Origin of the sequence: uncultured Negativibacillus sp., from assembly GCF_944388365.1 — a bacterium.
Lineage (GTDB): Bacteria > Bacillota > Clostridia > Oscillospirales > Ruminococcaceae > Negativibacillus.
Genome location: NZ_CALXIN010000009.1, coordinates 1 through 48,838, shown reverse-complemented (window position 1 = coordinate 48,838; position 48,838 = coordinate 1). Strand labels below are relative to the sequence as shown.

Annotated in this window: 54 protein-coding genes, 1 pseudogene, 1 riboswitch and 1 other annotated feature; of the genes and pseudogenes, 31 read left to right on the top strand and 24 right to left on the bottom strand. The window is 50.7% G+C overall.

What is annotated here, in order from left to right:
- Positions 1-86: 86 nt before the first annotated feature.
- The 14 genes from citG to Q0L39_RS02770 all read right to left on the bottom strand — a co-directional run bounded on the left by citG (position 87) and on the right by Q0L39_RS02770 (position 13,825).
- Positions 87-1,463 carry a triphosphoribosyl-dephospho-CoA synthase CitG gene (gene citG, locus Q0L39_RS02835; protein ID WP_296626818.1) on the bottom strand — a complete coding sequence of 459 codons (1,377 nt, stop codon included), beginning with the start codon at positions 1,461-1,463 and terminating at the stop codon, positions 87-89.
- Positions 1,460-2,506, bottom strand: a complete 1,047-nt coding sequence (gene citC, locus Q0L39_RS02830) for a [citrate (pro-3S)-lyase] ligase (RefSeq protein ID WP_296626817.1) — start codon at positions 2,504-2,506, stop codon at positions 1,460-1,462. The genes citG and citC overlap by 4 nt, the downstream gene beginning before the upstream one ends.
- Before the next feature lie 32 nt (positions 2,507-2,538).
- The gene (locus tag Q0L39_RS02825) at positions 2,539-3,129 is read right to left on the bottom strand and encodes an MBL fold metallo-hydrolase (RefSeq protein ID WP_296626816.1); all 591 of its coding nucleotides are present in this window, start codon (positions 3,127-3,129) and stop codon (positions 2,539-2,541) included.
- A gap of 257 nt (positions 3,130-3,386) precedes the next feature.
- Positions 3,387-4,799: a citrate lyase subunit alpha gene (gene citF, locus Q0L39_RS02820; protein ID WP_296626815.1), complete on the bottom strand. Its 1,413-nt coding sequence runs from the start codon at positions 4,797-4,799 to the stop codon at positions 3,387-3,389.
- Positions 4,792-5,673, bottom strand: a complete 882-nt coding sequence (locus Q0L39_RS02815; protein WP_296626814.1) for a CoA ester lyase — start codon at positions 5,671-5,673, stop codon at positions 4,792-4,794. The genes citF and Q0L39_RS02815 overlap by 8 nt, the downstream gene beginning before the upstream one ends.
- Positions 5,673-5,939, bottom strand: coding sequence for a citrate lyase acyl carrier protein (gene citD / locus Q0L39_RS02810; RefSeq protein WP_296626813.1), 267 nt, complete (start codon positions 5,937-5,939; stop codon positions 5,673-5,675). Before citD ends, Q0L39_RS02815 begins: the two co-directional genes overlap by 1 nt.
- Positions 5,940-5,996: 57 nt before the next feature.
- Positions 5,997-6,533, bottom strand: coding sequence for a cob(I)yrinic acid a,c-diamide adenosyltransferase (locus Q0L39_RS02805; RefSeq protein ID WP_296626812.1), 537 nt, complete (start codon positions 6,531-6,533; stop codon positions 5,997-5,999).
- Positions 6,534-6,608: 75 nt separating this feature from the next.
- Positions 6,609-7,586, bottom strand: coding sequence for an alanine-tRNA synthetase second additional domain-containing protein (locus tag Q0L39_RS02800; protein ID WP_296626811.1), 978 nt, complete (start codon positions 7,584-7,586; stop codon positions 6,609-6,611).
- 100 nt (positions 7,587-7,686) lie between these two features.
- Positions 7,687-8,934: a methylaspartate ammonia-lyase gene (locus Q0L39_RS02795; protein ID WP_296626810.1), complete on the bottom strand. Its 1,248-nt coding sequence runs from the start codon at positions 8,932-8,934 to the stop codon at positions 7,687-7,689.
- A 128-nt stretch (positions 8,935-9,062) separates the two neighbouring features.
- Complete coding sequence (locus tag Q0L39_RS02790; RefSeq protein WP_296626821.1) at positions 9,063-10,529, bottom strand: methylaspartate mutase subunit E; 1,467 nt, start codon at positions 10,527-10,529, stop codon at positions 9,063-9,065.
- Positions 10,525-11,916 carry a methylaspartate mutase accessory protein GlmL gene (gene glmL, locus Q0L39_RS02785; RefSeq protein WP_296626809.1) on the bottom strand — a complete coding sequence of 464 codons (1,392 nt, stop codon included), beginning with the start codon at positions 11,914-11,916 and terminating at the stop codon, positions 10,525-10,527. Before glmL ends, Q0L39_RS02790 begins: the two co-directional genes overlap by 5 nt.
- 42 nt (positions 11,917-11,958) lie before the next feature.
- On the bottom strand, positions 11,959-12,372 hold the full coding sequence (gene glmS / locus Q0L39_RS02780; protein ID WP_296626808.1) for a methylaspartate mutase subunit S: 414 nt from the start codon (positions 12,370-12,372) through the stop codon (positions 11,959-11,961).
- Between the two features lie 43 nt (positions 12,373-12,415).
- The gene (locus Q0L39_RS02775; protein WP_296626807.1) at positions 12,416-12,973 is read right to left on the bottom strand and encodes a Fe-S-containing hydro-lyase; all 558 of its coding nucleotides are present in this window, start codon (positions 12,971-12,973) and stop codon (positions 12,416-12,418) included.
- Between the two features lie 12 nt (positions 12,974-12,985).
- Positions 12,986-13,825, bottom strand: coding sequence for a fumarate hydratase (locus Q0L39_RS02770; protein ID WP_296626806.1), 840 nt, complete (start codon positions 13,823-13,825; stop codon positions 12,986-12,988).
- 745 nt (positions 13,826-14,570) lie between these two features.
- Between Q0L39_RS02770 and Q0L39_RS02765 the strand changes: the two genes are divergently transcribed.
- Positions 14,571-15,917 (top strand): MATE family efflux transporter, encoded by a 1,347-nt coding sequence (locus Q0L39_RS02765; protein WP_296626805.1) that lies wholly within the window; start codon positions 14,571-14,573, stop codon positions 15,915-15,917.
- On the opposite strand, the gene Q0L39_RS02760 is transcribed toward Q0L39_RS02765, so the two are convergent.
- Positions 15,914-16,792: a YitT family protein gene (locus Q0L39_RS02760; protein WP_296626804.1), complete on the bottom strand. Its 879-nt coding sequence runs from the start codon at positions 16,790-16,792 to the stop codon at positions 15,914-15,916. The genes Q0L39_RS02765 and Q0L39_RS02760 overlap by 4 nt on opposite strands.
- Positions 16,793-17,046: 254 nt before the next feature.
- Here Q0L39_RS02760 and Q0L39_RS02755 point away from each other — a divergent pair, with 254 nt between their 5' ends.
- Genes Q0L39_RS02755 through Q0L39_RS02745 form a run of 3 tightly spaced genes read left to right on the top strand, consistent with a single transcriptional unit; the run spans position 17,047 to position 18,839 of the window.
- Positions 17,047-17,655: a hypothetical protein gene (locus Q0L39_RS02755; protein WP_296626803.1), complete on the top strand. Its 609-nt coding sequence runs from the start codon at positions 17,047-17,049 to the stop codon at positions 17,653-17,655.
- A 17-nt stretch (positions 17,656-17,672) separates the two neighbouring features.
- Positions 17,673-18,284, top strand: coding sequence for a hypothetical protein (locus tag Q0L39_RS02750; RefSeq protein WP_296626802.1), 612 nt, complete (start codon positions 17,673-17,675; stop codon positions 18,282-18,284).
- 15 nt (positions 18,285-18,299) lie between these two features.
- Complete coding sequence (locus Q0L39_RS02745; RefSeq protein WP_296626801.1) at positions 18,300-18,839, top strand: hypothetical protein; 540 nt, start codon at positions 18,300-18,302, stop codon at positions 18,837-18,839.
- 73 nt (positions 18,840-18,912) lie between these two features.
- Here the strand turns inward: Q0L39_RS02745 and Q0L39_RS02740 are convergent, their stop codons facing one another.
- The 3 genes from Q0L39_RS02740 to Q0L39_RS02730 are packed head-to-tail and all read right to left on the bottom strand — an operon-like array spanning position 18,913 to position 21,927.
- Positions 18,913-20,061, bottom strand: coding sequence for an ABC transporter substrate-binding protein (locus Q0L39_RS02740; RefSeq protein WP_296626800.1), 1,149 nt, complete (start codon positions 20,059-20,061; stop codon positions 18,913-18,915).
- Positions 20,062-20,104: 43 nt separating this feature from the next.
- Positions 20,105-20,893, bottom strand: coding sequence for an ABC transporter ATP-binding protein (locus Q0L39_RS02735; RefSeq protein WP_296626799.1), 789 nt, complete (start codon positions 20,891-20,893; stop codon positions 20,105-20,107).
- Positions 20,890-21,927, bottom strand: coding sequence for an iron ABC transporter permease (locus Q0L39_RS02730; protein ID WP_296626798.1), 1,038 nt, complete (start codon positions 21,925-21,927; stop codon positions 20,890-20,892). The genes Q0L39_RS02735 and Q0L39_RS02730 overlap by 4 nt, the downstream gene beginning before the upstream one ends.
- 226 nt (positions 21,928-22,153) lie before the next feature.
- On the opposite strand from Q0L39_RS02730, the gene Q0L39_RS02725 reads away from it, so the two are divergent.
- The 9 genes from Q0L39_RS02725 to Q0L39_RS02685 all read left to right on the top strand — a co-directional run bounded on the left by Q0L39_RS02725 (position 22,154) and on the right by Q0L39_RS02685 (position 28,877).
- A complete protein-coding gene (locus Q0L39_RS02725) occupies positions 22,154-22,585 on the top strand; it encodes a MarR family transcriptional regulator (protein ID WP_296626797.1) in 432 nt (143 codons plus the stop codon).
- Complete coding sequence (locus tag Q0L39_RS02720; protein ID WP_296626796.1) at positions 22,578-23,906, top strand: MATE family efflux transporter; 1,329 nt, start codon at positions 22,578-22,580, stop codon at positions 23,904-23,906. Before Q0L39_RS02725 ends, Q0L39_RS02720 begins: the two co-directional genes overlap by 8 nt.
- Positions 23,907-24,058: 152 nt before the next feature.
- Entirely contained in the window at positions 24,059-24,793 is a 735-nt protein-coding gene (locus tag Q0L39_RS02715) for a class I SAM-dependent methyltransferase (RefSeq protein WP_296626795.1), read from the top strand.
- A gap of 27 nt (positions 24,794-24,820) precedes the next feature.
- Positions 24,821-25,435, top strand: coding sequence for a sugar O-acetyltransferase (locus tag Q0L39_RS02710; protein WP_296626794.1), 615 nt, complete (start codon positions 24,821-24,823; stop codon positions 25,433-25,435).
- Positions 25,436-25,440: 5 nt separating this feature from the next.
- A complete protein-coding gene (locus tag Q0L39_RS02705) occupies positions 25,441-25,977 on the top strand; it encodes an ECF transporter S component (protein ID WP_296626793.1) in 537 nt (178 codons plus the stop codon).
- 261 nt (positions 25,978-26,238) lie between these two features.
- Entirely contained in the window at positions 26,239-26,685 is a 447-nt protein-coding gene (locus tag Q0L39_RS02700) for an Hsp20/alpha crystallin family protein (RefSeq protein WP_296626792.1), read from the top strand.
- A 216-nt stretch (positions 26,686-26,901) separates the two neighbouring features.
- Entirely contained in the window at positions 26,902-27,474 is a 573-nt protein-coding gene (locus tag Q0L39_RS02695; RefSeq protein WP_296626791.1) for a DUF3796 domain-containing protein, read from the top strand.
- 3 nt (positions 27,475-27,477) lie between these two features.
- Positions 27,478-27,684, top strand: a complete 207-nt coding sequence (locus Q0L39_RS02690) for a helix-turn-helix transcriptional regulator (protein WP_296626790.1) — start codon at positions 27,478-27,480, stop codon at positions 27,682-27,684.
- A gap of 58 nt (positions 27,685-27,742) precedes the next feature.
- Positions 27,743-27,822, top strand: a riboswitch (NiCo riboswitch).
- Positions 27,823-27,944: 122 nt separating this feature from the next.
- Positions 27,945-28,877 carry a cation diffusion facilitator family transporter gene (locus tag Q0L39_RS02685; protein WP_296626789.1) on the top strand — a complete coding sequence of 311 codons (933 nt, stop codon included), beginning with the start codon at positions 27,945-27,947 and terminating at the stop codon, positions 28,875-28,877.
- Between the two features lie 66 nt (positions 28,878-28,943).
- On the opposite strand, the gene Q0L39_RS02680 is transcribed toward Q0L39_RS02685, so the two are convergent.
- The gene (locus tag Q0L39_RS02680) at positions 28,944-30,110 is read right to left on the bottom strand and encodes an aldo/keto reductase (RefSeq protein ID WP_296626788.1); all 1,167 of its coding nucleotides are present in this window, start codon (positions 30,108-30,110) and stop codon (positions 28,944-28,946) included.
- A 294-nt stretch (positions 30,111-30,404) separates the two neighbouring features.
- Between Q0L39_RS02680 and rpe the strand changes: the two genes are divergently transcribed.
- A complete protein-coding gene (gene rpe, locus Q0L39_RS02675) occupies positions 30,405-31,055 on the top strand; it encodes a ribulose-phosphate 3-epimerase (protein WP_296626787.1) in 651 nt (216 codons plus the stop codon).
- On the opposite strand, the gene Q0L39_RS02670 is transcribed toward rpe, so the two are convergent.
- On the bottom strand, positions 31,052-31,609 hold the full coding sequence (locus Q0L39_RS02670; protein WP_296626786.1) for an adaptor protein MecA: 558 nt from the start codon (positions 31,607-31,609) through the stop codon (positions 31,052-31,054). The two genes, rpe and Q0L39_RS02670, sit on opposite strands and share 4 nt — an antisense overlap.
- Positions 31,610-31,670: 61 nt before the next feature.
- On the opposite strand from Q0L39_RS02670, the gene Q0L39_RS02665 reads away from it, so the two are divergent.
- From Q0L39_RS02665 to Q0L39_RS02645, 5 genes are read left to right on the top strand one after another with little or no spacing between them, the layout of a single operon-like run.
- Entirely contained in the window at positions 31,671-32,729 is a 1,059-nt protein-coding gene (locus Q0L39_RS02665) for a 4Fe-4S binding protein (protein ID WP_296626785.1), read from the top strand.
- A gap of 28 nt (positions 32,730-32,757) precedes the next feature.
- Entirely contained in the window at positions 32,758-33,759 is a 1,002-nt protein-coding gene (locus Q0L39_RS02660; RefSeq protein WP_296626784.1) for an RnfABCDGE type electron transport complex subunit D, read from the top strand.
- The gene (locus Q0L39_RS02655; RefSeq protein WP_296626783.1) at positions 33,756-34,442 is read left to right on the top strand and encodes an Rnf-Nqr domain containing protein; all 687 of its coding nucleotides are present in this window, start codon (positions 33,756-33,758) and stop codon (positions 34,440-34,442) included. The genes Q0L39_RS02660 and Q0L39_RS02655 overlap by 4 nt, the downstream gene beginning before the upstream one ends.
- Entirely contained in the window at positions 34,439-35,035 is a 597-nt protein-coding gene (locus Q0L39_RS02650) for an Rnf-Nqr domain containing protein (RefSeq protein ID WP_296626782.1), read from the top strand. The genes Q0L39_RS02655 and Q0L39_RS02650 overlap by 4 nt, the downstream gene beginning before the upstream one ends.
- A gap of 28 nt (positions 35,036-35,063) precedes the next feature.
- Positions 35,064-36,284 (top strand): putative glycoside hydrolase, encoded by a 1,221-nt coding sequence (locus Q0L39_RS02645; protein ID WP_296626781.1) that lies wholly within the window; start codon positions 35,064-35,066, stop codon positions 36,282-36,284.
- 311 nt (positions 36,285-36,595) lie between these two features.
- Here Q0L39_RS02645 and rbr read toward each other — a convergent pair whose 3' ends face one another.
- Complete coding sequence (gene rbr, locus Q0L39_RS02640; RefSeq protein ID WP_296626780.1) at positions 36,596-37,132, bottom strand: rubrerythrin; 537 nt, start codon at positions 37,130-37,132, stop codon at positions 36,596-36,598.
- Positions 37,133-37,178: 46 nt separating this feature from the next.
- Positions 37,179-37,574, bottom strand: a complete 396-nt coding sequence (locus tag Q0L39_RS02635; protein ID WP_296626779.1) for a transcriptional repressor — start codon at positions 37,572-37,574, stop codon at positions 37,179-37,181.
- Positions 37,575-37,825: 251 nt separating this feature from the next.
- Here Q0L39_RS02635 and Q0L39_RS02630 point away from each other — a divergent pair, with 251 nt between their 5' ends.
- From Q0L39_RS02630 to Q0L39_RS02585, 10 genes and pseudogenes are all read left to right on the top strand, one after another.
- A complete protein-coding gene (locus Q0L39_RS02630; RefSeq protein WP_296626778.1) occupies positions 37,826-39,163 on the top strand; it encodes an MATE family efflux transporter in 1,338 nt (445 codons plus the stop codon).
- Positions 39,164-39,295: 132 nt separating this feature from the next.
- Positions 39,296-39,460 (top strand) — a sequence feature (ribosomal protein L10 leader region).
- 93 nt (positions 39,461-39,553) lie between these two features.
- Entirely contained in the window at positions 39,554-40,102 is a 549-nt protein-coding gene (gene rplJ, locus Q0L39_RS02625; protein WP_296626777.1) for a 50S ribosomal protein L10, read from the top strand.
- A gap of 99 nt (positions 40,103-40,201) precedes the next feature.
- Entirely contained in the window at positions 40,202-40,573 is a 372-nt protein-coding gene (gene rplL, locus Q0L39_RS02620; RefSeq protein WP_296626776.1) for a 50S ribosomal protein L7/L12, read from the top strand.
- 148 nt (positions 40,574-40,721) lie between these two features.
- Positions 40,722-42,686: a YgiQ family radical SAM protein gene (locus Q0L39_RS02615; protein WP_296626775.1), complete on the top strand. Its 1,965-nt coding sequence runs from the start codon at positions 40,722-40,724 to the stop codon at positions 42,684-42,686.
- A gap of 24 nt (positions 42,687-42,710) precedes the next feature.
- Complete coding sequence (locus Q0L39_RS02610) at positions 42,711-43,688, top strand: ComEC/Rec2 family competence protein (protein ID WP_296626774.1); 978 nt, start codon at positions 42,711-42,713, stop codon at positions 43,686-43,688.
- 21 nt (positions 43,689-43,709) lie between these two features.
- A complete protein-coding gene (locus tag Q0L39_RS02605) occupies positions 43,710-43,937 on the top strand; it encodes a DUF3006 domain-containing protein (RefSeq protein ID WP_296626773.1) in 228 nt (75 codons plus the stop codon).
- 118 nt (positions 43,938-44,055) lie between these two features.
- Positions 44,056-44,313: pseudogene (locus Q0L39_RS02600) on the top strand (metalloregulator ArsR/SmtB family transcription factor); the annotation flags it as partial.
- A 75-nt stretch (positions 44,314-44,388) separates the two neighbouring features.
- On the top strand, positions 44,389-45,327 hold the full coding sequence (locus Q0L39_RS02595) for a CobW family GTP-binding protein (protein WP_296626820.1): 939 nt from the start codon (positions 44,389-44,391) through the stop codon (positions 45,325-45,327).
- 16 nt (positions 45,328-45,343) lie between these two features.
- On the top strand, positions 45,344-45,577 hold the full coding sequence (locus tag Q0L39_RS02590) for a thioredoxin family protein (protein WP_296626819.1): 234 nt from the start codon (positions 45,344-45,346) through the stop codon (positions 45,575-45,577).
- Between the two features lie 84 nt (positions 45,578-45,661).
- Positions 45,662-46,672 (top strand): permease, encoded by a 1,011-nt coding sequence (locus Q0L39_RS02585; RefSeq protein ID WP_296626772.1) that lies wholly within the window; start codon positions 45,662-45,664, stop codon positions 46,670-46,672.
- A gap of 70 nt (positions 46,673-46,742) precedes the next feature.
- Here the strand turns inward: Q0L39_RS02585 and Q0L39_RS02580 are convergent, their stop codons facing one another.
- A complete protein-coding gene (locus Q0L39_RS02580; RefSeq protein ID WP_296626771.1) occupies positions 46,743-46,967 on the bottom strand; it encodes a DUF378 domain-containing protein in 225 nt (74 codons plus the stop codon).
- A 101-nt stretch (positions 46,968-47,068) separates the two neighbouring features.
- Positions 47,069-47,311, bottom strand: coding sequence for an AbrB/MazE/SpoVT family DNA-binding domain-containing protein (locus Q0L39_RS02575; RefSeq protein ID WP_296626770.1), 243 nt, complete (start codon positions 47,309-47,311; stop codon positions 47,069-47,071).
- A gap of 177 nt (positions 47,312-47,488) precedes the next feature.
- On the opposite strand from Q0L39_RS02575, the gene Q0L39_RS02570 reads away from it, so the two are divergent.
- The gene (locus tag Q0L39_RS02570; RefSeq protein ID WP_296626769.1) at positions 47,489-48,115 is read left to right on the top strand and encodes a nucleoside recognition domain-containing protein; all 627 of its coding nucleotides are present in this window, start codon (positions 47,489-47,491) and stop codon (positions 48,113-48,115) included.
- On the top strand, positions 48,112-48,633 hold the full coding sequence (locus Q0L39_RS02565) for a nucleoside recognition domain-containing protein (RefSeq protein ID WP_296626768.1): 522 nt from the start codon (positions 48,112-48,114) through the stop codon (positions 48,631-48,633). The genes Q0L39_RS02570 and Q0L39_RS02565 overlap by 4 nt, the downstream gene beginning before the upstream one ends.
- Positions 48,634-48,838 lie beyond the last annotated feature (205 nt).

The window sequence follows — 48,838 nt, the reverse complement described above, 5'->3', positions numbered from 1 at the left end:
ATCCTCTCTTTACTGCGTTATAAAAACAAGGAGGGCATCCCGTTAGATGGGATGCCCTCCTTGTTTTTATAAACGTCGTTAGCTTTTTATTCGTTATGTAGCTGCAAAAAATGGAGAAAAAAGCACAGTGCCAGCAGATCAGCACAGCCGCCCGGGCTGATTCTGCGCTGGATAAACGCCTGATCCAAGGCCCGCACCTGTTCAAGGTCCACGCCTTCTTCCAGCACCTTTCGCACCGATTGCTGTGCCCAGCGCAGTGTATCGGGATCGGAGCGCGCCAGAATATTGGTGTCCTGCACCCGAACAATCAGCGCCAACAGCACCTGTACGCCGGCATCGTTGAGGCTCTTTCCCGCCTGCAATGCATTCAGCAGCATCGGATACCCGCAGCTCAGCACCGATGGAAAGCCCTGTGCAGCCTCTCCGCGGATGCCGGTCACTCCGTATCGAAGGTAGAGCTTCTCTCCGTAGGAAAGCTCCTGTTTTCCGGCAATCCCTGCAAAGTCTTCGAGCAGATGCGCACACATCTGCTTGCAAAGCTCTCCCATCTTCTCCACCGAAAACGGCTGTTCGGACAGTCTGCCCGCGGCTGCACAGAAGATTCCCATTGAAAAGATGGCGCCCTTGTGGGTGTTGACTCCGCCGGTCATCCGGTACATTCGTTCCTCTGCGTCCTTTCCCAATGGACGCAGCGCTTCAAACAGCTGCTGTGGAGAAAGCTCCTCCTTCATTCCCATTTTGGCGCAGGCCCGAAAATAGGGATAAAGCACACAGGCACTGTCCACAAAACAGAACAAATCCATGTCCCGATGGGAACCATTGTTCTGGCGGTCGACCAGCCCTGGCTTGGGAGTGACACTCACCTCATACAGCAGCGCACGGCAGGCAGCCTGTGCGATCTCCTCGGCGTCGCTCTCCTCAAAGTAGTCGCAGATCAGCTCCACCGTCTTTTCGAGCAGCTGCCGGATGCTGTGCTGCTGGCTTCTCGCACAGGCAGCCGCCATCTGGTCGCAGATCAGACATTTTCTCGGCGACACATGCAAGTCGCTCCTGGAGACCTTTGGCACGCCGCGCGCCATCACATCAATGTCAAACAGCCGTCCCATGGGAAAGCTGTCCTCAATCTGACACATCAGGCGCTTAATTTGCATTGGCTGGCCGTTGGTCAACAGATAGAGTTCCTCGCCTGTTTCTCCGCTCGATTCCTCCTGCAGGAGGACCGAGATTCCGCTATACTGCAGCTGGGACAAAATTCTGCGCTTGCCCTCGGCAAAGGCGCGGGAAAAAAGCGGCGCAGCCTTGACTGCGCCGGCAATATTCAGCGTAAAGCTGACAAGCGTTCCCTCCTGCAATTTCATCATGCGGTTCTGGCGCTGCACCCGCTGTTCCCGCGCGTCCAGAATCTGCTGCATCGAAAGAGGAGGACGCTGCAAAATTTCTTCCAGATAACGCTGCTTTCTCATGCCTTGTGGTTCTCCTCCCGCATCCGTGCAGCCAGCTTTTGTCCATCGTCGCTGAGCAGATAGCGCAGCGTACTCTCCGGTACGATGCGTCGGATGGTGTCATAGTCGCCTTCGATCATGCACGCTCTGACCTTGGAGGCGCTGATCTCCACCTCGTCCTGTTTTTTGCGGGGAATCTCCACTACCTCGATGTGATACTCGGAAAGAATCCTCTTCATCTCCCGATTGTAGGCGCTGGTCACCGGACAAAACGGCTCGGTTCCCACAAAGCGACGGGTGATGTTCAGCTCTTTGGCAAAATATTCGCAGAAGATACGCAGGTCTAATTCACAGTTGATCTGTTCAGCGCGGCCCTGTTCCTTGATAAAATAGGTCGGGAACACCGCCGAGGAAATCAGATAATCGGAGGTCTGGTGCAGAATTACGTTGTCGATGCCCTGGATTCCTTCCTTAACCAGTTGGTAGCGTACCGCCGCCGGAAAGGTACTGCGGTCCTCGGACAGCACGAACAGATGCAGTGCGTCGCACTGGGCAGCGGCAGTTTCAATCAGATAGCGGTGGCCGTTGGTGAACGGATTGCAGTTTGCAACGATTGCGCCCACCGTTTTCACCGGCATCTGCGGGCGGTCCAGCTGTGCGACATACTGGCGGATACCATCGCGCACGTTTTCCATCAGTAGGACATCCTTGGTCTGAATGATTGGATAGAAGCCCAAATCGGAAAACATCGCGATATTTTTGGGCTTGGTAAACACAAAGAGGTGATGCTCTCCCTGTTCATTGGCGTGGTTTAACAGCAGAGTGACCACGCGGGAGGACAGACCCATCCCCTGATAACGGTCATCCACTGCCACACACTTGAGCACATTGTGTTCAAGCGAACCGGTCGCAGCGATTTCTCCCTCCTGGGTGACCAGATTGACGGTATATTCCACGCCGGTATCATATTGCAGTTCCATCCGATGCAAAAATTCTTCCAGACGTTTTTTCTTTCTGCCGGTAAACGGCGCGCCGAACTCCTCATAAAACTGGCTGTATTCCATTGACCTTCCTCACTTTATCCGTTGTTGGTTTATTACCAGCAGATTGTCTGTCCTGGCTTTACAATCAGGCGGTTGTCTGCATCAAAGCTCTCCGCCATCTGCTGCGAGAACAGTTCTCCTGGCTTCATATGTACCGGCACATTCTGTTTTGCGCCGATGATCTTGGCGCAGTGTGCTGCTTCCTTCGCATCCATGTTATAGATGCCGTCGATCGGCAAAAAGGCATAGTCCAGATGCTCGTCCGCCAGCGTCTTCATCTCCTCGGTCTCGGAGGTGTCACAGGCAAGATACAGCTTTTTGCCTCCTGCGCTGAGGACAAAGCCTACACAGGAAGATTTGGGATGATTCTTGTTGTAGGCAGCACAGCTTTGCACCAGCACATCATTTTGCTGCACGCTGCCGTAGCTTCCACCGCGCAGAAAGTCCGCTGCACGAAGCACACGTCCGTCCGGCTTCAGCTGCACCAGTCCCACCTGATTGTGGTCGCCGTGCTCATGGGAAACCAGCACCAGATCGGCAGGCAGGTCGTAGCCTTCCCCTGCAAATGGGTCGATGTAAACGACCGTTCCCTGGTCGGTAACCAGTCGAAAGCTGCCATGTCCCTGATACAAAAACGTTGTCATAAAACACCATCCTTTACCTATTATTTTGCTCTTTATTGTTCTATTATACCCTTTTCCCGTCTTGTTTTAAAGAGAAAAATCTGCCCTCCCGCCCTCTTTCTTTCCACGAACTTTTCTCATAACGTGGAAAAACCTCCGTTTCATCGCTGAAACGGAGGTTTTTGATCGTCCTGTACGGACAGATGTGTTTTATCTATTTTTCTGCCCTGATGTTTTCCCCTGTCTTTCCAGAGCTCTTCACAGAGCAGACCATCCTTTTATTTTACCGAGTGGATTTCATCCAGCAGGGTTCCGTCGCGGTAAATAACCTTCGCTACGACTTTGTCGCCCATCTTGATTGGCTTCGGTACGCCAGCCAGCTCCTCGCCCATCCGTTTGAGGTCAGCAATCTCAACAACCGGCAGTTTGGCGTCGATCAGTTTCTGTTTGAGTTCCTGATTCTTGCCGCCTGCAGTGTTGACTGCGATACCTCTCTGGGTAACAACAACATCGACGGTCTTGCCCGGGGTGGAGATGCACAGACATCTGTCTACAACCAGCGGCAGTCTAGCACGGGTCAGCGGAGCGATGATGATCGCCAGTTTTGCACCTGCTGCGGTGTCGCAGTGGCCTCCGGAACCGCCCATGATGTAGCCGTTGGAGTCGGTATGTACGTTGACGTTAAAGTCAAGGTCAACCTGGGTTGCACCCAGCAGTACAACGTCCAGATTGTCAACGCCGGCGCTCTTGCCGCTGACACCTGCATACTGGGTTGCAGAAACTTCCATGTGCTTTGGATTGGTGCGGATCGACTCAACTGCTTTCAGGTCGAAGCACTGAACGTCCAGCAGCGCTTTGAAGCAGCCTTCCTGGAGCATGTCAACCATGTATCCGGTGATACCGCCCATGCCGTAGCTGCCCTGAATGCCTTTTTCCAGCATCATCTCTTTGACATATTTTGCGGTAGCCAGCGTTGCGCCGCCTGCACCGGTCTGGAAGGAGAAGCCGTCTTTGAGCAGACCGGATGCTTCGATAACCTTTGCCGCATAGCTTGCCATCTTCAGACCAACTGGGTCACGGGTGATCTTGGTGGTACCGGAAACGATACCTGCAGGATCGCCGATCTGGTCAACAGCGACAACGCAGTCGACGTAAACTTCTGGAATCGAGAAGTCAACCAGCGGATACTCTACCAGGTTATCGGTGATAACAACAACCTTCTTTGCGTTCATGGCATCAGCAAAAGCATAGCCGATGGAACCGCAGGCAGATTTGCCGACTTTACCGGTGCAGTTGCCCATGTCATCGGAGGTAGGAGCTGCGATGAAGGCAATGTCGATCACCGAGGTGCCTTTTTCCATATCGGAAGCACGGCCGCCGTGGCTGCGGAAAACAACCGGTTTGTCCATGATACCCTCAGAGATTGCCTTGCCGACCTTTGCGCCCATGTAGTTGCACTCGATGCCGGTGACAACGCCGTTTTTGATGTGTTCGATAATTGGCTCATGAACATCAAAAATAGAGCTTGCATTGACAGTCAGGTTTTTGAAGCCCATCTTTGCGATCTGATCCAGCACCATGTTCAGCACATAGTCGCCGTTTCTCATGTGATGGTGGAACGAGATGGTCATGCCATCCTTCAATCCACACTGTTCGATTGCTTCTTTGATAGATGCTACTAACTTACTCATCGTCTTCTGTGCCTCCAAACATCGCTTTTTCCATCTCGATGACCTGTCTTGCACGCTCTACGATTGGAGCGTCGATCATCTTGCCTCTGAGCGATACAACGCCCTTGCCCTGTTCCTTGGCGATGCGGATGGTCTCCATGACTTCATGCGCATAGTCGATTTCGGCCTGTGTTGGGCTGAACACCTCATTGATGCCCTCAACGTGTCTTGGAGAGATCGAAGCCTTGCCGGAGAAGCCCAGGGATTTTGCAAACTGTGCATCGGTGTACAGACCATCAATATCGTCGACATCAGTGAATGGTGTGTCGTAGACATCGACGCCGCAGGCACGAGCTGCACAAACCAGTCTGGTGCGGGCATAGAAGATTTCGTTGCCCTCTTTGGTTCTCTTGCAGCGCAGGTCAGCGGTGAGGTCCTCGCCGCCCAGGAACAGCGCTGCAACTCTCTCGTCGGCAGAAGCGATCTGGAAAGCATTTTCAACGCCCATTGCTGTTTCAATCAGAGGAATCAGCTTGACGGTGTTCTTTTCAAATCCGCATTTTTCCTCCAGCTTTGCGATGTATTCGGAAACGGTCTTTACATCCTGTGCGCAGCTTACCTTTGGAGGCATAATCATATTTGGTTTGAGCGGAATGATCTCATCCAGGTCATGGGTCCAGTAGTCGGTTTCAACCGGATTGATACGGATGATGATTTCGCAGCCTTTGTAGTGCAGCGATTTGAGCGCGTTACGAACCAGAATACGGGCAGAATCCTTTTCTGCCGGAGAAACAGCGTCCTCCAGGTCGAGGATAATGCTGTCGGCGCCCAGAACGTCACCGTTCATCAGCAGGTTTGGAGTGTTGCCAGGGATAAATAACATGGATCTTCTCATTAGTTTTCCCCTCCTGCTCTCTTGATGGCGGTTTCTACACGCGCTTTAATGACACAGTCGATGGCTCCTTTGTCGTTGATGGAGATTTTGCCGCTGTCAACACCCAGCTCCTCAACAACTTCCATGATGCTCTTTTTGATTTCCTCTGCAAACTGGTTATAAACCACCGATTCAATCTCGATCTCCAGTTTGTCACAAGGTTCTACCTTGACATACACGTCGCTGGACTCCAGAGTGCCTGCGACCGCGCTTGTTGTGATTTTCATGTTCATGCTACATCCTTTCCGAGAAATTTGGAAATCTGGACGATGTCCAAAGGGACTTTATTCTTCAATGCCTTTTCTGCATGGCATACCAAGGTCAAAGGGATGTTTTTCCTTGACAAACTTGGTGACATAATCTGCACGATTGGTCAGCTCGCTGATGTCCATTCCATACTGGTGACCGGTGATGACCAGCTCGGTGCCTTCCGGTCGCTTGTCCATCATCTCGTGCAGCTGCTCCTTTGGAATGGTGCCGAGGTTGTAAGCGTCGATCACCTCATCCAGCACAACCAGATCATACTCGCCCGAGAAATATTTTTCTCTGACCTCATCAAATTTTTTCTGGAATTTTTCCTTGTAAAATTCCTGCTGTTCCGGTGTCAGGTTAAACATAAACGGGATTGGACCTTCGTTTTCGATGTACTCCACCCCTGGCAGCGATTTGATGACACTGACCTCGCCGCTGTTTGGCTCTTTGAGGAACTGATAGACCAGCACCTTAAAACCGTGACCTACACAGCGAACAATCTGACCGATGGCTGCGGTCGTTTTGCCCTTGCCATCTCCGTAATAAAGCTGGATACAACCTTTCTGCATAACAAACATTCCCTTCTGAAATCCAGACAAGAAAGGCCGCACCTGAAATTGTGTGCAGCCTTTGTCCCGTTTCTGTTAATAGATTCGTTCGATCTTGTCGATATCCGCGCCAATCTTCGGTGCTTCCTTCTGACCAACCAGTCCAACGATCAGATAACATTTTCTTACCGGATCGTATGGAATATCCTTAATCAGGGTAAAGCCTTCGATTTCACCGGTGCTGCGAACATGATTGCGCGGGGCTGTACATGCATAGACAATGTCACCAATGTTGATGTGTTCATCATCGTGGAAGGAAATCGGAATATCCTGTTCGATGACCGCATTGACCTTATCTTCAATCGCACTGAGCGAAACGATCGGTTTTTCCTTGAAACACAGTACAAAGCCATGTTTTACATCCGCGTGCTCATAGGTTTCCGGCCGTCCATGCGAGAGGAAGTAACCGGTGATATCCTCCGCAGAATGGACCATCTTGCGGTAACGGATCGACTTGAAAACGATGTTGGCAATGTCCTGTGGAATCGGGCCAAACAGGTCCGGTCTTGTGACGATGACTTCTTCACCGACGCCAACCATCAGATCGGCGTTGACCGGCAGTTCGCTCTCCTCCCTTTTCAGGAAAGGATACACCAGATCGAAATGTTCCACTACGACACGCTTTCCTTTTTTGATCGCCGCCATGATCGCTCTGGCCAGTTCCGGACACTGGGTAAAGCCCTGTTCAAAACGGATATCAAGGTGATAGGTGTGCGGTGTTGCAAACAGGGAAAATCCTTTCTTGCTGATGCTTCCCATTCCCAGCGGGTCATCCAGCATCTCCAGCAGCGGCAGAGGGCGAACATTGACTCCTTCGTCGTCATTTGTCAGCTCCAAGCCCGGGAACATTCCCTTTACCAGCATGCTCTTTCCCGAACCTGCATCTCCAATGACACCGATCAGTTTGTCGCTCGGTCTCAAATACTGCTGGGCAATCTGCATTCCCAGCTCGGCCATACGTCCATTTCCTCTAGGTGCAAAATAGATACTGTACAAATGGCTGATGTACGACATGATATGCCCCCCTGTCCTGTATCGTTTAATACGCGGATAGGGATTCTGTGCCAGAATCCCTATCCCATCTCAGATTATCAAGCTATCTGCGTGATGCAGCTTAGCATTTTTTTGCTTTTCTCAGAGCGAGAACACGGTTCATCTCGTTGTAAACGATCATGTAACCTTCGTCAACACCCATACCTGGTTTTGCAAGGATCTGGTCTGGTTTTGTAGCCATAGCGCAGTCTACGCAAACCTGGCAGGAACGGTCTGTCTCGTTGCAGGTACCGCCCTGGTATGCGCCGAAGCCATGATCTTTACAGTACAGAACTGCTTCGATGGTATTGTTGATACCGCCGAGGTCTGGGGTCTTGATCTGAGCCATGTGGCCTGCTTTGTTGTCGCAGAAGTAGATAACATCTTCCAGAGTGTTGCACCATTCGTCAGCAACCAGCTCAACATTGATGCCACGTCTGTCAACTTCTTCTCTCAGACCTTTCAGGCAGAGCATCTGTTTTTCTCTTTCGCCTGCATCCATTGGGCCTTCGATTCTCAGGTGGAATGGTTTAGCAGCTTCTTCGAGCTCTGCCAGGTAATCTGCCATTGCTTTGTAGTTCTCGTCGCCGAATGCCTGACCAATGGTTCCATATACGTCGATGTGGAAGATTGGGCAGTAGGACTCATCGGTGCGCAGTTTGAGGATACGGTCACGCAGCCAGCAAACGTACTCTTTGAGCTTGGAACCGTCGCGGCCCAGTTTGGTCTCTACGTTGTTGATCAGTGCGTGTGGCAGGATTGCAGCGCCTTTGAGGATCATCTTGTCAGCGTTTTCATATCTGTTGTCACCGGACTGGGTGAAGATCGGAATTGGAGTCTCGGAAACGGTTGTGCCGTATTCGTCAGCAACAACTTCGCTCATCAGACGTTTGCTGGATTTTGCAACAGCATCCAGAATTGCCTGGGAAACGCCGTAACGGATTGCGGTATGCAGTCTCTTGCCGTCAACTTCGATTGCTTCCATCATCTTGGTCAGCTCTCTGAAGTTGTCTGCTTCTTTACCTACCAGAGCAGGTTTGATGTATTTGTCGATAACCGGAATGAAATCTTCTGCCAGGAACAGAGGGTCACGGCCGCCTGCACCGGAGTACTGAACTGCTGCACAGTCGCCCCATGCAACCTGACCATCTTCCAGAACCAGCATAACCGAGATGGATTCGCCAGCCTGACGGATGGATTTGAAGCCTGGAGTCATTGTGTCGCCAAAGTAAGCAGCGCCATCAGAAACTGCTCCGGCTTTGATTGCTTTCTGGTCGTCAAAGAAGAAACCTGTACGGCCTGGTGCGCATACTACGTCTACGATTTTCATTTTAAAAATCTCCCTTCTTATTTAACCCAAAGGGGCAAAAGCGTGCCCCCTTTGGGTATTTCATTCTCAATCACCGTATGGCAATCTATGTTCAGAAAACGGCTTTTGCCGTCTGCTGACGGTATGGATTAATATTTTGGTCTGCCAACCAGACGACCTTTGCTGATTGCATAAACGTCGTCGATAACCATCTGGAAGGATACCTGACGGTTTTCAGCTTTTGCACGTTCTTCCAGTTTTTCTCTGTGGAACTTCTTCAGATCGTCGGTGAATGGCAGGTTGCCGGTTTCCAGAATGCGAACAGCGCCGCCGTTGTCACGAGCTGGCAGCATGATGCCTGCGTTGCATTTTGCAGGACCGAATGGGATATCGATAACGCCTGCATTGATTGCAGCGATTGCACCCAAGATGATGTCGCCATGTCCCAGAGCGATAACTTTGTCCATGATGCATCTGGTTTCTGCCTTGATAACTTCTTTTTCATGCTCCATACGGCTTCCAACGGTAACCTGGTCAACCAGCATGTTGGTCAGCTGTTTGGTGCAGCGCAGACCCTGTGCATTTGCTTCCTTGGTTGGAACGCCGGCAGCCTCGTGAGGAGTCTTAACGATAACCTTGGTTGCTTTTGCCAGAGCAGCACAAGCAGCACCCCAGGAGATAACGCCGAATGCTTTTGCTTCGTCTGCTGGGAAGCCGCCCATCCACTGATGGAATACGGTGGTGATGTTGACATCGTAGTAACCGAATTTGTGCATGTACTCATCGGTCAGTTCCTGCAGGGTTCTGATTGCAGCAACGTCCTGGATCTGGTTACCCAGCTGGCCGTAACCAACGGTGATGTTCTTAACACCCTGCTCAGCAGCAGCCAGAGCCTCGATAATTGCAACCGAGTGAGAGATACATGGTGGAACCAGAGTGCCGGTCAGAGGGCCGTATGGCTCACGGTTGATGGCTACGCCAGCTTCCTCATAGATACCGGTCAGACGGTCAACGTACTGCCAGTCATACATGGTCTGCTCAATCGGAATATTTTTAGCGTATGGAATGTTGTAGGAGATACCGCCGCCTTCGTAGGAGGTAAAGCCGCCTGCGTAAGCGATTTCGGTCAGCAGTCTTGCATCAGGTGTACCATGTCTTACCTGCAGTGGGGTGTCCAAAGCATCAACAACCTGACGGCAGCCTTTGACACCATGGTTTACTGCTGGGAAGCCGTTGAGGAATGGATGGAAATTGCCGTTTGCCATACCTTCTTTTTCACGACGGATACCTTCAGCACAGTTTTCATACTGGTTCTGACGGGTATAGGAGTCGATGGTGGTTGGCAGCAGGTCAGCCTCGCCGGCATCCTGCAGATGTTTGAGCAGTTCGATATGGTTTTCGATCAGACCAACACCAGCTCTTGGCTGAACCAGGGTCTTGCCCTCTTTCTTTGCTTTGTTGAGCTTGTTGGAGAAGATCTTGTGCTCTGGCAGGGATTTGTGGTAAGCGATTGCTTCGTCCAGGTCTACCTCTTTACCGGTTTCCCATGTTGCCAGAACTTCTTTACGGATTTTATAAAATTCGTCGTCTCTCAGCTTTTTATTTTTGATATCAATCATTTCCATCTTTTACCAGCTCCTTTTTCATGATTCTCAATGCCACATCAGGATATTCGGTGCTCAGAAGTCCCATCGCTGCAAGGATGTACTTTCTGTCCACCAGAACTTCTGCGTCCTTCGGTTTGAGGGAGAATGCGTCGATTGGGCTGAACAGCGCATGAGATGCAATCTCGGCTGTTCTCTTGGTATGAATCAATGCGCCTCCGGTAACGACAACCGTCTTGACGGCGGTCAGGTCCTTGCCGGTCTGCATATAGCTGATTCCCATTGGGGAATAGTACTGTTCCAGGCGTCCTGCATGACGGGTGACCGCTACCTCGATGGCGAGCGAAGCAAGTGCATAGTCAATCGCTTCCAGCTCAGCGTCATCGTCGGATGGAACCACATCGGTGTGGGTTCCCAGATAGTCGATCAGCTCTTTGCAGCGCTCCTCATCCAGTCCCGACAGCTCGGATACTCTCGAAATATCGGTGGCATCCACAATGCCGTGGATGCTGTAACGCATGCCGATGTCGCCTTCAACGGTACGTTTTGCGTATTCCTCACGCAGACCTTTTAATGCGGTCATGCCTGTGGTCGGCAGACCAAAGGACATCGAATAGATGTCGGTGGTTGCGCCGCCCAGGTCCACGCCGACCAGGTCGCCGATGCCGCTTTCGGTTTTGGTGCCCTTTGCCAGCAGCTTCATGGCGGTCAGCATCGCCGAAGGAGTCGGCATCAGGATGCCCTGAATCAACTGCTCTGCGTTGCTTAAGCCCTTTGCCTTGACAATCTGCTCCAAAAACAGGCTGCGGATCTTTTTCTGTACCGGTTCTACGTTTGGAATATCCAGTCTTGGCATTACGTTTTCACAGACATAGGTCTGCTTGTCCTTGAGGATCTCCTCACACTGATCGGAACAGTTGCGGTTACCCGCAATGATGATCGGGAAGTTGTTCTTGGCTTTTGCCAGCATGTGCGCATTGTAAACGATATTTTCCTTGTTGCCGCCGTCGGTACCGCCGGTCAGCAGACAAATATCAGGGTTGATCTGGTCGATCTCCTGCAGATCCTTTTCGGTCAGCTCGTAGGAGTAGGTTTTCAGCACCTTGGCGCCGGCACCCAGCGATGCCTGTCTTGCTGCCTTTGCAGTCAGCTCCGGCACCAGTCCGATGGCAACCATCCGCAGTCCGCCGGCTGCACTCGAGCAGGCATACTGTTCCTGAAACTCAATGTTGCCGATCTTTTCCCGCAGAATCGCCAAAGCGTTGTTCAAACCGTTGATGATGTCCGTCTCGATGGTGGTATAGCTCTGTGCTGTTCCCAGAATCTGTTCGGCGTCTACATCAACTGCAGTGATCTTTGTATATGTACTTCCAAAATCTATCAGTAAAACCGGCTTCATTGCCTTCACCTTCTTTAAAATAACTGTTCAGACAAGAAAGCCTTATTCAATACCGAAGTCTTTTTTCAGGCAGTCGATGGTAACCTGTGGATCGGTGCCAGGACCAAATGCACGGTCAAAGCCCATTGCTTTGTAACGTCTTTCGATTTCTTCAACCGGTACTTTACCAACAACCAGGTTGCCGCCTGCATACAGCAGGATACCTTTCAGGCCAGCCTCATCGCATTTTTCTCTCATGCCGGTGCAGTCGATTTCGCCCTGACCGTAGAGGGAAGAAACGATGATTGCGTCTGCGCCAACCTCGACAGCTGCTTTGATAAATTCTTCCTGTGGAACCAGTACGCCCAGGTTGGTAACATCAAAGCCAGCATCCAGAAATGCACGGTTGAGAATGGCGTTTCCTACTGCATGAACGTCTGCACCGATAACGCCCAGGACCAGTTTTTTCTTTTCCATGTTATTTGCACCTCTTCATCAAATGTTTCGTGAATAATATCGGTTACCGGATGGATTCAAGATATTCCTTCGGTCCGGTCTCGTACAGGTTGTTGCCTTCGCAGTCGATGATAACAAATGCCGGCAGGTCTTCTACTTCCAGACGTCTGAGCGCCTCTGCACCCAGATCCTCATAAGCGATGATCTCTGCTTTTTTGATGCAGCGGGACAGCAGAGCTCCAGCGCCGCCGATGGCACCAAAGTAAACTGCGCCATGTTCTTTCATTGCTGCAATAACCTCAGGGCTGCGTTTGCCCTTGCCGATCATGCCTCTCTGACCCAGTTTGATCATCGTTGGAGAGTAAGCATCCATACGATAGCTGGTGGTAGGTCCTGCCGAACCGATGACCTGATTGCCCTTTGCAGGTGCAGGGCCAACATAATAAATGACCGAGTCTGTCGGGTCAAACGGCAGTTCCTTGCCCTGTGCAACCAGCTCACACAGACGTTTGTGTGCTGCGTCTCTGGCTGTGTAAATAACTCCCGAAATCAATACGCTGTCTCCACATTTTAAGTCCTTTACCTGCTCTAAGGTAAGTGGAGTTGTTATTCTTTTTTCCATAACCTTCTCCTCTTATAACTCTACAGATTTATGACGTGTTACATGGCAGTTGATGTTGACTGCGATTGGCAAGCCGGCAATGTGGGTCGGCATCTTTTCGATGTTGACTGCCAGTGCGGTTGTCTTGCCGCCGACACCCTGCGGACCAATGCCCAGCGCGTTGATCTTTTCAAGCATCTCTTCTTCCAGGTTTGCATAGAACGGGTCTGCGTTGCGGACATTTGTGTTTCTCATCAGCGCCTTCTTTGCAAGCAGTGCTGCTTTGTCGAAGGTACCGCCGATGCCAACACCGACAACGATTGGCGGACATGGGTTCGGACCTGCATCCTGTACTGCTTTGAGGATGAATGCCTTGACACCTTCCAGACCATCGGACGGTTTGAGCATCTTGATCTGGCTCATATTCTCGCTGCCAAATCCCTTTGGAGCTACGGTCAGTTTGAAACCATCCCCTGGGACGATATCATAATAGATCATAGCTGGTGTGTTATCGGTTGTGTTGACACGATCCAATGGATCTCTTACCACCGATTTGCGCAGGCATCCTTCGGTGTAACCCTCTCTGACACCCTCATTGATTGCCTCTTCCAGATTTCCAACGATGTGGACGTCCTGTCCAATCTCCAGAAAGACGCAGGCAACGCCGGTATCCTGGCAGACTGGAACATAGTTTTCCTCGGCGATCATGTAGTTTTCACGGATGATGCCCAGAATGTTCTTTGCCAGTGCCCAGGGTTCGGACGCTTCGCTTGCGCAAATCTTCTCCTTGATGTCCTCAGGAAGATAGGAGTTTGCTTCCATGCAAAGACGTTTTACCTGTGCGGTAATGTCCTTGGCATTAATCTCTCTCATCGTGTTTCCCTCCCGGTTGTTTCTATATGCTTTTATGAAATTACTGTGGAAAGAAAGCAGTTTGTCTGTTCGACACTGCAATCAGTTTTTATCTGTACTTTTCTTTCCGTTTTGATAAACACAGGGTCAGATCCCCCATGTATATACCCCTTTAAAAATCCGAACAAAAGCATTATGTGTTTTAATGTAGCACCAAAAGTTGTCCTTTGCAAGTTTTGATGAAAAAGAATTTTTCATCCATTCTTATACAGAAACAATAAAAAGATTAAACTTTCCTAATCAGTTCCTCCAAACTCGTTTGGAAACTTTTTTTCATCCCTTTGATTTTTGTGCATTTTCTCCACCAAAATCAAAATTTTTTTGTGCCCTGACACCCTGCTTTTGTGTTTTTTATCAAGTACAATATACCACAAATCCGCAATTTTTAAAACACTTTTTCCCAATGAATTTTTGCCGATTTGTTCTTGAAAAATCCGACAAAACAGCCACTGCTGCTCTTATTTGGATTACAAGCTGTTTTCCTTATTTTTATAGCATTTTTCTTTTTTTCATCACAATGATTTTCTTTTGCCGCCGGTTGTCTGTTTGAAGTTCTTTGCTTTCATCCCTGCAAAATTTCCCTGAAATCTCATCGGATGGGCAGAAACATTTTTCGATTTTGCCAATAGCCCCTGCAAAAAGGCCTGTGCTATAATGTGTCCAGTTATATCTTGATCTCCATTCTTGTGGAAAAGAGGAAGCTTTTATGAAAAACCGAACCGTTGATCTAACCCGTGGCAGCATCCTTCGTGCGATGCTGGTCTTTGCCATTCCGCTGTTTATCTCCAACCTTTTTCAGCAGCTGTACAATACCGCCGACACCATGATTGTCGGCAACGTTCTGGGCGACCAGTCGCTGGCTGCTATCGGTTCCACCTCCGCTGTCTTTGAGCTGATTATCGGCTTTGCCAATGGCGTCGGCAGTGGATTTGGCATCGTCGCCGCCTGCTTTTGGGGCAGCGGCGACCGTCAAAAGCTCAAACGCACCGTGGCTGCTTCGCTGCTGCTCAGCCTTGGACTGAGCGCCATTCTGATGCTGCTCTCCTCCCTTGCGCTCCGACCGCTGCTGGTGCTTTTGAAAACGCCGGCGGAAATTCTGGACGAAGCCTATGGTTATATCAGCATTATCTGTATGGCAGTCGCCATTACCATGCTGTACAATCTCGGAGCAGCACTGCTGCGCGCCATCGGCGACAGTGTAACTCCGCTGGTCATCCTGCTGATCGCCTCGGTGCTGAATATCGCGCTGGACTTTCTCTTTATGACCCGCTTTTCCATGGGCATCGCCGGTGCTGCCGTCGCTACCGTCATCGCACAGGGAGTCTGCTGCATCTTCTGCCTGATCTTTATTCTGCGCAAAGTTCCTGCGCTGGTTCCCTCCGGAAAGGACTTCGTGTTTGAACCAAGCCTCTATCAGGAGCTGCTGGGACAGGGCTTTTCGATGGGCTTTATGCTGTCCATCGTGTCGATGGGAACGGTCGTTTTGCAGGGCGCCATCAATGTGCTGGGCACCTCGGTCATCGCCGCGCATACCACTGCCCGCAAGCTGTTCAATCTGCTGAGTATGCCCACCTCGACCATCTCAGCCGCCGTCGCCACCTTCACCTCCCAGAACAAGGGTGCCAATCAATATCGCCGCATCCGCCAGGGAATGTTCCAAGCCAACCTGATCACCATCGCCTATTCATTGGCGGTCACCGTGCTGATTGTCTTTGCCGCACCGGCGTTGGTCGGATTGATGAGCGGCTCCTCCGATCAGTTCCTGCTGGACACCGGCTCGCTGTATCTGTATATCAATGTTCCCTTCTTTATTCCGCTTGGCATCCTGCTGAACCTCCGCAGCGGATTACAGGGCATGGGACGCAAAATCGTCCCGCTGTTTTCCAGCATCATCGAGCTGCTCGGCAAGCTGCTGTTTGCTCTGCTGCTCATCCCGATGGTCGGCTATCTGGGCGTCTGCTTCTGCGAGCCGTTTGTATGGAGCTGCATGGCGCTCCAGCTTTGGTTTGCCTTCTACCGCACCGACGAGATTATTGCAGCAAAATGGGCTTAGTCACCCATCTGGAGATATTTAAATCCTTCGCCATGGACCTCGTTGGATTCCAGCACCACCATAAAGGAGGCTGGATCTGCCGCTTTGACCGCCTGCTGCACCTGATACATCTGCTTGTCGCTGCAGGCACACATCACCACCTGCTTGTCCTCTCCTTTGTAGCCGCCGAAGGCGGTCAGACGGGTGGAACCGCGGTGACAGGTGTCCTCGATGGTCTGGGAGATGCGCTCTCCGTGCTCGGTGACAATCAGCGTCAGCTTGCCGGCATTGGCGCCGTACATCACCTTGTCGATCACCACCGAAAAGATGAAGTTGATGATCAGGCCGTAGATAATGCCGTCTGCATCTCCAAAGAGAATGCCGCCGGTCATGACAATGACAAAGTCGGTCAGAAAGATGATTTTTCCCAGCGACAAATGCGGGCGCAGCACCTTCAAAGACATCACCACAAAGTCCGCACCGCCGGTCGATGAGTTTTGCAGATAGATCAGTCCATATCCAACTCCCATAATGACGCCGGTGCACAGCGCTGCCAGCAGGCGATCGCCTTGATACGCCGGCAGCAGAGGTCCTACATAGTCGATAAAAAAGGAAGAAATGACCATACAACGGATGGAGCGCAGGAAAAAGTGTCTGCCCAACAGCCGGTAGCACAAAAATGCCAGCGGCACATTCAAGAGCAGAATGGTGACACCGATCGGCATTCCCAGCAGACGGTTAAAGATCATGGCAATGCCGGAAAAACCGGTCAGCGGAAACTCTCCGTTGACCGCAAAGCTGTCGATGGATACCGCTACCAGAAATCCGCCCAGTGTTTCAATCAAAAACGGAATGACCTGCTTGTAGATACGCTCGCTCCATGGGTTGTTTGACATGCGTTGTTCCTCCTCTGTATCTTTTGTATCTTTGTTTGCAACGAAAAAAGAGCATTTGCAGATCGTCGATATGATCCGCAAATGCTCTTTTCTGTATTTTACTATATCACACAATTTTCCCCTTGTCAATCCGAGTATTTTTATTCATTTTATCTATAAATATTCTTTTTCTTCTTTTACAAACCTCCTTGTTTTCCCAGATATTCCATGATATGATAAAGGCAGATCCTACTTTGGAAATGAGGTGCTGATGAATGAAACGAATCTCCGGTATTTTTCTTTCCCTTGTCCTTTTGCTCAGTCTGCTGTGCGGCTGCCAGATGCAGACCGGCAGCTATCTCCAGCCGGTCAAGCTGACCGAATCGGAGCGCGATCTGCTGCAGCTTACCCACCAGACGCTGCCGCTCGTCATGGACTACCATGTGGAGGGCGCAAAATTCATGTCGATCGACCGTATGACCTTACAAGACGGCCAGTGGGTCAGCGAGGAAACACAGATTTTTTCTTTGACCAATGAGGATGCCTCTCAGCCGATGCAAGGCCGCATGGCGCTTAATTACAGCACCGCCTCCGACAACTTTGGTTTAACCTCGGTCGCAGCACAGCTGGGCGACGGCACCTGTCTGCGCAGTGCGGAATTCTCCAACTCCTCCACCTATGAGCTGCGCAGTGCAGCCGCCAACCAGAACGAATCCACCGTCACCCTCAATCAGCCGGTTTACCTGCTGATTTTCTGTGCAGACAAACCTGGAAATATCAGCAACGGAGCGGTAGCGACCGACCCGCTTGCTCACCCTGAAGCCTTTACCAGCGACGATGTACAGATGATTACCGTCACCTTTTCGGACAAAGAACCCGCTTAAAACAATAGGAGGTTTTGATGAAACAACTCGTTCTTTTGCTGACAAGCCTTTTTGTGCTGACTGCTGTTCTTTGTGGCTGCACCCAGCAGCAGGAGAAAAATCAGAGCTATGTTTCTGCTGCGGAACTTTCGCAGGAGGAAACAGATATATTAAAACTCGTGGGAGCACAGGAGCCAATCCTGTTTGACTTCACCACCTTCCTTGGCAAATCCTTTTCGATTCAGACGATGGAGCTTGAGAACGGAAGCTGGAGTGAGCCCAGGACATATTCTTCCAGCCTTGACGAGGACACCTTCCCGTTTCACGGCCGCATTGCAATCAAGCAGGACGAAGAAACCGGTGCGATCCTCTCCCTCGCGGTGCAGGGACCGCACGGCTTCACCCATTCCTCTCCAACACCCGATGAAAACGCTCCCACCTATTCCTCCCACTCCACTGCTCTGCTGAGCAGCCGCGTCGAGATCGAACCTGAAAAGCCGATTGCCCTGCAGGTGTACTACGGCTATGCGAATGGGCAGGCCTCCCACACCTCTTACATACCGGACTATGCGCTGGAGCATCCGGAAGAAATTGACAGCGATTATGCGCAGATTGTCGTCATCACCTTTTCGGAGACGCCTCTTTCCTAAAGGAGGGATTCATTGATGAATCAACTGCTTTGCTACCTTGAAAAACATGGAATCCTTCTCTGCAACCAAAATCCTCTGCTGCCCTCTCTGGAAGACATTGGATGCAGCTGGAGTGACGTTGTCGAGCTGATCGACAACCATCAGCTGTTTTACTGCAAGGTCTTTCAAAAGCGCACCACCTATCTGTCCGCCGAAGCCTACTACCTTCTCAAGCAGGTGCGCACCTCCAAGCCGCTGCCTCCGGAAGCCGAACAGATCTACTCCCTGCTGCTGGATAAACCGCCGGTGGATACCACCTTTCTCAAAGAGGTTTCTCATCCGTCCTCTAAAAGCTACCGACAGGGATTTGATTTTTTGCTGCAAAATCTTTCTGTCACAGCGCTTGCAAACGGAAAGAGCCTTGCTCCCAACTGGTCCACCTTCCTCTATGGAACCGCCGACGCATGGGAGCAAACCTCTCCCAACTTCTTTTGCTGCGACCATGCCCGTGACCGGCTGTGGGAAATTTTCTCCAGCACGATGCCGGAAAAGTTGTTTCGCTCACTGATCCGATAGCAAGGCCCCCTTTTTCATACGAGTATAAAAAAATGCGATGTCTGGTTTTGACACCAGACATCGCATTTTTTTATCACTGTCCCAGCAGCTCCTGTGCTTCCTGATCGCTCAGCTCATAGCGGTAGAACAGCTGATAAAAATCCTGTACCTCTTTGACCATATCATAGTCATAAACCTCTGGATAGAGGAGATTCCCCAGCCACTTGATACCGATGATACGGTTAGCTGCCGGCGGCTGATCCAAAAAGCTGTACGGCTCGGTCGGAATCTTGTAAACCTGACCGTTCTGTACCGCTGTCAGCTCCTTCCACAGCGCGTCGGTCGGTGCTGCATCCACCATCGACTGGGTGTCCAGCAGTACAACATCCGGCTGCCAGTTGAGCAGCTGTTCAAAGCTGATCTCGGTAAAACCGCTGCCGGCATTTTCCATCTCTGCACAGTTGACTGCACCTACCAGGTCGATGACCTCGGTGTGAAACGATCCCTGTGCACAGGTGGTCAATCCATCCTCATACAGACCATAGTAGACACTTTTGCGCTCCTCCTCAGGGATGGATGCTGCATTTTCCTGCGCTTCGCTGACTGCCTGATCGCAGTAGTCTGCAATTTTGTTTGCCTGCTCCTGACAATCGAGCAGCTCTCCCAAGGTGCGGAAGGCATCGCCGGTGCTGACAAGGCTTGCTTCGATGAAAACGACCGGAATTCCAATCTGTTCCTGCAGCTGATCCAGCTCCTGTGCCATATCGTCCTTGACTTCGCCGATGTCGATGACAATCTGTGGGTCGGCCGCGAGCAGCGCTTCTCTGTTCAGATTGGCTTTGCTGCCGTAGAAGGCGCCGAATACCGGCAGGTCAGCAATCTCGCCATAATATTTTGCCGCGGTCTCTCCCAGGTCACTGCCCAGACCGACCATCTTTTCCGGTGCCATCGAGAACAGACACTGCTGTGCCAGATTGCCCGACGGTGCTACCCGTGTCAGCTCTCCTTCCAGTGTCACTGTTCTTCCCAGCGAGTCGGTAAAGGTCCACTCGCCTTCATGGGCGGACACCTGCTCGGTCGTTTCAACCTCGGATTCCTCCTGTGCAGGTTCCTCGGTGGTTTCGGCGGTGGTCTGCTCCTGTGTCTGTGCGCTCTGTTCCTCGGTGGTCTGCGCACATCCGACAAAGCTGCTCAAAAGCAGCACGCAGGCGGTCAGCAGTGCCGCCAGTTTTCTTTTTTTCATAACATTCTCCCTCTTTCTGTGTTTAATTAAATGAATCTCTTCCCTATGTTTCGTCGGGCAGCACCACACGGTAGCTTTTATCGCCCTGCTGTACCTGATGCACCTGGATGCCGACATCGTACGCTTTGCTGAGCGTCGGCGCATCCAGCACTTTTCCAGGCTCACCGCAGCAAAGCACCTGTCCTTCCTTGAGCACCAGCACCCGATCTGCATATTGCAGCGCGTGCTCCGGACTGTGGGTGGAAACCAGAATTCCATAGCCCTGCCGCGACAGCTCCCGCACCATTCGCATCACCCGAAGCTGATTGCCATAATCCAGGTTGGCAGTCGGTTCATCCATCAGCAAAAATCGCGCCTTCTGTGCCAGCGCACGCGCAATCATCACCAGCTGCCGTTCTCCGCCCGAAAGCTGCGCGACACTGCGCCTGCTCAGATGGCTGATTCCCATCTGTTCTATCGCCTTCTGTGCCGCCTGCTGCTGCGCCTTGCCTGGATTTCGGAACATTCCCAGCGACACGGTCGTTCCCATCAGCACCGTATCATAGACGCTGTATCCAAACACCGGCACGCTGTTCTGCGGGATATAGCCGACCCACTGTGCCAGCTGTCTCTGTTTGAGGGTGCGGATATTTTTGCCATCCAGCAATATTTCTCCCTGATAGCCGCTGTTTCCTCCGAGGATGCAGCGAAACAGGGTGCTTTTTCCAACGCCGTTTGGACCCAGCAGGCACATCAATTCTCCTGCCTGCATCGAAAAGCTGACCTGCCTCAGCACCGGTTCTCCGTGGTATCCAAAACTCAGCTGATTTACCTGTAACTGCGGCTGTTTCACTGGCGTTTTCCCTCCTTCAGAATCAAATAGAGGAAAAAGGGTGCGCCGACAAAGGAGGTCAGAATCCCCAGAGGAATCTCCGACGTTGTCAGCGTGCGGGAAAGGTCATCCACCAAAATCATAAAGCTTGCTCCCAGCAAGAGCGAGGCCGGCAGCGTCACGCGGTAGTCATAACCTGTAATCATCCGCACAAAGTGAGGAATCACCAGTCCTATCCAGCCGATCATACCGCTGACCGATACACAGGCGGCGGTCATCAGCGTGGAACACAGCACCACGATGGCGCGAAGCAGGCGGGTATTGACTCCCAGACTCTGCGCCTCCTCCTCGCTGAGCGTCAGCAGGTTGAGCCGCCACCGCAGTACAAACAGCACTACGGCGCCGACTGTCATCGGCAGAAGCGCCGCGCCGATTTCCTCCAGTCGGATGGCGGACAGGCTGCCCATCAGCCAGTAGGTGATCTCCGGCAGGGTATCATTGGGGTCAGCCACCAGCTTGATAAACGATATTCCCGACGAAAACAGGGAGCTGACCATGATACCGCCCAATACCAATCCCACAATCGGACTTTGGCGCACCTGCGAAGCGACCACCCACACCAGCGCTACCGCTGCCAGTCCGCATCCAAAAGCAAAGGTCGAAGTCGCCCAGTAGGAAAAGCCCAGCAGAATTCCCAGCGCCGCACCAAAGCCGGCGCCGGCAGAGGCTCCCAGCACATCCGGCGAAACCATCGGATTTCGAAACAGTCCCTGATAACAAAGTCCAGCCATCGACAGGCTGGCGCCGACAGCCGCCGCCGAAATGATGCGCGGCAGGCGCACTCCCCAGACGGTAGCCTGCACGGCAGAGCTCAGCTCCACCTCCCTGCCCAGCATGGCGGCAAAAACGTCGATCAGCTCCTGCAGGGATACAGCGTATCTCCCCAACAAAAACGAACCAAAAAAGCAGACCAGAAAAAGTCCTCCCAATCCTAACAGCAGCAGCCGATGGTCAGAGACGGTACCTTCCCTCTTTTTCCGCTCCTTATTTCCCAAGAAAATCTCTCCTTCTGTTCGTTATTCTTATATAAGAATAACGCTTGTCCTGTTTTAAGATAACAAATTTCCGTCTGCACGTCAAGAAGCTTCCTCTGTCCGCCGCTCCTTTGCCCTCCTGTCTGATGAAGGGCTTTTTATTTTACACTTGACTTAAAAAATATACTATGATAATATCATTAAGTAAATTTAATTATTTTTGCTTAACTATTTTGGAGGTGCTCTCATGCGCGATACTGTACGAAGATTTTTTTATACACTTTCCCTGAACGAACTGAACATGATGAACCACAACCAGCTTTGCCCTGATGTCAGCTATAATACCCTGCTCTATCTGGATCTGATCTCCTTCATTCCAGACTGCACCGCCAGCAAGATTGCTCAGCAGCTGCACATCTCTAAGCCCGCCGTCACCTCGAAGATCAACGACCTGATTGCACAAGGGCTGGTAAAAAAGGTGCAAAGCCAGAAGGACAAACGGGTCTACTACCTGACCTTCAATGATGAAGTTGCCAAAGCCTATGAGGATTATAACCAAAATCTGTCGCGGGCAGTCGGCGCCGCACAACAAGAGTTTTCACCGGAGGAGATTGAAATCTTCTGCCGTGTATTAGACCGAATCGGAGAAAAATATATGGAGGGTATTCACAATGAATAATCAGCTTGCCAGGGAGTTTCACACCGCTTCCCTGCTCAAATTTACACTGCCGTCGATGATTATGATGCTGTTCATGTCGCTGTATCAGATGGTCGATGCGGTGTTCGTATCGAACTTTGTTTCAGAAACAGCGCTCTCTGCGCTGAATATCGTCTATCCGCTCATCAGCTTTGTCATTGCCGTGTCGATCATGCTTGCCACCGGCGGCAGCGCTGTGATCGCCAAAAAAATGGGCGAAGGTCAGCAGGAGCTGGCCCGCCGCTTGTTTTCAATGGTGGTGCTGATCGGCATTCTGTTCGGAATTGTCATGACGCTGGTCGACGCCCTGTTCACCCGTCCGCTCATCCACCTGATGGGCTCCACTCCTGCGTTGGACCCCTACTGCTATGAGTATCTTCACACGTTGATGCTGTTTTCCCCTTTTGCTGTTCTTCAGCTGCTCTTTCAAACCTTTTTCATCACTGCCGGCAGACCGCATCTGGGATTGACTGTCACCGTCCTTGCCGGTATCGCCAACATCTTTTTTGACTTTCTGTTTATCGTCGTCCTTCCTCTCGGCGTCAAAGGCGCCGCCTATGGAACCGCTATCGGCTACTGTATTCCCGCCATCTTTGGTTTGATCTTCTTTTTTGTTGATCGGCGCGGCAGCCTCTTTTTTGTAAAGCCTGTATTTGATGCTCCCACACTGGGACACATCTGCGCCAACGGTTCCTCTGAAATGGTCACCAATCTTTCCAACGCAGTGACCACCTTCTTCTTTAATCTGACCATGCTGCACTATCTGGGAGAAGCCGGCGTCGCTGCTATCACCATCGCTCTGTATGCGCAGTGGCTGCTGACCTCGGTCTACTTTGGCTTTTCCTCCGGTGTCGCTCCCATCTTTAGCTACAACCACGGCTGCCAGAATCATGTGCAGCTGCACCGCATCTTCACCATCAGCATCCGCTTTGTTGCGGTCAGCGCCATCGGTGTACTGCTGTTTGCACTGTTGTGCTGCGACGCGCTGATTTCCGTCTTTGTCTCTCTTTCCGGCGAGGTGTTTTCCATCACCTCCTCTGGATTTAAGCTGTTTGCCATCAGCTTTTTGTTTGTCGGCATCAATGTCTTTTCCTCGGGAATGTTTACTGCCCTCTCCAACGGCAAAGTTTCCGCCATCATTTCTTTTCTGCGTACCTTCGTCTTTCTTCTGCTGTCGATGCTGCTGCTGCCGTTGGTATTCGATGTCAACGGCATCTGGCTGGCAGTTCCTCTTGCGGAATTATTGACGATGGGTGTCTCCATCTTTTACTTTGTCCGTCTGCGCAAGGTGTATCATTATTAGTCTTTTTTTTAAAATTTCCTTTTTATTCAAAAAGTGTTATAATCTTTCTGATTTGACAATGAAAGGACTGATGTGGCATGCATGGCCACAAGCGCAAATAAGCCCATACGAAATACTCATCCACTTTTTCTTTTCGTATGGGAGGTTTTATTATGAAAGAAAACAAATATAACGAAGCCGTGTTTTTTGAAAAGTACAGCCAGATGAACCGCTCCAAACAGGGACTTTCCGGCGCAGGCGAGTGGAAAACGCTCGAGCCGCTTCTTCCCTGCTTTGAGGGAAAATCGGTTTTGGACTTGGGATGCGGCTACGGATGGCACTGTATTTACGCTGCAGAGCATGGCGCCCGCCATGTTCTTGGCATCGACCTGTCGGACAAAATGCTTGCTGTTGCAAAGGAAAAAACACAGTTTAACAATGTGGAATACCGCTGTGCTGCCATTGAAGATGTTCAATTCCCGCAGGACAGCTTTGATATTGTGCTTTCTTCCCTTGCACTCCATTATGTACCGTCATTTGAGCAGGTGGCAAAACAGGTTTATCAGATTCTAAAACCAGGCGGCACCTTCCTGTTTTCCTGTGAGCACCCGATCTTCACCGCACAGGGCTCTCAGGATTGGATTTATCGTCCCGATGGCAGCATCGACCATTTCCCTGTGGACAATTACTTTTATCAGGGCAAACGCACCGCTGTTTTTCTGGGCGAACAGGTGACCAAATATCACCGCACATTGACCAGCTATCTCATGGGGCTTCTCAATAACGGATTCCAAATCACCGCTGTGGTGGAACCTGAACCTCCAGAAGAGATGATGGATCTCCCTGGCATGAAGGATGAACTGCGTCGTCCCATGATGCTCATTGTCCGTGCTGTCAAACCATTCTGACAGGATACTTTCATGAGGTGTTTTTGAATGACTGAACGTGAAAAAATGGCCCGTGGCCTTTTATATGATGCAAACAACGATCAATCCCTCTGCCATGACCGGCTGGTCTGCAAGGATCTGTGCTTTGCCTACAACCAGCTCACTCCTTCCCAGACCAGCAAGCGGGAGGAGCTGCTGCGGAAAATTATCTCCAAAGCAGGAAGCAATCCATGGGTAGAGCAGCCTTTCTGGTGTGACTACGGCTATAACATCGAGGTGGGCGACAACTTCTATGTCAACCACAACTGTGTCATCCTCGACGGAGCGAAAGTCACCTTCGGCGACAATGTGTTCATCGCTCCCAACTGCGGATTTTATACCGCCGGTCACCCGATCGACTATGAACAGCGCAACCAGGGGCTCGAATATGCCTATCCGATTACTGTGGGCAGCAACGTTTGGATCGGCGGCAACTGTGTCATCCTGCCTGGCGTGACCATCGGTGACAACTGCGTCATCGGCGCCGGCAGCGTCGTCAATCGGGACATTCCTTCCGGCAGTATCGCCGTCGGCAATCCCTGCCGTGTACTGCGCAAAATCACCGAGGCCGACCGTCAAAAATACCGCACAAGCCCGATGACTGACACCGAAAGGAGCAACTGAATATAATGAAAACAAACACCAAAAAACTGGTCCTCTCCGGACTGTTCCTCGCCCTGGGACTGCTTCTGCCGTTTCTCACCGGACAGATTCCGCAGATTGGCAACATGCTCTGCCCGATGCATCTGCCGGTATTTTTGTGCGGCATGATCTGCGGCTTGCCCTATGGCGCGCTGATTGGACTGATTCTGCCGCCGCTGCGCTTTCTTCTGTTCTCGATGCCGCCCATCTTCCCAACCGGCCTTGCCATGGCGCTGGAGCTGTGCACTTACGGACTGGTCAGCGGACTTCTTTACCAGCGTTTACAGCATAACGTCAAAAATATCTACCTCAGTCTGATCGCCGCGATGGTTTCCGGCCGTATCATCTGGGGCATTGCACGCTTTATCTTTGCCGGTCTGTCCTCCATCGAGTTCGGTTTTGCCATGTTCCTCAGCGGAGCTCTGACCACTGCTATCCCTAGCATTATCCTGCAGCTGATCCTCATTCCGCTCATCATTTCCCGACTGCCTGCCTTCTCCAAGCCAAAACAGCGGGTATATTAGGCCTCTTTACCGTCAATCTCTGCATCATTTGTGAACTTTTTACACCAAATATGTCTTTTGTTATCTAATTGTAAATATTATCACTCTACACTTGACAGTGCTAATATTGCGAGTTATACTGTATTCAGAACAAAAGAAAAAGACCTCCAGAGGGAAAACGGAACAGAGCTTCCAACAGGAAGCTCAGACCGAAACCTCGCAGAGATCCAATCCCAATGTTCCAATGAACAACTATAATGGATTTAAATGGAGGAATGATTTATGTTACTGCCTAGCATTTTTGGTGAAAACCTGTTTGATGAAATGATGAACTTTGATTTTGACAAAGAGTTTGAGCGTATGACCAGACCGTTGTACGGCAAACACAACAAAAATATGATGAAGACCGATGTCCGTGAGACCGAAAACAGCTACGAGCTGGATATCGACCTGCCTGGATTCAAGAAAGATGAGATCAATGTCCAGCTGGACAATGGTTATCTGAACATTCAGGCTGCAAAAGGTCTTGATAAGGACGAGGAGAAGAAAGACGGCCAGTATATCCGCCGTGAACGTTATGCCGGCAGCATGAGCCGTACCTTCTACGTCGGCAACCAGCTGACTCAGAACGACATCCACGCAAAATTCGAGGATGGTATTCTGAAACTGAGCATTCCTAAGAAAGACGCTCCACAGATTGAACAGAACAAATACATCGCAATCGAATAAATTCCCTGATCTTTAAGATGCGTCAATGCGCAAAGGGCAGAAGCCAAAAGGCTTCTGCCCTTTGTTCTTATGTTCTATCAGAAACCGTGATATCCCTGCCGGAAGTTCAGAAAAATATTCTTCGCTTTTCTTCTTATATGAGTTGATTTTCCATCCTGAAAGTGATATATTTATCTTAAAAAGAGATATATTTATCACTTTCAAGGAGGCATTTTTATGAAGCGATTCTTGTCCCTCAAATTTCTCTGGACCCTTTATGCCGTACTGATTGCGATTTCCATTGTTCTTATGCTCATCAATCCAAATCTTCCCATGAAGGAAATTATCCTTGCTTTGACCATTTTGATTGTATTCAGGCAGGATTTTACCCAGCTTATTTCCGATCATCCAAGTGAACAGCCTTCCCACACTCCTCGCATCAATCCCAAACTGGGCTGGCTGGGCCTGCTTGGTCTGTTGGGATTTGCCGGTATTCCCTGCTACCTTCTTTCCGGTCAGAGCTTTCCCTTCCTGTTCTTCTCCTTCTTTGGATTTTTCGGTTTCTTCTTCGACGGAAAACTTTCTGACATTTTGCGCGACGAACGCTTCTGTCAAAATGAATTGCGCGCCAACGCAAATGCCTCCCGTTTTTGCATCCAGATGATTGCCTTTTGTGTGGTCATATCTGCACAGCTGCACTCCTCCGCGCTTCTGCCTCCATTCTTGATGTCCTCTCTGGGACTGTGTTTGGGACTGGTCAAATTTTTGCAGCCCTATCTGCTGTATCGCTACGATCAACTGGAGGACTAGGACATGCCGGAATTTCGTTGTGAACTGAAAAAATACAGGCAGCTGAAAAATCTGACCCAGGAGCAGCTCGGTCAGATGGTTGGCGTACGTCGGGAAACCATCATGCGGCTGGAAGCAGGAAAATACAATCCTTCCCTGAAGCTGGCGGTCGATATCTCCCGCGTGGTAGAAGCACCGATCGAGGACATCTTTATCTTTGATGAACCTTGACGTTCTATTTTGCATATGATATAATAATGAAACATACTCTTTGCACTGCATTTTATCTACAGTACAAACTGAACAGGCGACAGGCCGGGTCACTGATGTGACAGCAGATGAATCAACAGGGACATCTGCGGGACAGTAGTTTACTAGTTATTGTTCCGCAGGTGCCCCTTTTTTATTTCGGGGCACGCGGAACGGTAATTTCGGTAACCTTGCAGGTCACAGAGTTATCTTTCACTTTTTTACACTGGAGGTAACTTACTATGAAACACCAAAACCAAACCCTGACCCCTGAAAATGAAACCAAACTGGCGATGCGCGTATCGGTTATCAGCGTCATCGTCAACCTGGTGCTCTCCGTCTTTAAACTGCTGGCGGGCATCTTCGCCCACTCGGACGCGATGATTTCGGACGCCGTCCACTCCGCCTCGGATGTGTTCAGCACCTTCATCGTCATGATCGGTGTCACCATCTCCGGCAAACAGGCCGACGAGGAACACCCCTACGGTCATGAGCGCATGGAATGTGTCGCTGCTATTGTCCTGGCAGTGATTCTGTTTGCTACCGGACTTGGCATCGGCTGGAGCGGACTGCAAAAGATTATGCAGTCCCAGCAGCAGACGCTGGAAGCACCTGGTACACTCGCACTGATTGCAGCGATCGTTTCGATTGTCACCAAAGAATGGATGTACTGGTTTACCAAAATTGCCGCCGATAAAATCCACTCCGGCGCACTGATGGCCGATGCATGGCACCATCGTTCCGACGCACTGTCGTCCATCGGCGCATTGGTCGGTATCGCCGGCGCACAGCTGGGCTTCCCTGTCCTCGACCCGATTGCCAGCGTCGTCATCTGTCTGTTTATTCTCAAGGCTTCCGTTGATATTTTCCGCGACGCCGTCGATAAGATGGTCGACAAATCCTGCGACGAAAACACCGTCGACCAGATGCGCACCCTCATCAGCCAGCAGGATGGCGTCATGGGCATCAGCCGTCTGCAAACCCGTCTGTTCGGCTCCAAGATCTATGTCGATACAGAGATCGAAGCCGACGGCAATCTGACACTGGTGCAGGCTCACGATATTGCCGAGGATGTCCACCGCTCGATTGAACACAACTTCCCCGAGGTCAAGCACTGCATGGTTCATGTCAATCCCACACATGAAACGCAGACGCCTTCGCCCTCTGCTTTGTAAAAATACCCCCAATAAAAGAAAAAGGACGCTCTTTTCGAGCGTCCTTTTTCTTTTATTGGGGGTACATTATTTTGCCTGCTGTGCTTCTTCTGCTTCCAGCTCTGCCTTCTTGTCCAGATACAGCTGATGAATCATCGCCAGTTTGTCCGGAATCTGGATGCTCTGTGGGCAGTGGCTCATACACTGTCCGCAACGAACGCAGTGTTCTGCACCGTTTCCATGCTCTACTGTTTCCTTATAGTCGCCTACAAAGGATTTTACCTTGTCAAAGATGCGGTAACGGGAGTAGATTGCAAAGATTTCTGGAATGTCGACACCCATCGGGCAGTCCATGCAGTAACGGCAGCCGGTACATGGAACATCGTTGACCTTGCGGATCGCTTCGACTACCTTGCCTACTGCCTCCAGCTCTTTTTCGTTCATCGGCTCAAAGTTGGTCAGCAGGGAAACGTTGTCCTCCAGCTGTTCGATGGTATTCATACCGCTGAGCACAACGGCAACCTGCGGCAGCGAGGATACCCAACGGATTGCCCAGCTTGCGATCGAACGATTTGGCTCCATCTCCAAAAATGGTTTTGCACGCTCTTCGTCCAAGGTTGCCAGATATCCGCCGCGGACCGGCTCCATAACCATGCATGGCAGGTGGCGTTTTTCCAGCTCACGGTAGAGCTGCTCTGCGCCCTGGTTCTGCCAGTCGAGGTAGTTGAGCTGAATCTGTACAAAATCCCAATCATAGTCGTCCAGAATCTGAGTGAATACCGGATAGGTATCATGGAAGGAGAAGCCCAGGTGTTTGATCTTGCCCTGACGTTTCATCTCCTGCAAAAATTCCACGCAATGGAATTCTTTTACCTTTTTATAATGATTGCGGTTGAGGCTGTGTACCAGATAGAAGTCGATGTAATCGGTCTTGAGTGTCTTGAGCTGGCGCTCGAACAGATCTTTCATCGCCTGCTCATCCTCACAAACCCAGATGCTCATCTTGTCTGCCAGATAGTAGGTGCTGCGGTCATAGATCTCAAAAGCCTTGCCGAAGATTTTTTCAGATTCGCCCTTGTGATAAACCACAGCGGTGTCAAAGTAATTGATACCCATATCGTATGCCTTTCTCAGCAGGCTGACAGCGGCATCTACATCTACCTCTTCCCCATTCTTTGGAAAACGCATTCCACCAAAACCCAGGCGGGAAATTTCTTCGCCCAGCCGAGGGATAACTCTGCGATCGATCATCATTGATCCACTCCTTCTTCATACCAGGTCTGTATGTTTTTTCAGGCCTTTTTATTTTTATCCTACCACAAACCGACAACAATTTCCAACTTTTATTTGTCTATTTTTGTTTTTTTATTTGCATTTCTTGTCCGAAAGCTGCTGGAGAATATGAACATTTCAAAAATTCGGGGGATTTGCACGGCCACAAAAGCCGGAAAAGATTGACCTTTGATACCAGTTGGTTTAAAATAAAATGGAATTAGTTTGCCCAAACGGGCTATTTTCTGACTTTGATCAAGAAAGGTCGTGTCCTTTATGATAAAGATTTCTCCTTCCATTCTTTCGGCGGATTTTGCCAAGCTGGGCCAGCAGGCACAGCAGATGCAGCAGGCAGGTGCACCATGGCTGCATATCGACGTCATGGACGGACATTTTGTCCCCAACATCTCCTTTGGTGCGCCGGTCATGAAATGTATCCGCAAGGATTTTGACGGTGTGTTTGATGTTCATCTGATGATCAGCGAACCGCTGCGCTATATCGACGACTTTGTCAAAGCAGGCGCCGACATGATTACCTTCCATCTGGAATCGGACAGCGATGCTGCTGCCACCATCGACGCCATCCATCAAAAGGGCCTCAAGGCCGGCATTGCCATCAAGCCAAAGACCCCTGCCGAGGCTGTGAAACCGTATCTCGACCGCGTGGAGATGGTGCTGGTCATGACCGTGGAACCAGGCTTTGGCGGTCAGAAGTTTATGACCGACATGATGCCCAAGGTAACTGAAATCCGCCATTGGATCGAAGAGAGCGGACGCGACATCGACCTTCAGGTGGACGGTGGCGTCAACGGTGAAACCGCCAAGGTCTGCTTCCAGGCTGGTGCAAATGTTCTGGTAGCCGGCTCCTATCTGTTCTCCAAGCCGGATTATGCCGCTGCTATTCAGTCGCTGCTGCCAACAGACTAGGACTGTCTCGAAAAATATCGCTCTACCGTCTTTAATGCGCTGTCTGCAATCAGGCAGCTGGCGTGTTCCCGCAGCACTCCGGCTGCCTGTGCTCCATACAGTGCGCAATGTCCATATTCCAGCAGGAGCGCTTTGACTTTGTCACTTTGCTCCTGCCTTGGACAGACGATCAGATAGTACCTGTCCTCCCAAACATACAGACTGCTGTCCTCATTCCTGCACCTTCCTGACTTTGCCAGCTGGATGCAGCAGGACAGCATCTCCTCACATCCATCAAAACGACACACCTGGAGGCGTTCCGGCGCTTCCCTTTCCTTTTTTCGGGTGATGGTCAAGACGGTCTTTTCCAGACAGCGGTCGGTTTCCACCAGGAACTCTCCCGCCTCCAAGCGCAGTCCCGTCTCTTTTGCTGCTTTTTGCAAAAGCCCTGCCAGGATACGTCTGGTGATTGGATCATCACAATCCATGGTGTCAGGGTGCAGCTTCAGAGCACAAAGTTCTCCCTGACTGAGCACGATTTCTACCGTATCTTCTCCTGACCGTCGAAATTGCATGGATATATCGCCCCTTTTTCATAAAATCACCTTCCTTTAAATGAAAGGAGTTTTTGTTCAGATGTCCTTTTTTCACTGGCTGGCCACCGGCTCCTCGCGCGGCATCTATCTGGAGCAGAAAAAAGAACCTGCTCTGTCCAAACCGGCTCTGCCGTTTTACAGCGCAGCCACCTTGCAAAGCCAACCTTTCCAGCACGGCTTTGATATTACAAAGCCGCTTGACAAAAAACAACTGACCGAGATTGCCGCAATGGCACACATCATCGACGAACACGACGGCAAAGCTCTGGCCAAAAAGCTGGAACAGTGCCCCAAGAAAAAAATCTCGGTTGTCTGTGCGGATGCCATCGACGATGAGCCGTATGTATCCAGCCAGATCAACCCTTTGCTGCATCATCGTCTTGAAATTGTACAGGCACTCAACTGGCTGGCGGATGCTTTTGAAGCAGACAGCCGGTTTATTGCCGTATATAAAAATATGTCTGCATTGGATACAAAAATTCCTTCCCGCATAGAATCGGTGGAGGTGCGTCGGATGCAGGGCCGCTACCCGATGGAGATCCGCGCCTTTCACGACCTGGGAAGCGATACACTGATTGTCGGCACTGCAGCGCTGCTGCACCTGTACCGCGCTGTCACCGAAGGACGGGTGCAGACCACTGCCTTTGTCACCGTCAACGGCAACTGCATTACAAATCCCTGCAATCTGGAAGTGACCATCGGAACCCCTGTTTCTCAGCTGCTGGAGCGCTGCGGCCTTTCCCTCGATCCATCCTTTGTTGTGGAAGGCGGCGCAATGCACGGCATCCTCATTACCGACCCAGAAAAAACCGCCGTCCGTGCAGATACCCGCTCTGTGATGGCGTTTCATGTCGACCGAAAGGAACAGCTGTATAACTGCATCGGCTGCGGACGCTGCATCGAGGCCTGTCCTGTCGGGCTCAATCCTCAGAAACTGTATCAATGTGTCACCACGCACCACCTGCAAAAGGCGGTTTCTTTGGGACTAAACCACTGCATCGGCTGCTCTACCTGCAGCTACGTCTGCCCTTCCCGCATGGATTTGTCCTACGTCATTTCCTCGGAAAAGCAGAAACTCTCCGAAAAAACCGAACAATAGCCTTTTGTTCAGAAAGGAGCTTTTACCTTTGAACTCAACCATTCACCATGCACCTTATATTCGTCACACCGAGTCGAGCCGTACGATTATGAGCGATGCTGCCATCGCACTGGTGCCGCTTTATTTTATGTCCTACTTTTATTACGGCTCCCGCGTTCTGCTGGTCGGCGGCGTTTCCATCTTGACCTGCCTGATCTGTGACTGGATCTGTGGTTACCTGCTGCAAAGAAAGCTGAATCTGCGCGATTTGAGCGCTGCTGTCACCGGCATCATCATCTCGATGATGGTTCCTCCTGCTGTTCCGCTGTATGTAGTAGTGGCCGCGGATCTGTTTGCAATCCTTGTCTGCAAGGCACCGTTTGGCGGAACAGGAAAAAACCTGTTTAATCCGGCTGCCGGAGGACTCGCCTTTGCCACTATCTGCTGGAGCAATCAGATGTTCCTGTACACCCAACCGCTGCAGCGGCTTCCGATGCAACTGGACGAAACGGTCACCTATCTCCAGGGACCTACCGCTACTTTGAAGCTGGGCGGTATCCCTCGTTTGGGTCTGACCGAGCTGCTGCTGGGAAATTTCCCAGGCCCGCTCGGCTCCACATTTACGCTGATTATCCTGGCTTGTCTGATCTACCTCATCGCCCGTCGTGCGATCAAATGGTACCTGCCGGTAAGCTTCCTGATTCCGGTGGCAATGATCGCTGCATACAACCACCCATTTGGTGTCAGCCCATTGGAATCGGTGGCAAATGAGCTGTTTGCCGGTTCCCTGCTCTTTGTTGCAGTCTACATGCTGACCGATCCTGCAACCACTCCGAAATACAATATCTCCCGTATTCTGTACGGTATCTGTGCCGGAATACTGACGATGGTCTTCCGCTACATCAGTCCGCTGGAAATGAGCGCTGTCTTTGCCATTCTGCTGATGAATGCCCTTGCTCCGGCGTTTGACTGCTTCTGTGAATGGCTGTTGCCAAAAATGCAGCCTGTCAACAACGAAACTGCTCTGGATGAAGGAGGAAATCAACAATGAATCTGACCTTTGTCCGAAAATATAACCGCTTTCTGCGCAAAACTGACGGCATCTTCACCCATAACCCCTTGTTGGTGCTGGGCCTTGCTCTGCCGCTGGCAGTCATTCCTTCCTATGGTATGACCGCGATGGTTGCTGTTTCGGCTGCCATGCTGATCTGCTTTGTTCCCACTGTCTTTATCGCCTCGATCATCGGCAAGCGTGTTTCCTCGCCGTGGAGGGTCATCCTCTATCCGTTGATCTCCTGCCTGCTGCTGATCCTTTCCCGATCGGTGGTACAGCGCATCTCGGTGCTGATCTTCGACACCCTCGGCGTTTACTTCTCGCTGATCTGTGTCAATTCGCTGCTGATGTATTCGGTTGAGCAGGTACTTCCTAAAAAGCCGCTGGATGCACTTGCGTTTGCATTGCGCCAGTGGGTCGGTGCCTCTCTGGTTGCCTTTTTGTGCGCTGTTATCCGCGAATTGTTGGCAACCGGTTCTTTGTGGGGAATCACTGTCCTGAAGGATGTTCCTCGTCTGCCGGTCGCACAGATGGCACTGGGCGGATTTATCCTGCTGGGCTTCCTGGCAGCATTCTGTCGTCTGGTACACCGCATTGTGCTGACACTGACGCTGCGTGCCGGTGCTGCCCAAAACGAGAATGACCTTGCTGACAAAGAGAGGAGCGAGACACAGAAATGATCTATCTTACCGAATTTTTCTCCGCGTTTCTGACTGCAGTGATGATGGAAAATCTTCTGTTTACCCGCGCTATTGATATTCCAAACCTCTATAAAAAGCGCTCCTTTCAGCAGACTTTGATTGTCGGAGCATTGCTGACCGGCATCGTCACTGTCTCCTCCATCCCTGCTTACTTCCTCAACGGATTGTTCAAGAGTCATGCTGCATTTGTTCCATACATGACACTGAGCTTTCTGCTCCTCAATGGAGCCGTTTTCTTAGGATTTTACTTTGGAATCCGTCGCTTCTTACCAAAACTTTTTTCCTTAATGGAAAAATTTCTTCCCTTCTACGGTGTCAACTGCGTCACTTTGGGCACACTTTTAATTGCGGCAAGGCTGAGCAGCGGAACCAAGTTTCTCTCCTTTTTTGGTTATTGCTTCGGTTCGGGCGTTGGATTCACCATTGCCCTGCTGATTATGTGGTCTATTCGTCAGAAAATGTCCCTGTCGCATACACCAAAAACATTTCGCGGCCTTCCAATCACCTTGATCTATCTTGGAATCGTTTCCCTGGCCCTGTTCGGGCTGATCGGAAACCAGCTTCCGGCGTAATTTCAGCTTTGTTCAGGGAGGGGTTTTTATGGGAAAACCTTATAAAATCAAACGTCATAAACATATTTACCGTCGCTCCTTTGGAAGCATCGTGATGCGCATCTTCATCATCGTTGCTGCCATTGCTGTGCTGTTCTGCCTTGGATGGGGATTATACGGACCTGTCAGCGACTGGCTGGAACAGCGTAAAAACGGACCGGTGGAGGAAACAACCATCGGCAGCTCACAGCAAACCGATGAAGGAGAAGCGACGGAATCGGAGCCGGAAGAGGAACAGACACCTGTTGTCGAAGAGCCTGTTCAGGAGGCAACCGCTTCGATGACCGCTTATCTGCCGACTGCAACCGTGCTTGACAACCAGCTGCTCACGGCTGCCATCGCGGATGCAAAAGCCACCGGTTACGACAGCATCATGTTCGACCTCAAGACGGACGACGGCACTGTCATCTACCCGATCGCTTACAACGAGTCCACCGATGCTGCGGTGACCTCGACAACAACCATCGACCTGAATGCGGTGGTTACCCAAATCAAGGATGCCGGACTGACACCAGTCGCTTCTATCCACACCTTCCGCGACCATCTCTATCCATCGGCAAATAAGGCAGCCGCTACCCTTTATATGGATTCCGACTTCCTGTGGGTGGACGATGATCCAAACAACGGCGGCAAGGCTTGGCTCAATCCATTCTCTACCGAAGCACAAAGCTATATTCAAAAGATTGTGGACGATGCCTGCAATGCCGGCTTTGAGATGATTATTTTACAGGATGTTCAGTTCCCTGAGGGATACTCACTGGATATGATCGACTACGGCGACCACGCTTCGGACGACAAGAACCTATTCTTGCAGCAGTATGCTGCACAGATGGCGGACTACGCCGCTGCAAAAGGTGTGGAACTCAGCTGTATGCTGCCTGCCTCCAGTATGCTTGGTGGAAACACCGCCATGTACTTTGGTGATACTACCGCCATGGCTGGCGAAAGCGCCGCCATTGATCTTCGCATGAGCGTCTTTGGCAGCGGACTTCAGACTGATCAGGTTTCCATCCCTGATCCATCGGCTAACCCGTATAACACCATCAAAACTGCCAGTGCTGCGATCAAGCAGAAGCTGCCTGATTGTCAACTGATCGCTGTTCTGGACGGCACCGGACTGAGCGCAGAGGAAGTTTCCAACCGCGTTCTTGGTGCACAGGAAAGCGGTATCGATCGCTATATCATCGTTGATCCCTCGCTGGGACAATAAGTAGCAGCAAACGCAAAGCGGCTAAGGAAAATTCCTTAGCCGCTTTCCTTATATCAAAAGGCGCAGGCAGCTGTCCTGTGCCTGACATTCTCATCCTATGCACCAAACCCAACTTTTGCAAAGCTGCTGCCCTTCCCTGTCTGCCTGTCCGCTCCTCGTTGAAACAGGATTGCGCCTGCCTTCCTGCCATTTCCATCCAAACAGCGTCAGGAAAATTTTTTCTCCGCTCTGCTCCACACTTTCAAGCACACAAAAATCCCGTGCAGCTTATCCGCTGCACGGGATTTTGGGGAATTGTAGCTGTCTAATGATTAATAGTTCTGTGCTCTGAGCTCAAAGTATGCTTTTGGATGAGCGCATACTGGGCAAACCTCTGGAGCTTCCTCGCCAAAGTGGATGTGTCCGCAGTTGCGGCAGATCCAAGCCTGTTTGCCTTCACGGTTGAACACTTTGCCAGCCTCGATGTTTTCGCACAGCTGTTTGTAGCGCTCTTCGTGCTCTTTCTCGATCTTGCCTACTTCTTCGAACAGGAATGCAATGTGGTCAAAACCTTCTTCTCTTGCTTCCTTTGCGAAGGTAGCGTACATATCGGTCCACTCATAGTTCTCGCCAGCTGCTGCATCTTTGAGGTTGTCTACAGTGCTGCCGATGCCATCATTGAGAAGTTTGAACCAGATTTTTGCATGCTCTTTTTCATTGTTTGCAGTTTCGGTGAAGATTGCAGCGATCTGCTCAAAACCTTCTTTTTTTGCTTTGGAAGCATAGTAGGTGTATTTGTTTCTTGCCTGGGACTCACCAGCAAAAGCTGCCTGCAGATTTTTTTCAGTTTTTGTACCTTTCAAATTCATAACCAATTTCCGCCTTTCTTCTTAAAAATAATTTTTATATGGATTTTTAATGTTGACTGCACTGATCGCACAAACCCCAGATCCGAAGCTGGATCTTCTGAACATTTGCGCCGCTTTTTTCCAACGCCTGTTTGAGCTGCTGCACCTCCTGGTCGATACTGCAATCCAGATCAACCACTTTGCCGCATTCCGAACAAATCAGGTGTGGATGAGGAGTCGTGTCTGCATCAAAACGGTCTGCGCCTCCCGAAGTCTGGATGCGAACAATCATTCCCATCTCTTCGAGCAGATTCAGGTTTCGATAGACCGTTCCCAGGCTGATCTCCGGCAATTTCTGTCGGACAGCCTCATACACTTCCTCCGCATTTGGATGCTGATGAGAGGCGCATACAGCCTCATATACCAGCGTCCTCTGTTTGGAATTTCTTCTGACTGTTGCCATCTCTCACTTCCTTATCAGTAATAATTATTGTTACTGATCATAGTATATCAGCTCCCTTTTGTTTTGTCAAGCATTTTTCTGCCAGATTTTTTTCGCAATCTCTGTACTGATTTCACAACGTACTTTCCCCTGTTCCTCCTAATTTTATACAAAGGAAGGAAGTTTAAAATTTCGCGGCAAAGTGATTGACATGCCTCCTTTTTCGCTGTACCTTTATGCAGGTATTTTTGTGTAATACAGGAGGATTTTTTATGGACAAAAGGATGAATCTGCTGAGCCTGACCTGGCCGATTTTCATTGAAAACGTGCTGTTCATGCTGCTGGGATTTATCGACATTCTGGTGCTCAGCCGTTACAATGACATCGCCGCCAGTGCGGTCAGCGCTGCAAACCAGGTCGTTTCGATCTGCAACCTGGTGTTCAGCATCATCTCCGGTGCGACAGCTATTTTGATCTCTCAAAGCCTTGGCGCCGACAAGCAGGAAACTGCTTCGATGATCGCGGCACTTTCCATGCTGTTTAGCACCATCATCGGTCTGGTGATCTCGGGACTGATCGCACTGTTTCATCATCCGCTGCTGGCCTTTCTGGGTGCACAGGGACAGATTCTGGAAAATGGCTCAGAATATCTGCTGATTGTCGGCGGTTTTATCTTCACACAGGCCATCCTCAATTCGGTCACTGCCATTCTGCGCAGCCACGGTTATACCAAAACGTCGATGTACGTCACCGCCATCATGAACATTCTCAATGCCGTGCTGGATACCGTCTTTGTGCTGGGACTGTTTGGTTTTCCTTCGCTGGGTGTCCGCGGCGTCGCCATCGCGACCACACTTGCCCGCATTGCCGGCATCTGTATTCTGTGCTGGATTCTGTTTCACAGCGTGGAAGACCTCTCCATCTTCCGGCTGCTCAAACCCTTTCCACACGAGGAAAGCCGCAAGCTGTTGCTGGTGGGCATTCCATCCGCCTTTGAAACAATCAACTATAATATTGCGCAGCTGGTGGTCACCTCGATCATCTTCCATTTTCTCACCGACAACGACTTTATTGCCAAAACCTACTTTTCCAACATTGTTATCTTCTTTTATGTATTCTCCAACTCGATTGCGCAGGCCGCACAGATTCTGGTCGGCTACCACATCGGCAATCGGGACACCGATTCCGCTAATCGGGTCTGCATGCACTCGCTGAAGGTGTCGCTGGTCATCGCCATGAGCATCAGCATCGCTGCACTGTTTGTCCGCGAACCACTGATGCGGATTTTTACCCAGGACCCTGTCATCGTCAGCCTCGGTGCCTCGCTGTTCTTCATCGACCTGTTCGTGGAGCTGGGACGCACCTTCAATATTGTTGTCATCAACGGACTGCGCGGTGCAGGTGACACCATCTTTCCTTCGGTGGTCGCTATCTTCTCCATGTGGATTGTCTCCACACTTGGCGCTTACTTGCTGGCGGTTCCGCTGGGACTGGGACTGCCAGGCATTTGGATTGCCTTTGCTGCGGACGAATGTCTGCGCGGCGTGTTGATGCAGCTGCGCTGGAACAGCGGAAAATGGAAAACCAAGGGACTTTATTCCAAAGCCTGATTGGATCACCGCTTTTTTGCTGCCAAAAAGCCTGTGGATTCTGCATTCGGTTATGCAGAATCCATAAAGTTTTGATGATGGCCAAAAAAAGCAGTTTTTTGGCTTGACAATCCCATTTTCCTTGGCTATAATAAAAAAGCTGTCATGATTCCATAGACAGCAGGTGCAAATGCAACAAGCATTGCTTAAAGTTAGCCTGCCGAGGAAACGATGATAAAGCATATTTTTATGACTTTTCATCTGCTCTTTTCGCCTCGGTGGTCTCCATCGAGAGAAAAGGGCTTTTTTAAGTTTTCGGGTTTTCTGGGAATTTTCCCAGGGCGGCTTTGCATCGAATCCGCGCCACAGACATTGTGTCTGCGGCAAACAACTTTCAGGAGGTGAACTGATTTGCCAAACGAAAAGGTTTTACTCGAAAAGCAGCAGTACGTTGCTGAGCTGAAAGACAAGCTCTCCACCGCTGTTGCAGGTGTCCTGGTTGACTACAAGGGCATCAACGTTGCTGACGATACCAAACTTCGTAAAGAGCTGCGTGAGGCTGGCGTAGAGTACCGTGTTGTTAAAAACACCATGCTCCGTCTGGCTCTGAAAGATACCGCATATGAGGAGATTTCCAACGTTCTGGAAAACACCACTGCGATCGCAATCTCTCACGAGGACCCAATCGTCGCTGCAAAGATCATCTGCAAATACATCGAAGATAACAAAAACACTTCTTACGCTGTAAAAGCTGGTTTTGCAGATGGCAAGCCAATGGACAAAGCAGAAATCGAGACTCTCGCTAAACTGCCGAACAAAGAAGGTCTTGTATCTATGTTGCTCAGCGTTCTTACTGGCAACCTCAGAGGCCTTGCTGTTGCTATTAAAGCAATCGGTGAGAAGAAAGAGGAAGAGGCTGGTGCTCCAGCTGCCGCTGAAGAGGCTCCTGCTGCTGAATAATCCATTTGATACGGACAATCTGTCCGTTGCCTGTGAGGCCTGACAAACGTTGAGGTCTCATCACTACCAATTTATTTTCAAAATTATGGAGGTACTATTATGGCTTCTGAGAAAGTTTTAGCATTTGTTGAAAATGTTAAAGAACTGACTGTTCTTGAGCTTGCTGAGCTCGTAAAAGCACTGGAAGAAGAATTTGGCGTATCTGCTGCAGCTCCTGTTGCTGTTGCAGCTGCTCCAGCAGCTGCTGCTGCTGAGGAGAAAACTGAGTTTGACGTTATCCTCAAAAACGCTGGCGCTAGCAAAATGGGCGTTATCAAAGTTGTTAAAGAAATCACTGGTCTCGGCCTGAAAGAAGCAAAAGCTCTGGTTGACGAGTGTCCAAAACCAATCAAAGAGGGCGCTTCCAAAGCTGAAGCTGAAGAAATCAAAGCAAAACTGGAAGAAGCTGGCGCAGAAATCGAACTCAAGTAAGTTCTTTTTCGCTGCTGTTTGCAGTTTACCGGATGCAGAGCAATCTGCATCCGGTTTTTTTATGCGCTGCAAACTTTACCTGAACGCCGCTGCTGTGCTATAATCAAACGGAAAGTATAAATGCTGTCTGTTCTCAAAGGAGTATACCATGAACACCCAATTTCTTCCGATCACCAAAGCTGAAGCCCTCCAGCGCGGATGGGACCAGCTGGACTTTGTCTATATCATCGGCGACGCCTATGTCGATCACCCCAGCTTCGGTGCCGCCATCATCTCCCGCGTCATCGAATCGCTGGGCTATTCCATCGGCATCATCTCTCAGCCGGTGTCCGACCGCGACTATCAGGAATTTGGTCAGCCTAAATATGCCTTCCTGGTCACCGGCGGCAACATCGACTCGATGGTCGCCCATTACACCGCTGCCAAACGCAAGCGCAGCGACGACGCCTATACCCCTGGCGGCAAGGCCGGCAGACGTCCTGACCGCGCCACCATCGTCTATTCCCGCAAACTGCGTGAGCTGTACCCTGATTCCACCATCGTCATCGGCGGTCTGGAGGCTTCGCTGCGCCGCTTTGCCCATTACGACTACTGGGATGACGCCGCGCGTCCGTCCATTTTGGTGGATGCACAGGCAGATATGCTGCTGTATGGCATGGGTGAAAAGGTCATCCAGCAGCTGACCGAACAGCTTTCCAGCGGCAAGGATATTCATTCCATCCGCGACATCCGTGGCACCTGCTATCTTTGCACCCAGGAGGAAATCCCGCAGGAGAGCGTTTCCTGCGCTTCCTTCCGCAAGGTGAGCGAAAACAAGGAGAGCTATGCCAAGGCACATCAGATTCAGAACGAGTGGCAGGACGCTGTCTATGGCAAAATCATCGTCCAGAAACAGACCGACACCGAATATCTGGTGCAGAATCCACCGATGCCAACCCTCACCCGTGAGGAATTGGACGAGGTGTTCAAGCTTCCTTTCACCCGCACCTATCACCCATCCTATGAAAAGCTGGGCGGTGTCGATGCGATCGAGGAGGTCGAATTCTCTATCATGCAGAACCGCGGCTGCTTTGGCAACTGCAACTTCTGCTCCATCACCTTCCATCAGGGACGGCAGATCGTTTCCCGCAGCGAAGAATCCATTATCGCAGAAGCTGAGGAAATGACCCGCAATCCACGCTTTAAAGGATACATCCACGATGTCGGTGGTCCGACCGCCAACTTCCGCTACCCTTCCTGCAAAAAGCAGCTGAAATATGGCCTGTGTCAGAATCGCAAATGTCTGGCACCCAAACCCTGTCCACAGATGGACATCGACCACATGGAATATGTCGAGCTGCTGCGCAAACTGCGCCGCATCAAGGGAGTCAAAAAGGTATTCATCCGTTCGGGTATCCGCTACGACTACCTGATTGCCGACCCGAACCCGACCTTTATGCAGGAGCTGGTGAAGTATCACATCAGCGGCCAGCTCAAGGTGGCGCCGGAGCACTGTGTCAACCACGTTCTGGACAAGATGGGCAAGCCGCACATTCAGGACTTCGACCGCTTCTGCAAAAAATTCTATGAGGAGACCAAAAAGGCGGGCAAGGAACAGTATCTGGTTCCTTATCTGATGTCCTCCCATCCTGGCTGTACCATCGCCGATGCGGTCGAGCTGGCGCTCTACCTCAAAAAGCATCACATGCGTCCGGAACAGGTGCAGGACTTCTATCCTACCCCTGGCACCAACTCCACCTGTATGTTCTATACCGGTCTGGACCCACAGACGATGGAACCGGTGTATGTTCCCAAGAGCGCAGAGGAAAAATATTACCAGCGCACCCTGCTGCAATATTATAAGCCGGAAAATCGCCGCGGCGTCATCGAGGCGCTCATCCGCGCACACCGTGAGGATCTGATTGGCAACGGGCCAAACTGCCTGGTCACACCGGATGCCGAATATATCCGCACCCATGGACGCAAGCCGGCAGCACGCACATCGGAGCGCCCATCCAAAAACACCCGCTCTGCTTCCCGCGGCAAACCTTCCCGCAGAACACCGGTCGTCGAGCGCGGCGGCGTTCTGACCAACGATACCCGTTCTTCCCGTCCTCGCGGAAAGAAACGTTAATCTGACACGGAGGAACTTTTTCTTATGGCAAATCGCAAACGCAAAAAACAAACCCTTCCCAAATGGGTCATCTCCGCCTTTGTCGTCATCGCCGTCATTTTAAGTGTCATCACCTTTGCAGGAGATCTGGTCGGCATTGATACTTCCTTCCTCACCACCTGCATGAACGCCATTGACACGGTGCTTTACGGCGGACCTACCTCACCGGCGCCCACTCTGCCTGCCTCGGGCGAGGCAAAGGTGTACATCATCGACGTCGGGCAGGGCGAGAGCATCCTCATCACCACCGAGGAAAAATCCATGCTGATCGACGCCGGTGAAAACAACATGGGCGACGAGGTCCTCGACTTCATCGACGGTCTGGGACTGGACCACATCGACTACGCACTGGGCACTCATCCGCACTCCGACCACATCGGCGGATTGGATACCGTGATGGAGGGCATCTCGGTCGGCGAGGTTTTCTTCGGCTATATTCCCGACAGCCTCGTTCCTACCACCAAAACCTTTGAGGATGTGCTGGATGTCATCGAAGAACAGGACATCCCTCTCTCCACCGTCACCCCAGGTCAGACCATCGACCTTGGCTGCGGTGCTGTGGTTACCATCCTCGGTCCTGTCACCGAGGATATCGACGACCTGAACAACACCTCTGTCGTCTGCCGTCTGGATTTCGGCGACACTTCCTTCCTGTTTAACGGCGATCAGGAAACCCCGATGGAGGAATTGCTGCTGGAAAGCGGCGCCAACCTCGACTGTGACATGATGACCATGGGACACCACGGCAGCTCCACCTCCTCTTCGAAGGCTTACATGGAGGCTGTCTCCCCTGAATATGCCTCCATCTCCTGCGGCAAAGGCAACAGCTATGGTCATCCGCACGAGGAAACGGTCGAAAAGCTGGAGGAAATGGGAGTCGAATATTATCGTACCGATGTGGACGGAAGCATCACCTTCACCAGCGATGGAGAAGAGATTTCTGTCCGCACCGAAAAGCCGTAATCGAAACGGAGGAATGGATTGATGAAAGAGCTGATTATCGACCGCTTTGAAGAGGGATATGTCGTCTGCCAGACACCGGAAGGCAAGCTGGATGCCCTGCGGCGCGAGCAGGTTCCAGCGAATGCTGTGGAGGGCAGCTGGCTGGTCATTCAGGACGATGGCACCGTCATCATCGACGAAGAAAAAACACTTCGCCGCCGCGCCGCCAATATGTATCGACTCAAAAATATGCTCCGGCGCCGAGACTAAGCGCAAAGCAGGACTATTTTAAAAAATAGTCCTGCTTTTTTTATTTTATATATTGACATTTATCTATCTGATGACTATACTATACATTGAAAAACATCTATATGAATGAGGTGATGGTTTGTCTTTGGATTATTCGCAAAAGGTCACCCTTTTCAAAGCCTTCTGTGACGAAAACCGCTGGAAAATCCTCGAGATCTTACAGGGCGGCGAAAAGTGTGCCTGTGTGCTGCTCAACAAACTGGAAATCAGCCAGCCAACGCTGTCCCATCACATGAAGATTCTGTGTGATTCCGGCATCGTGACCGGCCGCAAGGAAGGCAAATGGACCCACTATTCCATCTGTAAAGAAGGGCTGGAAACTGCACACCAGCTGCTAAATACATTGAGCGTGGAAGGAAGCTGCCACTCCGACTGTTCCTGTTCCGCAAACATCAAACGAGGTGAAGATACTATGGAAAACAAAACCCAACTGTATGTTCTGACCGGATTTTTAGGCTCCGGCAAAACCACCATTCTGTTAAAGCTGATTGAAAGCCTCAAGGGCAAACGGGTAGGAATCATCCAGAACGAATTTGGCAAGCTCAGCGTCGATGGCACCATCCTGCACGACAGCGATGATATTCAGATGGTCGAGATCACCCGCGGCTCCATCTTCTGCTCCTGCCTGAAACTTTCCTTTGTACAGGCGCTGGCTGACATGGCTGCACAAAAATTTGATTATCTGTTTGTCGAAAGCTCCGGTCTGGGCGACCCGTCCAACGTCGAGGAAATTCTCAATGCTGCCTCTGCTCTGTGCGGCGACCAGTACGACTTCAAAGGTGCCATCTGTCTGGTGGATGCTGTCAACTTCTTCGATCAGCTGGGCGATCTGGAAACCGTTTACCGTCAGCTCAAACACTGTCATCTGGCTGTGCTGACCAAGGTTGATCTGGTGGATGGACAGCGCATCATTGAGCTGAAAGAAAAAATCCGTGAAATCAATCCTGTCTGCCGCATTGATACCAGCTCCAACGGCAATCTGGACCTCTCCTTCTTAAACGAAGATCTGATGCAGTACCGCTGGGCAGAGAACGAGGACACCACCAACTCCGAAGAAACCAAGCCAAAGACACTTTCCCTCAACTTTGAAGGTGAAGTGGAACTGAGCAAGCTGGAAGCCTTTCTGCAGGAAATCGAAGCAGACCTCTACCGCGCCAAAGGATTTTTCCATCTCACCGGCAGCGGCTGGAACCAGATCGACCTGGTGGGCAGCCGCATTGACGTCAAACCCAGCGAGCCGCAGGAAAAATCGCAGATGGTCTTTATCTCCAAGATTGGTCCGGCAGTCATCCGCAAGATTGCAGCGGCTTGGGAAGAAAAGGTCGGTCTGCCAATGCAGCTGAAAAACTAAGGAGGAAACTGCGATGATGAATCTGAAAGTGATCGGTACCGGCTGCGATAAATGTGACCAGCTGTATGCCAATACCAAAGAAGCTGTTGCAAAACTGGGCATCGAAGCCGAAATCGAAAAGATTGAGGATCTGATGGAGATTGTCAAGCTCGGTGTTATGACCTCTCCTTCGCTGATGAAGGACGGCAAACTGATCGTCAGCGGTCAGGTCGTTTCCACCGATAAAATTGTTAAGCTTCTGCAAAAATAAGAAGAAAATCGGTCGCTGCGGCGACCGATTCCTTTGAACAATATATTGAAAAATATCAATCTGTAATCAAGTGAGGTGTCTGTTATGGACATGATTCAAACTGCATGGTTTTTCTTTCAGGACCAGATTTTAGGCATGAAGTGGCTCAATGCGCTGATTGGCAGCCTGTTGTCATCGGTAGGTCTGGATATCAGTTCCCGTATCGGCGGAGCTGTCCAGTTTTTTCTCTATGATACTATTAAAATCTTTGTTCTGCTGTCGGTACTGATCTTCGTGATCTCCTATATCCAGAGCTTTTTCCCGCCGGAACGCACCAAAAAAATCCTTGGACGTTTCCATGGCATCGGCGCAAATACGCTGGCAGCGCTGCTGGGTACTGTCACTCCCTTTTGTTCCTGTTCCTCCATTCCACTGTTCATCGGCTTTACCAGTGCGGGACTGCCGCTGGGAGTTACCTTTTCCTTCCTGATTTCCTCTCCGCTGGTCGATCTGGGATCACTGGTGCTGCTGACCAGCATCTTTGGCGGAAAGATTGCGATTGCCTACGTCATCGTCGGATTGGTGCTGGCAGTACTGGGCGGCTCGCTCATCGAACGGCTTCATCTGGAAAATGAGGTGGAAGAATTTATCCGCAACGCCGGACGGGTGGACATCAACTCCCCTGAACTGAGCATCGCCGACCGTCTGAATTATGCCAAGAATCAGGTGCTTGCTACCATCAAAAAGGTGGCTCCTTACATCTTTATCGGTGTTGGTGTCGGCGCTGTCATCCACAACTTTATCCCACAGTCCTTCGTGGAAGCGGTACTGGGCGGCGACAAGTGGTATTCGGTACCACTGGCAACGCTGGTCGGTGTGCCGATGTATGCGGACATCTTCGGAACCATCCCTGTTGCGGAAAGCTTGTTTGCAAAGGGCGCCGGTCTTGGAACCATCCTTTCCTTCATGATGGCAGTCACTGCGCTTTCTCTGCCTTCGATGATTATGCTGAGAAAAGCCGTCAAGCCAAAACTGCTGGCGGTGTTCTTCTCGATTGTCACCGTCGGCATCATGCTGATTGGATTCTTGTTCAATAACTTTGCATTTCTGTTTTAGAAATACCCCCAAAAAGCCATGCCGGCGGTGAGAAATCTTACCGCCGGCATGGCTTTTTATTTTTGTCCTCTTATATTCGTCTTTCTTTGGCTGTTTCGTGGTGTACCTCGGTGTCGCGGAAGAAAAAGGAAATCGCCCAGACACCAGCCAGCGCAACCAGCGTGTAGACAATACGGCTGATAATTGCAGCCTGTCCGCCAAACAGTGCAGCGACCAGGTCATACTGGAAGATACCGATGCTGCCCCAGTTGAGCGCGCCAATAACCACTAATGCAAGTACAAGTTTATCAATCATCACAACATCTCCTTATCATTTTTAAGGACATGACTATTGTGAGCAACCGTTCCCCGTTCTATACAATCAAGTTCCCTCATACCATAAAAAGGTAAATTTTTTTATTTACTCAGCAGTTCCTGCAGACATTTCTTGCAAACACATCGACCTTTAAAATCGGTTAAATCCTCCTTACCCAAACAAAACACACAGCTTGGTTCATACTTTTTCAAAATGATTTTGTCGTCCTCGGTCATAATCTCTAGCGAATCCTTGATCTGAATGTCCATCACTCTTCTCAGTTCCACTGGAAGCACGATTCTTCCCAGCTCATCTACTTTTCTGACAATTCCTGTCGATTTCATCGAAAAACACTCCCTTTCCTTTTACAGGTTTCGCCTTTTCTTGATAAATATACCCGATTTATATTTCCGTGTCAATTCAGTTAATTCCCAATAATTGGAAAAAATTGGTAAAAAAAGTAAATTTTTAATGACCACCTGTCGAGCAATGTCAGAAATTAGCAAAAGGAGGCAGCTTTCTTGATCGGTTATCTGATTTTATTGATTCTTCTGTTTTCTCTGGTCACCGCACTGTGTAATGGACAAATCGACAATGTCTGCACCCAGCTGCTGGCTTCGCCGCAAAAGGCGGTGGAGTTAAATATTACCATCGGATGCAGCATCTGCCTGTGGAGCGGCGTCATGCAGGTCGCTCAGGACAGCGGGCTGCTGAAAGGCTTGTCCAAACTGTTTTCGCCGCTGCTGAGGCTGCTGTTTCCCAGCATCAAAAAGGAGTCCAAGGCAGCGCAGGCAGTCTGCCTGAATCTGGCTGCCAATCTGCTGGGATTGGGCGCCGCTGCCGCTCCTGCCGGTATCTGTGCTGTGCAGGAATTTCAGAAAATGAGCCGTTCTCCCAGCATTGCCACCGACAACAGCATCCTGTTAATTTTGCTCAATACCGCTTCTTTGCAGCTGATTCCCACCACAGCCGCGATGTTGCGATTGCAGGCTGGGTCGGCGGCTCCGATGGAAATTCTGCCTGCCGTCTGGATGGCATCGGTGCTTTCGGTCTGCACCGGTGTCCTTGCCGCCAAAACGATGCGCCATCTTTGCTCACCGCTGCAACGATCTTTCGGTCATCCCGCAAAAAGGAGGGCGATGTCATGAGCTTTCTTTCTTCCTTAAGTGTGCCGCTGGTCATCTGCGGTGTCTTTCTCTGGGCAGGAGTTCAGCGGGTCGATCTTCTCTCCTCCTTTTCCAAAGGCGTCAAGGATGGACTGAAGATTGTTCTGGAGATGCTGCCGGCGCTGATGCTGCTGACACTTGCCATCACCTGTTTCCGTTCGTCCGGTGCACTGGAACTGCTGTGCAAGGCACTGTCCAAACCTGCCGCTCTGCTGGGCTTCCCTGCTCCGATTCTGCCGCTGACCCTACTGCGTCCGCTTTCGGGCAGTGGAGCGCTGGTGGTGTTTGAGGATATTCTGTCCCAATATGGTCCCGATAGCCTGATCGGGCGGATTGCCAGTGTAATGATGGGCTCGACCGAAACGACCTTCTATACCATTGCGCTGTATTGTTCCGCGGCAGGCATCAAAAAAAGCCGGTACGCTGCACCGGCTTCTTTGTGTGCGGATTTGATGGGTTTTTGTGCCAGTGTGCTGGCGGTAAACTTGCTGCTCGAATAAGAAAAATAAAGTTTTTGCTCGAGCTTTTTTCAAACCGACTTGAAGCTGGACACTGTTCGCCTTCGGCGCTAAGCTAACTACCCGAATCAGAAAAAATAAAGTTTTTGCTCGAGCTTTTTTCAAACCAGCTTGAAGCTGGACACTGTTCGCCTTCGGCGCTAAGCTAACTACCCGAATCAGAAAAAATAAAGTTTTTGCTCGAGCT

Excerpts from the sequence above, each read along its gene's own strand:
- citG (WP_296626818.1), bottom strand. The coding sequence starts at position 1,463 with ATGAGAAAGCAGCGTTATCTGGAAGAAATTTTGCAGCGTCCTCCTCTT.
- citC (WP_296626817.1), bottom strand. The coding sequence starts at position 2,506 with ATGGAATACAGCCAGTTTTATGAGGAGTTCGGCGCGCCGTTTACCGGC.
- Q0L39_RS02825 (WP_296626816.1), bottom strand. The coding sequence starts at position 3,129 with ATGACAACGTTTTTGTATCAGGGACATGGCAGCTTTCGACTGGTTACC.
- citF (WP_296626815.1), bottom strand. The coding sequence starts at position 4,799 with ATGAGTAAGTTAGTAGCATCTATCAAAGAAGCAATCGAACAGTGTGGA.
- Q0L39_RS02815 (WP_296626814.1), bottom strand. The coding sequence starts at position 5,673 with ATGAGAAGATCCATGTTATTTATCCCTGGCAACACTCCAAACCTGCTG.
- citD (WP_296626813.1), bottom strand. The coding sequence starts at position 5,939 with ATGAAAATCACAACAAGCGCGGTCGCAGGCACTCTGGAGTCCAGCGAC.
- Q0L39_RS02805 (WP_296626812.1), bottom strand. The coding sequence starts at position 6,533 with ATGCAGAAAGGTTGTATCCAGCTTTATTACGGAGATGGCAAGGGCAAA.
- Q0L39_RS02800 (WP_296626811.1), bottom strand. The coding sequence starts at position 7,586 with ATGTCGTACATCAGCCATTTGTACAGTATCTATTTTGCACCTAGAGGA.
- Q0L39_RS02795 (WP_296626810.1), bottom strand. The coding sequence starts at position 8,934 with ATGAAAATCGTAGACGTAGTATGCGCACCAGGCCGTACAGGTTTCTTC.
- glmL (WP_296626809.1), bottom strand. The coding sequence starts at position 11,916 with ATGAAGCCGGTTTTACTGATAGATTTTGGAAGTACATATACAAAGATC.
- glmS (WP_296626808.1), bottom strand. The coding sequence starts at position 12,372 with ATGGAAAAGAAAAAACTGGTCCTGGGCGTTATCGGTGCAGACGTTCAT.
- Q0L39_RS02775 (WP_296626807.1), bottom strand. The coding sequence starts at position 12,973 with ATGGAAAAAAGAATAACAACTCCACTTACCTTAGAGCAGGTAAAGGAC.
- Q0L39_RS02770 (WP_296626806.1), bottom strand. The coding sequence starts at position 13,825 with ATGAGAGAGATTAATGCCAAGGACATTACCGCACAGGTAAAACGTCTT.
- Q0L39_RS02765 (WP_296626805.1), top strand. The coding sequence starts at position 14,571 with ATGAAAAACCGAACCGTTGATCTAACCCGTGGCAGCATCCTTCGTGCG.
- Q0L39_RS02760 (WP_296626804.1), bottom strand. The coding sequence starts at position 16,792 with ATGTCAAACAACCCATGGAGCGAGCGTATCTACAAGCAGGTCATTCCG.
- Q0L39_RS02755 (WP_296626803.1), top strand. The coding sequence starts at position 17,047 with ATGAAACGAATCTCCGGTATTTTTCTTTCCCTTGTCCTTTTGCTCAGT.
- Q0L39_RS02750 (WP_296626802.1), top strand. The coding sequence starts at position 17,673 with ATGAAACAACTCGTTCTTTTGCTGACAAGCCTTTTTGTGCTGACTGCT.
- Q0L39_RS02745 (WP_296626801.1), top strand. The coding sequence starts at position 18,300 with ATGAATCAACTGCTTTGCTACCTTGAAAAACATGGAATCCTTCTCTGC.
- Q0L39_RS02740 (WP_296626800.1), bottom strand. The coding sequence starts at position 20,061 with ATGAAAAAAAGAAAACTGGCGGCACTGCTGACCGCCTGCGTGCTGCTT.
- Q0L39_RS02725 (WP_296626797.1), top strand. The coding sequence starts at position 22,154 with ATGCGCGATACTGTACGAAGATTTTTTTATACACTTTCCCTGAACGAA.
- Q0L39_RS02720 (WP_296626796.1), top strand. The coding sequence starts at position 22,578 with ATGAATAATCAGCTTGCCAGGGAGTTTCACACCGCTTCCCTGCTCAAA.
- Q0L39_RS02715 (WP_296626795.1), top strand. The coding sequence starts at position 24,059 with ATGAAAGAAAACAAATATAACGAAGCCGTGTTTTTTGAAAAGTACAGC.
- Q0L39_RS02710 (WP_296626794.1), top strand. The coding sequence starts at position 24,821 with ATGACTGAACGTGAAAAAATGGCCCGTGGCCTTTTATATGATGCAAAC.
- Q0L39_RS02705 (WP_296626793.1), top strand. The coding sequence starts at position 25,441 with ATGAAAACAAACACCAAAAAACTGGTCCTCTCCGGACTGTTCCTCGCC.
- Q0L39_RS02700 (WP_296626792.1), top strand. The coding sequence starts at position 26,239 with ATGTTACTGCCTAGCATTTTTGGTGAAAACCTGTTTGATGAAATGATG.
- Q0L39_RS02695 (WP_296626791.1), top strand. The coding sequence starts at position 26,902 with ATGAAGCGATTCTTGTCCCTCAAATTTCTCTGGACCCTTTATGCCGTA.
- Q0L39_RS02690 (WP_296626790.1), top strand. The coding sequence starts at position 27,478 with ATGCCGGAATTTCGTTGTGAACTGAAAAAATACAGGCAGCTGAAAAAT.
- Q0L39_RS02685 (WP_296626789.1), top strand. The coding sequence starts at position 27,945 with ATGAAACACCAAAACCAAACCCTGACCCCTGAAAATGAAACCAAACTG.
- Q0L39_RS02680 (WP_296626788.1), bottom strand. The coding sequence starts at position 30,110 with ATGATGATCGATCGCAGAGTTATCCCTCGGCTGGGCGAAGAAATTTCC.
- rpe (WP_296626787.1), top strand. The coding sequence starts at position 30,405 with ATGATAAAGATTTCTCCTTCCATTCTTTCGGCGGATTTTGCCAAGCTG.
- Q0L39_RS02670 (WP_296626786.1), bottom strand. The coding sequence starts at position 31,609 with ATGCAATTTCGACGGTCAGGAGAAGATACGGTAGAAATCGTGCTCAGT.
- Q0L39_RS02665 (WP_296626785.1), top strand. The coding sequence starts at position 31,671 with ATGTCCTTTTTTCACTGGCTGGCCACCGGCTCCTCGCGCGGCATCTAT.
- Q0L39_RS02655 (WP_296626783.1), top strand. The coding sequence starts at position 33,756 with ATGAATCTGACCTTTGTCCGAAAATATAACCGCTTTCTGCGCAAAACT.
- Q0L39_RS02650 (WP_296626782.1), top strand. The coding sequence starts at position 34,439 with ATGATCTATCTTACCGAATTTTTCTCCGCGTTTCTGACTGCAGTGATG.
- Q0L39_RS02645 (WP_296626781.1), top strand. The coding sequence starts at position 35,064 with ATGGGAAAACCTTATAAAATCAAACGTCATAAACATATTTACCGTCGC.
- rbr (WP_296626780.1), bottom strand. The coding sequence starts at position 37,132 with ATGAATTTGAAAGGTACAAAAACTGAAAAAAATCTGCAGGCAGCTTTT.
- Q0L39_RS02635 (WP_296626779.1), bottom strand. The coding sequence starts at position 37,574 with ATGGCAACAGTCAGAAGAAATTCCAAACAGAGGACGCTGGTATATGAG.
- Q0L39_RS02630 (WP_296626778.1), top strand. The coding sequence starts at position 37,826 with ATGGACAAAAGGATGAATCTGCTGAGCCTGACCTGGCCGATTTTCATT.
- rplL (WP_296626776.1), top strand. The coding sequence starts at position 40,202 with ATGGCTTCTGAGAAAGTTTTAGCATTTGTTGAAAATGTTAAAGAACTG.
- Q0L39_RS02615 (WP_296626775.1), top strand. The coding sequence starts at position 40,722 with ATGAACACCCAATTTCTTCCGATCACCAAAGCTGAAGCCCTCCAGCGC.
- Q0L39_RS02610 (WP_296626774.1), top strand. The coding sequence starts at position 42,711 with ATGGCAAATCGCAAACGCAAAAAACAAACCCTTCCCAAATGGGTCATC.
- Q0L39_RS02605 (WP_296626773.1), top strand. The coding sequence starts at position 43,710 with ATGAAAGAGCTGATTATCGACCGCTTTGAAGAGGGATATGTCGTCTGC.
- Q0L39_RS02595 (WP_296626820.1), top strand. The coding sequence starts at position 44,389 with ATGGAAAACAAAACCCAACTGTATGTTCTGACCGGATTTTTAGGCTCC.
- Q0L39_RS02590 (WP_296626819.1), top strand. The coding sequence starts at position 45,344 with ATGAATCTGAAAGTGATCGGTACCGGCTGCGATAAATGTGACCAGCTG.
- Q0L39_RS02585 (WP_296626772.1), top strand. The coding sequence starts at position 45,662 with ATGGACATGATTCAAACTGCATGGTTTTTCTTTCAGGACCAGATTTTA.
- Q0L39_RS02580 (WP_296626771.1), bottom strand. The coding sequence starts at position 46,967 with ATGATTGATAAACTTGTACTTGCATTAGTGGTTATTGGCGCGCTCAAC.
- Q0L39_RS02575 (WP_296626770.1), bottom strand. The coding sequence starts at position 47,311 with ATGAAATCGACAGGAATTGTCAGAAAAGTAGATGAGCTGGGAAGAATC.
- Q0L39_RS02565 (WP_296626768.1), top strand. The coding sequence starts at position 48,112 with ATGAGCTTTCTTTCTTCCTTAAGTGTGCCGCTGGTCATCTGCGGTGTC.